This window comes from Xanthomonas bonasiae, assembly GCF_014836395.1.
GTDB lineage: Bacteria > Pseudomonadota > Gammaproteobacteria > Xanthomonadales > Xanthomonadaceae > Xanthomonas_A > Xanthomonas_A bonasiae.
In genome coordinates this window covers 94,965-149,947 of sequence record NZ_JACSQX010000010.1, presented here as the reverse complement: position 1 = coordinate 149,947, position 54,983 = coordinate 94,965, and the positions used below count along the sequence as shown (strand labels likewise).

Below are 54,983 nucleotides of genomic sequence, written 5' to 3'. Positions count from 1 at the left end.
CCGGCGCAGCACCTGCTGCGCCTGGAGGTGCGCGACACCGGTATCGGCATCAGCGCCGAGCAACAGGAACGGCTGTTCCGCTCCTTCACCCAGGCCGATGCCTCCACCACCCGCCTGTACGGCGGCACCGGCCTGGGGCTGGCCATCTGCAAACGCATCGTCGACCTGATGGGCGGGCGCATCGGCGTGGAATCGGGCAGCGACCAGGGCGCCACGTTCTGGTTCGAGATCCCGCTGCTGAAGGTGATCGGCGACCTGCCGCAGCTCCAGGGCGGCCTGCCACGGCTGCGTGCGCTGCTGGTCGGCGCCGACCTGCGCCTGTACCAGCGCCTGAAAGGGCTGCTGCCGAACTGGGGCGTGCAGCTGAGCAAGGTCGACTCGACCCAGGAAGCGCTGGAGCGGCTGCGCGCCGGCAGCGCCGCGCTCCCGCCCTACGACCTGGTGATCGGCGACCTCGACGGCCTGCGCCAGAGCGCACGCGCCCTGCAGCGCGCGGTCGGGCGCCTGCCGGCACCGCATGGCGTGCGCCTGATCTGGCTGTACGGGGAAGTGGAGATTCCCGATGAGATCCGCGCGCACGGCGCGCTGCTGTCGCGGCAGGCGGCGGATCTGGACTTACGCGGGATGCTGGCGCTGGTGCCTGCGGCGGCCCCCGCTGGCGCCGCCGGGCTGGTCCCGTCCGATGCCGCGCTCTACCCCGCGCACGCCGCCGAACCAACGCCACCCCCGGCCATCGCCACCGAACCGGGCCTGGACATCGCGGCCGGCCCGGCCTCGCCGCCCGCCGATTACCGCCTGCTGCTGGTGGAGGACAACCCGGTCAACCTGCTGGTCGCGCAGAAGCTGCTCGACGTCCTCGGCTACCGCAGCGACAGCGCCACGGACGGCGCTGCCGCGCTGGCGCGACTGGACGCGCAGCCCTACGACCTGGTGCTGATGGACTGCCAGATGCCAGTCCTGGACGGCTACGCCGCCGCCCGCCAGTGGCGCCAGGCCGAAGCGGCGGCGGGACGGCCGCGGTTGCCGATCGTGGCGATGACCGCCAATGCCATGGCCGGCGACCGCCAGCGCTGCCTGGAGGCGGGCATGGACGACTACCTGTCCAAGCCGGTCAACCGCGAACTGCTGGCGGAATGCCTGCAACGCTGGCTGCCGCACCGCGCCGCCAATGCCGCGCCGGTGGATGCCGCGCTGCCGGCGGAGGCGGAGGCCACGGAAAGCGCGGCATCGCCGACGCCGCCGTCCGTCACCCCCACGCCCGCCGCCAATGGCGCCGACACGGCGCCGATGCTGCCGCCGACCCCGTTGCCGGTGCTGGACATCGCGGTGCTCGACGAATTGCGCGAACTCGCCGGCAGCGCGACCACCGCGCAGATCGTCGACCTGTTCCTGGACGATGCGCCGCAGCTGATCCAGCGCCTGGAGCAGGCCGCCGCGATCCCGCAGCTGGACCCGTTGCGCGACGCGGCGCACACGCTGAAGTCCTCGGCCGCCAACGTCGGCGCGCTGGCGTTGTCGGCCGCCGCCGCGCGCATCGAGACCGGCGTGCGCGCCCATCAGCTGGAGCGCCCCGCGGTCGCGGTGGCGCTGGTCATCGCCGAATTCGCGCGTGCGCGGCTGGCCTTGAAGGGCTACCGCAACACCTTGCGCGACGCCGCGGAAAGCACGGCGCCATAGGCGGCCCATACCCATTGCCTGTGTAGGAGCGGCTTCAGCCGCGACAGATCCTATGGGGACCTTCGGATAGGGCCTGTCGCGGCTGAAGCCGCTCCTACAGGGGTGCCAGCATCCCTTGGGCTACCCACGCCGGGCGAGGCCCGCCCGAATGCTGGCCACAACACGGCCAGGCGGAAGCGCCGCTCAGTCCTCGAGCTTGGTCAGCAGATAGTTTGGCTCGCCGATGCGGCCGATCAGATCGAGCTGGGTTTCCAGCCAATCGATGTGCTCTTCCTCCGACTCCAGGATGTCGGCCAGCAGCTGGCGGCTGACGTAGTCCTGGATCGACTCGGCGTAGGCGATGCCTTCGCGCAAGGTGGTGGTGCCGTCCTGTTCCAGCGCCAGGTCGCACTCGAGGATTTCCTTCGGGTTCTCGCCGATGCGCAGCTTGCCCAGCGCCTGGAAGTTGGGCAGCCCCTCGAGGAACAGGATGCGGTCCGCCAGCTTGTCGGCGTGCTTCATCTCGTCGATCGATTCCTTGTACTCGTGTTCGGCCAGTTCCTTCAGCCCCCAGTTCTTCAGCATCTTGGCGTGCAGGAAGTACTGGTTGATCGCGGTCAACTCGTTGTAGAGGACCTTGTTGAGGAACTCGATGACCTTGCTGTCGCCCTTCATCGCAGTGCTCGCTAATGCGTGGAAAGCGCAGACTTTAGCGAATCGGCCGCGGCCGTGAAGGAACGCGAATCGTGATCATCCCGCTGCGCATCCGCGCCGCGCGGACGCCGCTTTCAGGCGGCGCGGGCCATGCCGCCCAGCATGGGCAACGGCAGGTCGCGCAGCAGCGCGCGTTCCAGCAGGTCGCCGGCCATGTCCAGGCAGGAACCGCAGGTGGCACCACAACCGGTGCGCATGGTCAGCTCGGACACGGTGCGGCAGCCGGCATCGGCGGCTTCGCGGATCTGGCGATCGGTGACCCCATTGCAGATGCAGACGTACACGATGGCGTTGGCGGCGGACGGCGCGGACTGCGCCTGCCGCCATTCAAACCAAAGTGAGAATGGTTGTCAATTCCGACCGTTAATCGTTATTAATACGGGCGACCAGGGGACCGCCGCGCTTGCGCGGCCGCTTGCGCGGGCGCTCGTGGCCGGCGTTGTTGCCGGGCATCCACGCTTCCTGCGCCAGGGTCGGCATGGCGCGGATGCCCGGCCCGGCGATGCTCTGCGCCAACGGCGCCAGGTGGCGCAGGGCGCGGGCATACACGCCGCGCTTGAACAGCACCACATGTTCCACCGGATACCAGAAATCGACCCAGCGCCAATGGTCGAATTCCGGGGTCTCGGTCAGCTCCAGGTTCAATTCGCTCTCGTCGCACTGCATCCGCAGCAGGAACCAGACCTGCTTCTGGCCGATGCACACCTGGCGTTCGTTGCGGCGGATGGCGCGGCTGGGCAGCCGATAGCGCAGCCAGCCAGGCGTCGCGCCGAGCACTTCGACGTGCTCGGGCAACAGCCCGGTCTCTTCACGCAACTCGCGGTACATGGCCTCGACCGGGGTCTCGTCGGTATTCATGCCGCCTTGCGGGAACTGCCAGCCATCCCGGCGCACGCGACGTGCCCAGAACACCTGACCGTCCGGCCGCATCAGCACGATGCCCACGTTCGGTCGATAGCCGTCCGGATCGATCACGATGCGGACTCCTGAAAAATCTACTGGCTCCGACTCTGCCATGGCTGCGGCCGGCCCACAAGCGCGGCAAAAACCCGTTGACAGCCGCCCCATTTACTATAAGAATTGGCGGTTCACCAAGGCTATGTAGCTCAGCCGGTTAGAGCACAGCACTCATAATGCTGGGGTCGGTGGTTCGAGTCCACCCATAGCCACCATGGTGTCCACGCAGCAGGCGTGCGATAATTGCAATCTGCGACATTGCCCCGTCGCCAAGCGGTAAGGCACCTGACTCTGACTCAGGCATTCGGTGGTTCGAATCCATCCGGGGCAGCCAAACAAAAAAGAAAGGCCGATCTTTGATCGGCCTTTCTTTTTTGTTTGGCGCGGGGTTTGCGCAGGCGCTACGCGCCTGCGCCCCGCACCTTGCTGCGCAAGATGCGGGCCCCAGCCCTTCCGCCCCCACATCCCCGCGCCTGTCGGCGCGCCCCCTTGGACTCCAAGGGGGCTTTTCACCAGACACTTTGATGCAGGTTGGAGGTAAAGCCTCGACTCTCGTGCGGGGGGGCGTGCCCGACTGCCGATACTTCTGAAGACGCATGCCCTGGACGCCACGCTCGGACGCGTGCGGTCCCGGCGGCCGCCATCGCCCGACTCAATTTCGACCGCGCAGCAACCACCAAGGCGCAGCACCGATTCCCCGAAACGACAAAAGCCCGGCCGGAGCCGGGCTTTTGCGTGTTTCCCAGGGGAATCCCGAAGGATTCCACGCCAGGCGCGGTGGATCAGCGCTTGGAGAACTGGGTCGCGCGGCGGGCCTTGTGCAGACCGACCTTCTTACGCTCGACTTCGCGGGCGTCGCGGGTCATGAAGCCGGCCTTGCGCAGCTCGGACTTCAGGGTTTCGTCGTACTCGACCAGCGCGCGGGCGATGCCCAGGCGGATCGCACCGGCCTGGCCGGTGGTGCCGCCGCCGGCGGCGGTGACGAAGATGTCGAAGCTCTCGGTGTTCTTGGTCAGCTCCAGCGGCTGGCGCACGATCATGCGCGCGGTCTCACGGCCGAAGAACTCGTCCAGCGGACGGTTGTTGACGGTGATGTTGCCGGTGCCCTTGCGCAGGAACACGCGGGCGGTGGAAGACTTGCGGCGGCCGGTGCCGTAGTTTTGCGTGATAGCCATGATTAGATATCCAGAACTTGCGGCTGCTGGGCGGTATGCGGATGCTCGGAGCCCTTGTAGACCTTGAGCTTGCGGTACATGGCGCGACCCAGCGGACCCTTCGGCAGCATGCCCTTGACCGCGATCTCGATGACGCGCTCGGGATGACGCTCCAGCGCCTGCGCCAAGGTCTCGGTCTTCAGGTTGCCGATGTAGCCGGTGAAGCGGTGGTACTTCTTGTCGTTGAGCTTGTTGCCGGTGACCGTGATCTTCTCGGCGTTGATCACCACCAGGTAATCGCCGGTATCGACGTGCGGGGTATAGACCGGCTTGTGCTTGCCGCGCAGACGGCGGGCCAATTCGGTGGAAAGCCGGCCCAGCGTTTTGCCGGCGGCGTCGACGAGATACCAGTCGCGCTGGACGGTCTCGGACTTAGCGGTGAAGGTGCTCATTAGAAGACTCGGTTGGTCGGGCGGATTCAGGCAGCAGGCTGCCTGAACTTTGCCACGCGTTGTGAATTGCAAAAACGCAAGAGGCGAAATTCTACGCGCCGCCGCCGCCGCTTGCAAGTCCACCCCTGGCGGAGCCGCCACGGGCGGCGGCCGCGCTTGGCATCGCGGCGGCCGGAGGGGAAAATCGAATCCCCTACCGCCCCGGCCCCTCGATGACGGCTCCCCGCCTGCATACCCCGCTCGACCGCGCCCTGGTCGAGGCCCAGCGCGCCCTGGAGACGGTGTTCGGCAATCCGCCGGCACAGCGCCCCTACCCGGCCGCGGCCACCGCCGACGTGGTGCTGGCGCCGGACGAACGCCGCCACGCCGCCGGGCTGATGCGCATCAACCATGTCGGCGAGGTCTGCGCGCAGGGCCTGTACTTCGGCCAGGCCGCGGTCGCGCGCGATCCGGCGACCCGCGCGCACCTGCTGGAGGCGGCGCAGGAAGAGACCGACCACCTGGCCTGGTGCGCGGCACGGCTGCGCGAACTGGACAGCCGCCCGAGCCTGTTCAATCCGGTCTGGTACGCCGGCAGCTATGCGATCGGCACCCTGGCCGGGCTGCGCGGCGACGGCTGGAATCTGGGCTTCGTGGTGGAGACCGAACGCCAGGTCGAGGCGCATCTGGACGAGCACCTGCAGACGCTGCCGCCGGCCGACCTGCGCAGCCGCGACGTACTGAAGGTGATGAAGGCCGACGAGGCGCGCCATGCCGAGCATGCCGAACAGGCCGGCGCGCGGCGCTTGCCGGCGCCGATTCCGAGCCTGATGGCCGCGGCCTCGCGGCTGATGAAAGCGGTCGCCTACCGGCTCTGAACGCGGCGCGGCAGGCGTGCCGCGGGGCTGGCGCTGGCATTGCCGGCGCATTCGGGTTAAAGTGAACGAAAGCTGACTGATTCCACGTCAGCTTGCCCTGTTCCGGCGACCGGCGGTTCCATCCCGGCACCGCCCGTCTCCGCCGCAGCACTGCGCCGAGCCATGCCGCTCGCGCGCGCATTTTCGACCGACATGCCCGCACGCTCCATCCACATTGCCTCGCCACGGACCCGCTGGCTCTCGCGCCTGCTGTTCGCCAGCCTGTTCGCGCTCGGTGGCGGCGCATTGCTGTACCACCTGCTCGGCGACTACCGCCACGCCAGCGCGATCCTGTCCGACCACTCGGTGGCCACGGTGCCGGTGATCGCCGACGGCGCCTTCGGCGTGCATGCCGAGCCGTTGGTGCATTACCGCTTCCACTATGTCTTCGAGAGCAAGGGCCGACTGCACCGCGGCACGTTCGAGGCCAGCGGCGCCGAGGCCGCGCCGCTGCTGCTCGACGGCGCCACGGTGGAGATCGCCTACGCCAATGCCGACCCGTCGCGCTTCGGCCGCCTCGACCAGCTGCAGCACGCCGGCAACCTCGGCAGCGTGCTGACCCGCCTGGCGATCGCGCTGTCGATCGCTGCGCTGCTGGCCGCAGCCGCGCACCAGGTGCTGATCGGACGCGTGCTCGGCACGCGCCGCCGCCGTCCCGCCGTGGCCTGAGCGATTTCGGACCGCGCGCGCCGCGCAGGCGCCGCTGCGCCACCCCACGCGTTGGGGCATGGGTTTGCTTCTCAGGCGGCGAACCCGGCAGCGCTCAGGACTGGACCAGCTTCAGGCCGATCACGCCGGCCACGATCAGCCCGATGCAGGCCAGCCGCGCCGGCGAGGCGCTGTCGCCGAACAGCGCGATGCCCAGCGCCGCGGTGCCCAACGCGCCGATCCCGGTCCAGATCGCATACGCCGTGCCCAGCGGGATGTGCTTCAGCGCCTGGGTCAACAGCCACAGGCTGATGCCGGCGCCGGCCAGCGTGCCCAGCGTCGGCCACAACCGGGTGAAGCCTTCGCTGTACTTGAGTCCGAGCGCGAAGCCGATTTCGAACAGGCCGGCGAGCAGCAGGTAGATCCATGGCATTGTCTGTCTCCGTAGACAAATAAAAACAAAAACGGCCCGATGTCTGCACATCGGGCCGCCGTCGGCAGGGGTCGCAGCGCAAACGCCGCGGGGCGGGCCGTCCCGCCGAATGTGACGTGCTACTCGGCCAGATTGCGACCGTGGAACAGTTCCTCGATCTCGCGCTTGAGCAGCGCCTCGATCCGCATGCGCTCCTTGAACGAGAGGTTCTTGGCCTTTTCCTCGAACAGGTACTGGTCCAGATCGAAGTCCTTCAGGTGCATCTTGGTGTGGAAGATGTTCTCCTGATAGACGTTGACGTCGAACATCTCGTAACGCGCCTTGATGTTCTTGGCCAGGAAGTTCTGGATCGAATTGATCTTGTGGTCGATGTAGTGCTTCTTGCCTTTCACGTCGCGGGTGAAGCCACGGATGCGGTAATCCATGATCACGATGTCCGATTCCAGCCGCTCGATCAGGTAATTGAGCGCCTTCAGCGGCGAGATCACCCCGCAGGTGGCGACGTCGATGTCGGCGCGGAAGGTCGCGATGCCGTGCTGCGGGTGGGTTTCCGGGTAGGTATGGACGGTGATGTGGCTCTTGTCCATGTGCGCGACCACCGCGTCGGAGATGATCTCCTTGCCGGCCAGCTTCTTGTCGATCACCGGCTCTTCGGAGATCAGGATGGTCACCGAGGCGCCCTGCGGATCGTAGTCCTGGCGCGCGATGTTGAGGATGTTGGCGCCGATGATCTCGGCCACATCGGTGAGGATCTCGGTCAGTCGGTCGGCGTCGTACTGCTCGTCGATGTACTCGATGTAGCGCTGGCGCTCCTCTTCGGAAACCGCGTAGCAGACGTCGTAGATGTTGAAGCTCAACGCCTTGGTGAGGTTGTTGAAACCTTGCAGCCTCAGGCGAGGCAACGGCTTGACCACGGGCGTGAATCCTCTAAAAGATGGATGGGGTAGAAAGGGCAGCAATTATGGGCCAAACGCGCCCGTAGCGAAACGTGGGGATTGGCGCTCGTTTGCCGCAGACAACGCGTCCCGTTAAGCTTCGGGACTCACGTAGTAGCGAAGCCGCCATGAGTCCCGGAAACACCTCCACTGCAACACCTGTGCGCATCGCTCCAAGTCCTCTGACGTTGGACACCGCCACCATCGACCGCTTCCTGGCGCACAGCCATCGGCGTCGCTATCCGGCGCGGACCGACGTGTTCAGGCCCGGCGATCCGGCCGGCACCCTGTACTACGTCGTCAGCGGCTCGGTCAGCATCATCGCCGAGGAAGATGACGACCGCGAGCTGGTGCTGGGCTATTTCGGCAGCGGCGAGTTCGTCGGCGAGATGGGCCTGTTCATCGAATCGGACCAGCGCGAAGTGATCCTGCGCACCCGTACCCCGTGCGAACTGGCCGAGATCAGCTACGAACGGCTGCACCAGCTGTTCCTGGGCTCGCTGTCGGCGGATGCGCCGCGGGTGCTGTACGCGATCGGCGTGCAGCTGTCCAAGCGCCTGCTCGACACCTCGCGCAAGGCCAGCCGCCTGGCATTCCTGGACGTCACCGACCGCATCGTGCGTACCCTGCACGACCTGGCGCAGGAGCCGGAGGCGATGAGCCACCCGCAGGGCATGCAGCTGCGCGTCTCGCGGCAGGAGCTGGCGCGGCTGGTCGGCTGCTCGCGCGAGATGGCCGGGCGGGTGCTGAAGAAGCTGCAGGTCGACGGCATCCTGCACGCCCGTGGCAAGACCGTGGTGCTGTACGGCGCGCGCTGAGCGCAAGGCCGCGACCGCGCGCCGCGCTAGCGGCGGCGGTCCACCGCGATGGTTCTGAGCGAGACCTTCTATTGGTTCGTGCTGGTCGGCCTGGCGGCGCAGCTGGTCGATGGCGCGCTGGGCATGGCCTTCGGCCTGGTGTCCTCGTCCGTGCTGCTGAGTATGGGCCTGCCGCCGGCGGCGGTCAGCGCCAGCGTGCACAGCGCCGAAGTCTTCACCACCGGCGCCTCGGGCCTGTCGCACCTGGCGCTGGGCAATGTCGACAAGCGCCTGTTCCTGCGCCTGGCGCTGCCGGGCATGGCCGGCGGCATCCTCGGCGCCTATGTACTGACCCAGCTGCCGGGCGACATGATCCGTCCGTTCGTGCATTTGTATCTGCTGGGCCTGGCGGTGCTGATCCTGTTGCGCGCCGCCGGCCGTGCGCTGCCGCGGCAGCAGGTGCAGCGGGTGCCGCTGCTGGGCTTCGTCGCCGGCCTGCTCGACGCCAGCGGCGGCGGCGGCTGGGGGCCGGTGGCGACCTCGACCCTGCTGGCGCGCGGCGGCCAGGCGCGCACCACGATCGGCACGGTCAATGCCGCCGAATTCCTGGTGACGCTGTCGATCTCGCTGACCTTCCTGCTGACGATGGGCGTCCAGCACCTAGAAATCGTGCTCGGGCTGCTGGTCGGCGGCATGCTGGCCGCGCCGCTGGCGGCGGTGCTGGTCAAGCGGGTGCGCGAACGCTGGGTGCTGGTGGCGGTGGGCCTGCTGGTGCTCGGGATCAGCCTGTACCAGATCGGCAGCACGCTGCATCGCTGGTGGGCTTAGCCCGTTATTGCGGCGAGGCGTCGCCAGCGCGGTCGCGGCAACCCCAGTTCAGGATCGGCGTGCCGGAGGGCAGTTCGCGGCGGAAGCGGGCCACGGCCGAGGCTTTCGGATTGACCACCACCGGCACCGCGGCGGCGTGCAGCAGCGGCAGGTCGGCGGTGCTGTCGGAGTAGGCGGTGGCGATCTCGCCATAGCCCAGCTCGCGCAGCATGCGCATCTTCTCTTCGTTGTGGCAGTGGCGGGTGGCGGTGACTGCGCCCAGCCGTGGGCCGATCAGGCTGCCGACCACCGGCACGTCCTGGTGGGCGACGAAACCGAGGATGGCGCGCGCCAGTTCCGGCGGCGCGCCGGTGGCGACCACCACCCGGTCGCCGGCGGCGCGGTGCCGGGCGAACACCTCCAGCGCGTGCGGCAGCAGGCGCTGGCGGATCCGCGCCTCGTGCTGCAGCACGTACTGGTCGATCACCCGATTGAACTCGCGGGCGCGGTGCAGGCCGAAGCTGGCGATCCACACGTAGCCGGAGATGCCGGTGCGCCGGGTCGGCAGCATCGCCACCAGCGGCCCCAGCAGCGGCGTGGCCAGCAGCGCGGCAGCCAGGCGCACGGGGTTGCGCCGGATCAGCCAGGCGAACAGGTGGCTGCCCGAATCGCCGTCGTACAGCGTGTGGTCGAAATCGAACACCACCAGCGGCGCATCGGCGCGCGGCGCGGGATAGGCCTCGCTCATGGTTCGAAGAACAGCTGGCGCAGCGCCTCGCCGGGTTCCTCGGCGCGCATGAAGGCTTCGCCGACCAGGAACGCGTGCACGCCGGCCGCGCGCATCGTCGCCACGTCGGCCGGGCCGAAGATGCCGCTCTCGGTGACCAGCAGGCGATCGCGCGGTACCGCGTCGCGCATCGTCAGCGTGGTCTGCAGCGACACCTCGAAGGTGCGCAGGTTGCGGTTGTTGATGCCGATCAGCGGCACCGGCACCTGGATCGCGCGTTCCAGTTCGTCGATGTCGTGCACTTCGACCAGCACGTCCATGCCCAGTTGCAGCGCCAGCGCCGACAGTTCGGCCAGCTGCAGGTCGTCGAGCGCGGAGACGATCAGCAGGATGCAGTCGGCGCCGAGCACGCGCGCCTCATAGACCTGGTACGGGTCGATGATGAAGTCCTTGCGCAGCACCGGCAGCGTGCACGCCTCGCGCGCCTGTTGCAGATAGCGGTCGTGACCCTGGAAAAAGTCCTCGTCGGTCAGCACCGACAGGCAGGCGGCGCCGCCGAATTCGTAGCTGACCGCGATGTCGGCCGGATGGAAGTCGGCGCGGATCACACCCTTGGACGGGCTGGCCTTCTTGACCTCGGCGATCACCGCGGGGTCGCCGGCGGCAATCGCGGCCTGCAGCGCGCGCGCGAAACCGCGCACCGGCGGCGCCGCCTCGGCGCGCGCCATCAGCTCGGACAGCGGCACGCGCGCGCTGCGCGCGGCGATCTCTTCGGCCTTGCGGGCGAGGATGGTGCGGAGGATGTCGCTGCTCATAGGGCTTGGATCCTGGGGGACGGGCATTATCGGTCAAGATGGTGAAGGCCGGGGTCATGCGGCCGGATTGGGGATTCGGGACGCGGCCAGCAGCATGGGCGTCGGTTTTTTGGGACCGGCAAGCGCGAGCGGACAGCTGCCGCGCGGATGTATGCGCCTCTCCCGCGCCGGTTCGGTTGTGGCACCGCCTGCTGCCGTGGCACCGCGGCGACAGCCGCGCCGCATTCGCGGCCCACCGCAACCTGCGGCGCGGCCTGCGGCGTCAGTCCCTTTCCTCGCGTGCGTCGAGCTCCTCCCGGTCGGACAATTCGAAGTACAGCACCTCGGACCAGTTGGTGAGTCCCAGCGGCCGCTCGGTGGCGCCGGTGCGCGTGCTGTCGCAGTCGTCGTCGAAGCGCAGGCCGTGGAAGACATCGAGCGGCGGTGCGCCCTCTTCGACAGCCAGGCGGCGCAGCAGGCGCGCCGCCTCGTGGGTGTCGGCCGGCAAGGCTTCGAAGGCCGCACCGACGGCGCGGCAGCGTTCGATCTCCTCCTCGACGCATGCGCGCAGTTCCGCTTCTTCGGCCGCCGACATCATGTCCAGCTCGACGGTCTCCAGCAGCAGGAACGCGTCGCGGTTCTCTTCCAGGAACGCGATCGTTTCGTCCAACCAGCCCGGCAGGTGCTCGACCGTCGCAGGCGCACGCACCGGCGCCGCGATCGGTGCCGATACCGGCGTCGCCGAGAACATCCGCGCGAGACGCCCCAGCCAGGACACCGGTGGTGGCGCGGCGATCGGCGCCGGAGCGGGCGGTGCCGCAGGCGCAGCCGTCGCCGCGATCACCTTCACGATCTCGGCGAAGCGCCTGACCCGCTCCAGGCCCGGCGCGAACGGACTGCTGATCGCATGCAGGCGCGGGGGCTGGTCTTCGTCTTCGTCTTCGTCTTCGCCCTCGTCTTCGCCCTCGTCGGCCTCCTGATCGGCGGCTTCAACGACATCTTCGTCATTGTTCTCGTCATCGTCCTCGTCGTCATCCAGGCCTTCCGCCACGAGCGAGGCGCATAGCTGGGGATCGGCCGACATCAGCAGCCGGTACACGAACGGCACGTCGTACGCCCACTCCGAGAGGCTGGAAATGGTCTCGGGCCGGTCGTAGTAGGACGTCGGCCGGTTGCCGAGGCTGTAGAGATAGGATCGGTTGGCCATGCAAATCCTCGTGTCGGGGTGCGCCGCCGATGCGCAGCGGACCGCAGCTTATCGCGCCGGCCAGCGCACCGCCCTGCACACGTATCGCCACCGGCACATTCGCTCATCCGCATGACGCGCGAACGACATGGCGCGCACCAAGCCTGCATTGCCGACGGCATGGATGGCCGCGGCGGCGACGCGGCGACCGTTTTGCCGATCCGTCGCGTTCAGCCGGCAGCGGACGCCGCGTCCTGCAGACCCGCCAAGCGCCGCGTACACGCCACATACGCATCGAGCTTGGCGCGCGCGCGGCCGTCGGCGATCGCGGCGCGTGCCAAGCCGATGCCGGCGCCGATATCGGCCGCCACGCCGGCCACGTACAGCGCCGCGCCGGCGTTGAAGGCGACGATGTCCAGCGCCGGACCGGGCACGTTGTCGAGCACGCCGAGCAGCATCGCCATCGATTCGGCGGCATCGGCGACCTTGAGGTTGCGGCTGGCCGACATGGCGATGCCGAAATCCTCCGGATGCACTTCGTACTCGCGCACTTCGCCGTCGCGCAGTTCGCCGACCAGGGTGCCGGCGCCGAGCGAGAGTTCGTCCATGCCGTCGCGCCCCCACACCACCAGCGCGCGCTCGGCGCCCAGCTCGTGCAGCACGCGCGCCTGGATGCCGACCAGGTCGGGATGGAACACGCCCATCAGGATGTTCGGCGAACCGGCCGGATTGGTCAGCGGTCCGAGGATGTTGAAGATGGTGCGCACCCCCATCTCGCGCCGTACCGGCGCCACCACCTTCATCGCCGGGTGGTGCACCGGCGCATACATGAAGCCGATGCCGGTGGCGTCCAGGGCCTGCGCCACCTGCTCGGGCTGCAGCTCGATCGCCGCGCCCAGCGCTTCGAGCGCGTCGGCGCTGCCGGACTTGGAGGAGACGCTGCGGTTGCCGTGCTTGGCCACCTTGGCGCCGGCCGCGGCGGCCACGAACATCGCGCAGGTGGAGATGTTGAAGGTGTGCGAGCCGTCGCCGCCGGTGCCGACGATATCGACCATGTGGGTGCGGTCGGCGACCTCGACGGTGCGCGAGAACTCGCGCATCACCGCGGCCGCGCCGGCGATCTCGCCGATCGTCTCCTTCTTCACCCGCAGCCCGGTGAGGATCGCCGCGGTCATCATCGGCGACACTTCGCCGCGCATGATCTGCCGCATCAGCCCGACCATCTCGTCGTGGAAGATCTCGCGGTGTTCGATGGTGCGTTGCAGGGCTTGCTGGGGGGTCAGCGTCATGGCGGTTCCTGGACGTTCAAAGACTGGCGTGCTCGAGGATTTCCTGGCCCATCAGCACGCAGTCGCCTTCGCGCATTCGGTAATAGAGCAGGCGCATGCGGTACTCGCCCTTGTAGACGTAGCCCATCACTTCCAGGACGTCGAAGCGTTGCTTGGCATTGGCCGGATTGGCGATGGACGGCAGCGGCCGGGCCGGGCCCGGCACCTCCGCGCGCTCGTCGTTGCCGACATGGAAATTCAGCAGCCGCCGCGCCTGCGCCACGGCCTGGTCGGCGCACTGCATGGTCGAGGGCACCGCAGCGGCTCGGACCGGCGCCATGGCCAGGATGGCGCTGGCCGCCAACAACAACGACAGGTATCGGTTCATTGCGGACGCTCCAGAAAGTTACGCAGCAAGGCGTGGCCGTGCTCGGTGAGGATGGACTCGGGATGGAACTGCACGCCCTCGACCGGGAACTGGCGGTGACGCAGGCCCATGATCTCTTCCATCGTGCCGTCTTCGTTTTCGGTCCAGGCGGTCACTTCCAGGCAGTCCGGCAGCGTGGTCTTCTCCACCACCAGCGAGTGGTAGCGGGTGGCCTCGTAGCGGTCCGGCAGGCCGGCGAACACGCCGCGGCCTTCGTGGCGGATACGCGAGGTCTTGCCGTGCATGATGGTGCCGGCGCGCACCACCTGCCCGCCGTAGGCCTGGCCGATGCTCTGGTGGCCCAGGCACACGCCCAGGATCGGCGTGCGCTGGCCGAGCCGCTCGATCAGCTGCAGCGACACGCCGGCCTCGTTCGGCGTGCACGGGCCGGGCGAGATCACGATGCGCTCCGGCGCCAGCCGCTCGATCTCGTCCACGCTGAGCGCGTCGTTGCGCACCACCTTGACCTCGGCGCCGAGCGCCTGCAGGTACTGCACGAGGTTGTAGGTGAAGCTGTCGTAGTTGTCGAGCATCAGCAGCATGGCGAAGGACTCATTGCGCGATCAGGAAGACCGCATAGACGTTTTCGGAAAGGGTGAGGCTGCCGGCTTCCAGGGATTCGGCGGCGGGCGCCGGCATCGGAAGTGGCGTAGGCCTGTAGTTCTCGCTGACTAGACCTTGGCGACGCGACTCTGATGGCCAATGACCAGCCTGAATGCCATAAGCAAAGTCCGGCGCCACTTCCGAAATGGTGTAAAGACCACCCAGACGCACGCCATAGGCCGTTGCCAGCGCCTGCGCCGACGTACGAGTCTGTTCGGCCGCCTGGCGCTTGAGTTCGGCACGCAGCGCGGCTTCGCCGCTGTAGTGCGGTGCGATGCCGGACACTTGCAGTTCTTCGCTGGTGCTCAGCTTGCCGAGCAAGCCGCGCACATCGTCCAGCGTGCCGAAATCAGCAGACAAGGTCCGCTGCACGCGGGTCCCGCTGAAGATTTGCTTGTCGTCTTCGTAGCGCTGCTCTGGCTGGATCGACAGCGTGGCCGCCTGCACGCTGTCGGCAAGCGCATGCTGTTGCTTGAATGCAGCCAGCACGTTCGCCGCATTGGCCTGCACGCGCTTGCGCGCCGCACCCGGGTCGGCATCCACTGCGCTCAGCATGATCTTGACCCCGAAGCGATCCGGCACCACTTCGCGCTGCGCCTCGCCCTTGACCAGCAGGTGCGGCTGCGACGGCAGGCTGTTGACCTGCGCGCTGGCGAACGTCGGCAATGCCAGCAGCACGGCGATGACCCAGCGACCGATCGTGTTCGTTTTCATCCTTGCTCTCCTTGGCGAATGTCAGCCGGCCGCGCGTCGCGCGCCGGGGTACGAAAGCGCGGCGAAATCGCGGCACAGCGCGTCGACCGCGTCGGCCTGCGTCGCCCACGAGGTCACGAAGCGGATCACCCAGCGGCCGTCGGCCAGCGCCTGCCAGCGCTCGAAGTCGTAGCGCTGCGCCAAGGCCTCGACGGCCTCGGCCGGCAGCGTCACGAACAGCTGGTTGGTCGGCGAATCCGACGCGAACTGCGCGCCAGCCGCGGCCAGGCCTTCGCGCAGGCGCGCGGCCATGCGGCTGGCATGCGCGGCCAGTTCGTAGAACAGGCCGTCCTCGAACAGCGCGGCGAACTGCGTGCCCAGCACCATGCCCTTGGCCAGCAGCGCACCGCGCTGCTTGAGCAGGTAGCGGAAATCGGCCTGCAACGCGGGATTGACGATCACCAGCGCCTCGCCGAGCAGCGCGCCGTTCTTGGTGCCGCCGATATAGAACGCATCGGTCAGCGCGGCGACATCGGCCAGGGTCAGGTCGTTGCCCTCGGCGGTCAATGCGCTACCGATGCGCGCGCCGTCCAGGAACAGCCACAGCCCATGCGCGTCGCAGACGTCGCGCAAGGCCTGCAGCTCATGCTTGCGATAGATGGTGCCGAGCTCGGTGGTGTTGGACACGTACACCAACCGCGGCTGCACCATGTGTTCGTTGCCGTGCTCGGCCAGCAGCGGCGCGATCAGCGCCGGGCTCAGCCGGCCATCGGCCGCCTCCACCGTCAGGACCTTGTGCCCGGTGGCCTCGATCGCGCCGGTCTCGTGCGTGGCGATATGCCCGCTGGCGGCAGCGATCACCGCCTGATGCGGACGCAGAAAGGCGCCGATCGCGGCCAGGTTGGTCTGCGTGCCGCCGACCAGCAGGTGCACGTCGGCGTGCGCGCAGGCGATCTCGCGGCGGATCAGCTGCGCGGCGCGTTCGCTGTGCCGGTCCAGGCCGTAGCCGCCGTTCTGCTCGGCGCTGGCCGCGGCCAGCGCGGCGAGCAGGCGCGGATGCGCGCCTTCGCTGTAGTCGTTGCGGAAGCTGATCCGCGGGCTCGGCGCGGACACGCTCACAGCCCCTTCGCCGCCTCGGCCACCGCGCGGAACAGCGCGCGGCCCTTGTTCATGGTCTCGTCCCATTCCTTCTGCGGATCGGAGTCGTAGACGATGCCGGCGCCGGCCTGCACGTGCAGGCGGCCGTGCTTGATCACCGCGGTGCGGATCGCGATCGCGGTATCGGCATCGCCGTGCCAGCCGAGATAGCCGATGCTGCCGGCATAGACGTTGCGCTTGATCGGCTCCAGTTCCCGGATCACTTCCAGCGCGCGGATCTTCGGCGCGCCGCTGACGGTACCGGCGGGGAACGTGGCACGCAGCACGTCGGCGTAGCTGAGCCCGGGCAGCAGCGTGCCGGTGACTTCGCTGACGATGTGCATGACGTGGCTGTAGCGCTCGATCACGAAGCGTTCGCCGACCGCGACGGTGCCGGCCTGCGACACCCGGCCGGCATCGTTGCGGCCCAGATCGATGAGCATCAGGTGCTCGGCGCGTTCCTTCGGATCGGCCAGCAGCTCCGCTTCCAGCGCCAGGTCCTCTTCCACGGTCTTGCCGCGCGGGCGGGTGCCGGCGATCGGGCGCACGGTGACCTGGCCGGCTTCCAGCCGCACCAGGATCTCCGGCGAGGAGCCGACCACCTGAGTGTCGCCGACGTCGAGGAAATACATGTACGGCGACGGATTCAGCGCGCGCAGCGCGCGGTACACGTCCACCGGGCGCGCGCTGAACGGCACGCTCAGGCGCTGGCTCAGCACCACCTGGAAGATGTCGCCGGCGCGGATGTATTCCTTGGACTTCTCCACCGCGGCGATGAAGCCTTCGCGGGTGAAACCGGAGACGAAGTCGCTTTCGTCGAGCACGTCGCGCGCCAGCGGCACCGGGTAGCCGGCGCCGGGCTGGCGCAGCGTGGCGGTCAGCGCGTCCAGCCGCGCCTGCGCCTGGTCCCAGGCATCGGCGTCGCGCGGATCGGCGTGCACGATCAGGTACAGGCGGCCCTTGAGGTTGTCGAAGACCGCGACCTCTTCGGACAGCATCAGCAGGATGTCGGGCGTGTCGAGCTCGTTGCGCTTGTCGCCGCTGGCCAGGCGCGGCTCGATGTAGCCGATGCACTCGAAGCCGAACCAGCCGACCAGGCCGCCGGTGAAGCCGGGCACGCCGTCGAGCTTGGGCACCGAATGCGCCGAGCGCAGCGCTTCGACCTCGGCGAACGGATCGGCGACCTCGCGGCGCTCGATCAGCTCGCCGTGATCGCGCACTTCCAGCGTATGCCCGCTGAAGGTGTACACGCGCCGTACCGGCAGGCCGATGATCGAATAGCGGGCGAAGCGTTCGCCGCCTTCGACCGATTCGAACAGATAGGTATGCGGGGCGTCGGCGAGCTTGAGATAGACCGACAGCGGCGTGTCCAGGTCGGACAGCACTTCGCGGACGACGGGGATGCGGGTGTGGCCTTCAGCGGCGTAGCGCTGGAACAGCTCGCGGGTGATCAAGACGACTTTCCTTCCGGGACTCGGTGGCGGGGCGGACGACGGCTACAGGCCACCATCGCCACGCACGGCGAGCGGAAGTGAAGGAACGCTGGGTCGTCAGGCTGGACACGGCGGCTACTTTACCGCAACTGCGGCGACTGGCAACGGTTGCAGAAGGGACCATCGGCGCTGCGGTGGATGGGCTGTTGCAGCCTGGAAGCGAAAGCACTGCTTAGGCTGGATGCAGTCGGGACTGAAGTCCCTCCCACAGTGCACCCGGCCGCCGCGCCGCAAGTCCCATTGCGGGAGCGACTGCAGCCTGGAAAGCGAAAGCACTGCCTGGGCTGGATGCAGTCGGGACCGAAGTCCCTCCCACAGCGCACCAGACCGCCGGTCGCGAGTCCTTGTAGGAGCGACTTCAGTCGCGACGCGGCACCCCGTCCAGGCCAGCGACCGGCGCGACCGCTACCCCGCCCGGCCGCGCAGCAACGCCGAATCGGCCGGCAGGTGCATGCGCAGGCGGCCGACGACGCAATCGATGCGGAAGTGCCGCGAGGTCTCCGGTTCGCCGTCCAGGTTCAAGGTCAGCGGCATGGCCGCGTCGATGCGCACCCACGGCAGTTGCGCGCGCACCGCGACCCGCTCCAGCGCGGCCTGCTTGCCGGAGGTCACCAGCGTGCCCAGGGTCGCGGCGACTTCGCCGCTCATCTCCGGGACGATGGTCAGGTCGAGCAGGCCGTCGTCGAGCAATGCGTCCGGGCACAGCGCCTGGCCGCCGCCGGCCTGGCGTCCGTTGCCCAGGCCGAGCGCGATGAATTCGCCTTCCCAGGCGAAATCCGGCCCCTCGAACCGCGCCTGGATCGGATCGATCTGGCCCAGCTTGCCCATCCCGGTGATCAGGTAGGCCAGGCCGCCGAGCATTTTCTTCAGGCCCTCGTCGGTTTCCACCGTGACCTGGGTGCCGAAGCCGCCGCTGGCGACATTGGCGCACCAGTGCGGCCCGTGCTCGGCCTCGATGCGCAGCAGGTCGATGGCCACCGCCGGCGCCTGCGCGACCAGTTCCAGCGCCGCCAGCGGGGTGTCGGGAATGCCGGCGGCGGTGGCGAAATCGTTGGCCGTGCCCAACGGCACCAGGCCCAGCGCCGGCAGCGCCGCAGCCGCGGCGTCATGGTGCGCGAGGGCGCTGGCCACCTCGCTCAAGGTGCCGTCGCCGCCGGCGGCGACGATGCAGTCGGCGCCGTCGGCCACGGCCTCGGCCACGTAGCGCTCGGCGTCGCCCTCCTCCCAGGTCACCCGCACCTGCAACTGGATGCCGCGCTCGCGCAGCGCGGACACGGCCTCGCGCAGCGGCTCGTCGCCCGCCGACTTGCCGTTGAGGATCAGACGCCAGTGCGGTGCTGCCATGCGGACCTTCCCGAGATCAGGCCTGCAGCCTAGCCGGCGGCGGATGCGGACATCGTGAATGCACGGCGTGCCGGCGCACGGGCGATGCCCGCCGTGCCCGGAGCGCGCCACGGTGAGACATCGGCCCTGGCCGGCCAGCCGCGAGCGGTCGCTGGCCTAGCGTCCGGCACGCGGCGCGATGTCGGCCGCGCTGTCATACCTGCGTCACCGATCACCCGGAACATGGAAGGCCATAGCAAGGACGACGGATGGAGGCAGGATCAGCCTCCGATTTCTCCCAGGGGCCGCACTGGCGACAGTGCGGTTCTTTCTTTTGCGCCGCCGCTCAGCCGGCCGCGAACCTGGCCAGCGCCTCGCCCTGCAGGCGGTACACGGTCCATTCGTCCTGTGCCTGCGCGCCGGCGGCCTGGTAGAACTCGATCGCCGGCTGGTTCCAGTCGAGCACCGACCATTCGAAACGGCCGCAGCCCTCGGCCAGCGCCTGCCGGGCCAGGTGCCGCAGCAAGGCCTTGCCGGCGCCGCTGCCGCGGTGTTCCGGGGCCACGTACAGATCTTCCAGGTACAGGCCGTTGCGGCCGAGCCAGGTCGAGTAGTTGTAGAAGTACACCGCGTAGCCGATCGGCTGCGCGTCGGCCTCGCAGATCAGCGCGTGCGCGGTGGCGCCGGGGCCGAACAGGCTGGCGCGCAGGCCGGCCTCGTCGGTCTGCACCGCGTCCTCGGCGCGCTCGTAGCGGGCCAGGTCGCGGATCAGGCGCAGGATCAGCGCGGCATCGTCGGCGGTGGCCGGGCGGATGTGCAGCACGGCCATCTCAGCGCGCCGCCACCGCTGCGCGCATCTGCGCGATCACCGCGGCATAGTCGGGCGCGTTGAAGATGGCCGAGCCGGCGACGAAGGTGTCGGCGCCGGCGGCGGCGATCGCGGCGATGTTGTCGGGCTTGACCCCGCCGTCGATCTCCAGCCGGATCGGCTTGCCGCTGGCGTCGATCCGGGCGCGGATCGCGCGCAGCTTGTCCAGCGCCGACGGGATGAAGGCCTGGCCGCCGAAGCCCGGGTTGACCGACATCACCAGCACCAGATCCAGGTCGTCGAGCACCCAGTCGAGGATGTCCACCGGCGTGGCCGGATTGAGCACCAGCCCGGCCTTGCAGCCGTGCGACTTGATCAGCTGGATGCTGCGGTGCACGTGGCGGCTGGCCTCGGGGTGGAAGCTGATGAGGCTGGCGCCGGCCTCGGCGAAGTCCGGGATCAGCCGGTCCACCGGCTCGACCATCAGGTGCACGTCGATCGGCGCGGTGACGCCGTGCTTGCGCAGCGCCTGGCACACCATCGGGCCGATGGTCAGGTTGGGCACGTAATGGTTGTCCATCACGTCGAAATGGATCCAGTCGGCGCCGGCCTTGAGGACGTTGTCCACTTCCTCGCCGAGGCGGGCGAAATCGGCGGACAGGATGGACGGGGAGATGATGCAGTCGGACATGGCGAAGGTCTCAGCGCTTGCGCAGGGTGCGGATACGGTCGTAGGCGGTGTTGAGCTGGCTGGCCTTCTTCTCGGCCCGCGCCCGCAGCTCCGGGCTGGCGCCGGCGACCTTGTCGGGGTGGTACTGGGAGATCAGCCGGCGATAGGCCAGTTCGATCTCGGCGTCGGTGGCGTCGCGGCGCACGCCCAGCTCGCGGTAGGGGTCGTCGCGCTGGCCGAGCTTGAACCAGTCAGCATCGAAGGCGTGCCCGACCAGCAGCCCGAGCACCGCGCCGAACACCGGATTGGGCCGGAACAGCAGCGCCCCGGCGATGGCGCCGAGCAGTTTTCCGTACCAGTGCATGGGCGAGGGCGGGCTCGGCGGACAAGGCCTCGCATTTTACGGCACAGCGGGGCTTTCCGGCCGTACACTACGCGGCCCGCTGTCGAGCCGCGGGCCCGCCGGGTCCCGGGACAGCCGCCATTGCGAAGTCCGTAGGAGTGCCTGTGTCCACCACGCTGTTGCAATCCGATCTGCCCGGCCTGCCGTTGCGTCACCGGGGCAAGGTCCGCGACGTATTCGATATCCCCCGCGACCGCCTGCCTGCCGACGCCCCGCCCGGGGACTACCTGCTGATGGTCGCCACCGACCGTCTGTCCGCGTTCGACGTGGTGCTGCCCGACCCGATTCCCGGCAAGGGCGAGATGCTGTGCCAGGTCTCCAACTTCTGGTTCAAGAAGACCGAGCACCTGATGCCCAACCACCTGACCGGCATCGACGTGGCCGCGGTGCTGCCCGCCGGCGTGGACGCGGCGCTGTACGCCCGGCGCGCGGTGGTGACCAAGAAACTCAAGCCGGTGCCGGTGGAAGCGATCGCCCGCGGCTACCTGATCGGCAGCGGCTGGAAGGACTACCAGCGCACCGGCAAGGTCAGCGGCATCGAGCTGCCCGACGGCCTGCGCCAGGCCGAGAAGCTGGCCGAACCGATCTTCACCCCCTCGACCAAGGCCGCGGTCGGCGACCACGACGAGAACATCGACTTCGACGCGATGGTCAAGACCGTCGGCGCCGAGCTGGCCGAGCGCGTGCGCGACGCCACCCTGCGCATCTACCGCTTCGCCGCCGACTTCGCCGCCGAGCGCGGCATCCTGCTGGCCGACACCAAGTTCGAGTTCGGCACCGACGCCGACGGCCGCCTGTACATCATGGACGAGATGCTGACCCCGGATTCCTCGCGCTACTGGCCGGCCGACGAGTATCAAGTGGGCACCAGCCCGCCGAGCTACGACAAGCAGTTCGTGCGCGATTACCTGGAGACGCTGGACTGGGGCAAGACCGCGCCCGGCCCCAGCCTGCCGCAGGACGTGATCGACCGTACCCGCGCCAAGTACGCCGAGGCGCTGCAGCGGCTGGCGGGGATTTCGATCGACTGAGCGCAGCTCCCGCGTGGCGGGCGCTGCGACGGGCTTGGCCATGCTGGACAAGCCCTCACTGCACCGCGCCCGCAGACTTGGAGCCACGCGTGCGGGGCGCCAGCTTAGTCGCAACCGCGCCTGCGCAAGGCCGTTGCTCCATCGACGCAGCGGCCGCAATGACGCAGTCCGCTCGGTTCGTTTTTCTTTGTCCGCAGCCCGTGACAGCGCACCAGATCTGCGCAAGCGCAGTTCGTCTGCCTATAAGGCACTGCCGTGTAGGACAGCCCCCCGTCTACTCAATACCCGACGAACACTGGCTTGTGCAGCGGACGATGGTGAAGTCCACACGCTGGCGCTCGCCTGGCACGGCAGCGCCCTTCTCCTGCGCCAGAGGGGAAGCGTCGACGGTTTGGCCACACCGCCATCAGCCGGATTTTCACCGGTCGTTTACCCCACCGTCCTAAACTGAAACCCCGAACGGGGTTATGCCATCCAACCAGATCAGGAGGATCCGTTGGTCATCGCACGCGCGCTTTCGACCACTCTCGTGCTTGGTCTGACGCTTGCGGCATACAAGCCACCGGGCGGAACCAGCGCCGTCGCATCGCGGCCGTCCACCTCGGCTGCCGCCCCGGTTGCAGCAGCGCCGCGTTGCCCGGATGCCGATTTCGACAGCTTCCTCAAGCATTTCAGCGCCGACATCACGGTGCAGGAAAAGGCCACAGCTAACCCGCTGACGATGATCCGGCTCGATCCTGACGCCCAACCCGAACCGAAGCAGGTGAACCGCGAGGTCCCGCTGTCTGGAGTCGAGTGGCCGGTGATCCCGCATCTGGACGCAGCCCGCGACGGGGGGCTCGAGGTCGTCGTCTCGAAAAATGCCGCTGGTCGTCAGGTCTTGGTCCGCACAGCGGACACCGGCGACCAGCGGATTTACCACTTCGTCCAGCGTCCGTGCTGGACCTTGGTGAAGGTGGACGATCAATCGCTATGAGCCAGCGCAGACCATGCAAGCTCCTTTGGTGCCGCAATCCCCAGTACGGCACATTCGCCAAACGCTCGATGCGACAGGAAAGCTCCTGAACTGCCCCGCAGCTTGCCGCGGATTTCTCCCTTCATCTCGAATTGCCTGCTTCCTATGAGCGACTTATCCAACTCCAACTCTTTTCGCGGCACTCTCCTTCCGGCCCTGTGCCTGCTGGCCATTGGACTGGCCGGATGCAGCCAACCTGCAACCACCAACGCCACCAACACCGCGCAGCCGGATGTGAAGAAAGCGCCGCAGGCGCCACCAGCTGCATCGCCCACCGACACGCCGCAGAGCGATGACCTCGCCGATTTCGCGAAAGGCTTGGGCGCCCATTGCGATGACGCCGCCAAAGGGCTTGGCTGCGTCCTTGGCAATATGGACGCTGGCGACTTCTACGACATCGAGTTGTCCCCGGACTGTGGCCCGGAGGGCTTCTTCGCAGGCGTTTCCGAACGCGATGCGCCGCTGCTGGACACGCTGCCCGTGACCGGCAGCAAGGCCAAGATCAATGCGCGACTCTCCGATGGGCAATTCGTTTGCGTACAGGCAACGGCGCGCGTGGGTCAGCAGGCGAATTACTACTACGTAGTTTCCATCCCCACCGGCAGCGTCGCCGCGTGCCGAGGCAAGCCCATCTGCAGCCAATATGGCGATCGCCCGATCACCTTTGTTGCGCAACAAAATACCGGCAAGGCATGTGCGCTAACGAGCGATGCCCGCCCTCAAGGCGATTGTGCCCGTGGCTGGGTGGAACCTAAGAAACTGGACGTGTTCTCGAACGGAATCTGACTGCAGCGCCCCTGAAATTCACAGCCACTAGAGATAGATAAGGACTTCCACCATGCCCGACCAAAGAATTGTTCGACTAGTCAGTACTGAGGGAAAGAACCGCACCCTTGAGCTGGAAGACGGAAGCGTCGTGGTGCGTTCCGAAGGATCGGTTTCGTGGCGCAACAACAACCCAGGCAATTTGAAATTCGAATTCGCCGGCAGTGCCGACAAGACCGTTACCAACACCAGAACCCGTGAAGATGCACTGGCGGCAGCCCAGCACCGCTTCCAGGGCGTCGTCGATCTGGATCAATGGGGTAACGCAGTCTTCGAGAGCTACGAAGCGGGCCGTGCCGCCAAGATCCAGCTCCTCGAAAACAGACATGCCAACCATACGGTCGAACAGTTGCTTCCCAGCTATTCGCGTGCCGACTACAGCGGGCAGACCAATCACTCGGCGCAGGCGGCCGCCATCTTCGCCGAGGGGGATCGGCAAGGAGTGGATCTGCGCAGCAAGACCGTAGGTCAGATGACCCAAGCCGAGCGCGCCGCGCTGGCAGACGGGATTCGACGTTTCGAGGGCTGGCAAGCAGGCGACACCCAGACGATAAGGGCTCCCACATCGGCACAGGCAACGCCGGCGGCCGGACAGCAAGCCGCGTCACTCGACCATCCTGGCAGCGCTGCAATCTATAGCGAGGCGCGCCGGCACTTCTTCGACGAGGGCCGCCACTACGAATATGGGCGTCCGGATGCGCCGCGCCCCGGACGCGACGCCAGTCGACTGGAGCGCGACCTCGACGGTGACGGTCGCCTCGGCGTGGACTGCTCGGCCTTCGTCTGGCGTGGCCTGAAGAATGCCGGCTACGACGTACCTGGCAATACCGCGGACGGGTTCACCACATCGACTCTCTTCAACGGCTCTCGCGCCACCGCTTACGCCCGCGAACATTTCGACGTGACGTCCGCGTCCGATGCTCGCCGTCCCGGAGGAAACCTGCAGCAAGGCGACATCCTCATGTTCTCCGGAGCCGGAGGACAGCATGTCGGAATCTTCAAGGGGTACGACGCCCAGGGGCGAATCCAGTTCATCGGTTCGCAAAGCTCGAGCGGCCCGGACGAAGTGACGATCAAACCGGGCGGCTATTGGGACGGGGGCACAATGAATATTGTCGGGTCGCTACGTGCGAAACCGGAATTCCAGGTGCGTGCGCCACAGCATGGTGGAGATGCTCTACCAACCCGCACAGAGTCCACCGCACAGCACACCAACCTCCTGCTCCACGGCGACCGCGGCGAAGGCGTCCGCACGCTGCAACAGCAACTCAACCAGCTTGGCGTGCGCGATGCGCACGGGAAGCCGCTGACCGAAGACGGTCGCTTCGGCGACAACACGCGCGATGCGGTACGCACCTACCAGCAGACGCATGGGTTGCTGGTCGACGGCAAGGCCGGGACGCAGACGCTGGGCAGCCTGCGCGAACAACTGCGTGCTCCGCAGGAGCAGGCACAGGCGCCACAGCGCCAGACGCCTGCCGAGGCCGATCCACTGGTCAAGGCGGTGCGCGAGCGCATGCCGGAAGGCACCACGCCCGAGGTCGCCGCCAATGTGGCGCTGCAGGCCAAGCAGAGCGGCATCGACAGCGCCGACAAACTGCGCAGCATCACCGTACAGGACGACAAGGCCTACGTGCTCGGCACCACGCCCGGTTTCCGCGCGGTGGTGGACCTGCAACAGCCTGCGCCGCCGCTGGAGCAGACCAATGCGCGGTTGCTGGCCAGCCATGCGGCGCAACAGCAGAACGTGCAGGAAGAGCAGCAACGGATCGTGCAGGGCGGGCGCTGACACCTGTCGCTTCCGCGCTGCCGGCGCTCGCGTGCGACGGCACGCACGCCGGCAGCGTGCAGGTACTCGGCGTGACGGGCGGCGCGTCCGCCGCGCCGCGCGCTTCAACCTGCCGCAGTGCCTTGCAGGGCCGGCTCGCGCGGCATGCTCCGTTGCAGGCCGCGTAGCAGGACCCAGGCCACCAGGGACACGGCGACGACCACGTAGCCCACCACCGGGAAGTGCTGCAGCTTGCCGTCGGCCCCCATGGTGACGATGTGCCCGGCGATCAGCGATGCCAGGCCGCCGGACAGCTGCTGCACGGAGGCACCGATCGCGTTGAACGCCCCGCGCTGCTGCAGCGCCGGTACCGAGGCGGCCAGTGCCTGGTACGGAATCATGCGCGAGAAGATCGCGGCGAACAGCAGCACATTGACCACGATCAGCACCGGCAGCGAGACCCGGCCAAGATGGGTGTAGATCAGCACCATGAGGATGCTGAGCGCGGCGCCGAAGGTGAACACACGCAAGGTGCCGAAGCTGTCGGTCGCCCTGCCGATCAACGGGCCGAACACGATGGCGCAGACCCCGGTGATCAGATAGATGGTGGGCAGGCTGTGCAGGTCGATGCCGAGATTGCCGACGAGGTACGCACTGCCGAACGGCATCAGCATGAAGCCGCCGGTGCTCAGCAGCGCGGTCGTCGCGAACGCCAATTGGTAGCGCGGCACGGCGAGGGTGCGCAGCAGATGCCGCCATGCGCCGTGTTCGCGCGGCGCCTGCAGATGTCCGGCGACCGGTTGCAGCTTCCACGCCACGACCAGGCCGGCGGCCAGGCCGAGCGCGGCCATCGCCAGGAATGGCGCATGCCAGTCCCAGCGGTTGGACAGGTACAGGCCGATCGGAATCCCCAGCACCTGGCTGGCGGCGAAGGCGGTCTGGATCAATCCCATCACCCGGCCACGCAGCTGCGCGGGGAACAGGTCGGTGGCGATGGCCAGCACCACCGAGCCGATCACGCCGCCGAACAGCCCGGTGACGATGCGCGCCAGCAACAGGCTGTGGAAGCTCTGCGCCAAGCCGCACCACGCGGTGCCGACCACGAAACCGGTGTAGAAGAACAGCAGGATCTTCTTGCGATCGAACCTGTCGGCAAAGCCTGCCGTCAGCAAGCCCGACGCCGCGGCGCTGAACGCGTACGCGGACACGACCAGGCCGAATTGGGTCGGGCCGATGCGCAGCGCGGGCATGATGGTGGCGCCCAGCGGCGACATCAGCATGAAATCGAGGATGACCGCGAACTGCAGGAACGCCAGCATGCACGCCACCACTTTCTGGTAGGCGGTGAAGCCGGATGGGACGACGGCGGCGTCGGCGCTCATGGCTGCGGCATCCGGCGGCGCAGGCTGATGGCATGTTCCGGGCACGCAGCGACGCACAGGCCGCAGCCGAGGCAGGCGTCGGCCTTGGGCGTATACGCCACGCGCATGCCATGCACGCGCAGCTTGAACCGGTGCCGCCATCCAAGCTCCGCATAGTCGGCCGCATCGATGCGCCGCAGTTCGAATACCTGCTCCGGGCACACCTCCACGCAATCGCCCTTGCCCTCGCAGCGCGCCAGTTCGACGATCGGCGCCACCGTCCCGGGCGGCTGCCTGCAGACGGTCAGCGCACTATCAAGAGGCGTCATTGGCGTTCGCCCCGGTGCCGGCGACGGTGCATGGCGTGCCTGAACTGCTCGCGCTCTTCCGGCGTCATCGCCTGCCATTTCTCCCAGTGGCGGTGCCTGTGCCAGCCACCGTGGCCGCGGAATCCGCCGAACAGGATGCGGCTGAGCACCAGCAATTCCACCGCATGCGGGTAGTCGATCGGGCGGGCACCGCTCAACGCCACCGGCAGCACCGCATTCCACAACTGCATGACCACCGCGCCTAGGACGGCGACCGCCGCCAGCACGAACACCGCCTTGCCCAGATATCTCGCTTTGAATGCCATCTCGTTCACTCCTTCAGGATTCGAGTTCGTCGTAAGCCGTTTGCAGGCGCGCGCGCAGGTACAGCACGGCGTAGCGCTTGCGCGCCAGCAAGGTGTTGATCGCGATGCCGCTGTCGGCGGCCATCTGCTTGAAACTGCGGCCTTCGAATTCGTGGGCCACGAACACCTCGCTCTGGCTCTGCGGCAGCTCGTCGAGCGCCTGCTGCAAGGCCAACAGCAGGCGCGCGCGCGCATACGCCGCGTCCGGTCCGCCGCCGGGCGCCGGCAGCGCCAGATCCAGGCGCAGCGTGTCGTCGTCGGCGTCCTCGCCGGCGTCGTCGCGGTACGCGTCCAGCGGCTGCGCATTGCGTTTGCGGAAGCGGTCGATGATGCGGTTGCGCGCGACCTGGAACAGCCAGGCGCTGGCCTGTTCGATCGGCGCGGGAAGCCGGTAGGCCTGCACGAACTCGGACAGCACGTCCTGCAGGATGTCCTCGGCCTCGGCGCGGTCGAGCACGCGGCGGCGGATGAAGTTGCCGAGCCGCGAGCGCTCGCGCAGGACCGTCGCGGCGATGGCGCGGTCGGTCTCGGGCGCTGGGTTCGATGGGCTCATGCTGTTGCAGACGTGACAGCGCGGCCGATATTGTGGCCGGGGCCGGTTTTTTTCGCGCGTGCCGCCAGCCGTCGCAAAACGGACCCGGCCGCAGGCGCCGGCGCTCGCTGCGAGAGGTGCGCCGGCTTGTGGCGGCCCGCTGTCTCCGCGTCGCTGCCTGGATGGCGCTATGCTGGCCCGATTCCTGGGAGGGACGATGGATACCACCGCCTACGCGCGCCCGATCGACCGCTATTTCGCCAGCTATTCCGACGATCACCGCAATGCCGCCAACCAGCGCATCCACGTGGTCGCGGTGCCGGCGATCCTGTGGTCGGTGGTGGCGCTGCTGTGGTGCATCCCGGTCGGCGGCAGCTGGTTCCAGAGCGGGCTGTGGGCGGCACTGGGCATGTTCGCGGCGTGGATGTTCTACAACCGGCTGTCGCGGCCGCTGGGCTACGGCATGCTGGCCACCTTTTTCTTCTGCGGCTGCCTGTGCCGGCTGCTGGAGGCGCGCCTGGGCCTGCACGGCCTGCTGTGGCTGGCCATCGGCGTGTTCGTGGTGGCCTGGATCGCGCAGTTCGTCGGGCACAAGCTGGAAGGCCACAAGCCCAGCTTCCTCACCGACCTGGTGTATCTGCTGATCGGGCCGGCCTGGGTGCTGGCCAAGCTCTATCGGCGCATGGACTGGCGCTACTGAACCTGGCGCCGGGCCTGCTGCCCGCGCCTCAGCGCGGCACGCCCAGCATCGCCGCATCCGGCGCGAAGGCGCGCGGCGCGTAGCCGAAATCGCGCTGCGCCGGCGCCAGATCGAACACTAGGTCCTCGCCCATGCGCTGCAGCGCGGCGCGGTTCATGCCGCGCAGGCGGCCGCCGGCATGGGCGATGCCCAGGGCCAACGCGAACAGCGCATGCGGCAGCGACAGCAGCCGCGCCGGCGGCTGCAATGCGGCCAGCACGCGCCGCACCATCTCGCGGTAGCTGAGCACTTCGCCGCCGCCCAGCGCATAGCTGCGGCCATGCGTGGCCGGATGCGCCAGCACCGCCAGCGCCGCATCGGCCAGGTCCTGCACGTGCACCGGCTGGCGCAGGCCGCGCGCACTGCGCGGCAGCACGAACCAGCCGCTGCGCCGCGCCAGCGTCGCGATCGCGCTCAGCGTGCGGTCGCGGCCGGCGCCGTAGACGAGCGTCGGACGCAACACGGTCACCGCGGCACCGCGTTCGGCCGCGGCGGCGAACAGGGCCGCCTCGGCCTCGCGCAGGCGCCGGGCGACATCGCGTTCGGCGGCGTCCAGCGAATCGCGCTTGACCTCCAGGCTGGTGGAACCGAACGCGACCACGCGCGTCGCCCGCAACGGCGTGCGCCGGTACCAGTCGGCGAACGCATCCAGCGGGCCGCAGCTGAAGATCGCCTCGGCCTGCACCGGCGGCGCCTGCAGCTGGCTCAATTCGCCCGCATGCCAGTGCAGGCCGTCGCGCGGCGCTTGCGGCGCGCGCGAGAACGCATGCACCTGCCAGCCGGCCACCAGCAACCCGTGCAACAGGCGCTCGCCGATCTGGCCGCTGCCGCCGAACAGCAGCGCCACGCGCGCTTGGGCCGTGGGCGTAAGCGTCGGGGAGGCGGCAGCGGTCGCAGGGGGCGCATCGGTCATCGCACAAGCATAGCGAGCGCGCGCCGTCGCGCCCAATCCCGTGACCGCCACGCGCTCGCAAGCGCATCACCTGGCCTGCGCTATCGTGGCGCGATGACCTTGCATGCGCCGACCACCATCGCAGGCCAGCGCCGCGCAGCGCCTGTTACACTCGGGCTCCTGCTCGCGAATCTCGTATTCCCTGCATGATCCCCGTTCTGGACATCCTGCTGGCCTTGCCGTTCCTGATGGCGGCGGCCGTCATCGCCCTGCGCCACCGTTCGCGCGCCACGCTGGCCTGGGTCGCCGCGGCGGCGCCGTTGGCCGGGCTGATCCTGCTCGGCACGCTGACCCCGACCGTGCTCGGCGGCGGCATCGTGCGCGCCGACCACGCCTGGCTGCCGCAGATCGGCCTGCAGTTCTCGCTGCGCCTGGACGGACTGGCGTGGATGTTCGCCGGGCTGGTGCTGGCGATCGGCGCGCTGGTGGTGATGTACGCGCATTACTACCTCAGCGCGCGCGAGAACGCCGCGCGCTTCTACGGCTACCTGCTGCTGTTCATGGGCGCGATGCTGGGCATGGTGATCGCCGGCAATCTGCTGTTGCTGATGGTGTTCTGGGAACTGACCAGCATCAGCTCGTTCCTGCTGATCGGGTTCTGGTCGCATCGCAAGGATGCGCGCGACGGCGCGCGCATGGCGCTGGTGATCACCGGCGGCGGCGGCCTGGCGCTGCTCGGCGGCGTGCTGCTGATCGGGCGTATCGTCGGCAGCTACCAGCTCGATGTGGTGCTCGCCGCCGGCGACGCGATCCGCGCCAGCGCGCTGTATCCGTGGGCGTTGGGGCTGATCCTGCTGGGCATCTTCACCAAGAGCGCGCAGTTCCCGTTCCATTTCTGGCTGCCGCATGCGATGGCGGCGCCGACGCCGGTGTCGGCGTATCTGCACTCGGCGACGATGGTCAAGGCCGGCGTGTTCCTGCTGGCGCGGCTGCATCCGGCGCTGGCCGGCAGCGACCTGTTCTTCTACACGGTCAGCGGCGTCGGCGCGGTCACGCTGCTGGTCGGCGCCTGGTACGCGATCTTCCAGCACGACCTGAAGGGGTTGCTGGCGTATTCGACGATCTCGCACCTGGGCCTGATCACCATGCTGTTCGGGCTGTCCACGCCGATGGCGGTGGTGGCCGGCGTGTTCCACATCCTCAACCATGCGGTGTTCAAGGCCTCGCTGTTCATGGCCGCCGGCATCATCGACCACGAGACCCACACCCGCGACATGCGCCGGCTCGGCAACCTGCGCCGCTGGATGCCGTTCACCAGCGCGCTGGCGATCATCGCCTCGCTGTCGATGGCCGGCATTCCGCTGCTCAACGGCTTCCTGTCGAAGGAGATGTTCTTCGCGCAGGCGCTGGACGCCGACGGCCCGGTGGCGATGCGCGTGTTCACCGCCACCGCGGCGCTGCTGGCCGGCGTGTTCGGCGTCGCCTACAGCCTGCGCTTCGTCTACGAGACGTTTTTCGGCAGCGGTCCGCGGCAACTGGACGCCATGCCGCACGAGCCGCCGCGCTGGATGAAGATCCCGGTGGAGATCCTGGTGCTGCTGTGCGTGGCGGTCGGCATCTTCCCGGCGCTGACCGTGGCGCCGGTACTGCGCACCGCGGCCGTGGCGATCCTCGGCGACGCGCTGCCCGCGTACAGCCTGGCGGTCTGGCACGGCTGGAACGCGCCACTGGCGATGAGCATCGCCGGCGTGGTCGGCGGCGTGGCGCTGTACTTCGGCCTGCGCCGGCTGACCGTGCTGTACACCGAAGTGCGCCGCTCGCTGGGCAAGCGCGTGTTCCACTGGCAGGTGGATGCGCTGTTCGGCATCGCCGCGCGCTTCACCCGCGTGCTGACCAATGGCAGCCTGCAGCGCAGTCTGCGCTGGCTGCTGCTGAGCGCGGTGGTGGTCGCCGCGGCGCCGTTCGTCGCCGCGCCGCCGCTGTGGAGCCAGTGGCCGGCACCGCAGCCGATGCCGCTGCTGGGCTGGGCGCTGTGGCTGCTGATCGTCAGCTGCGCGCTGGCCACGCTGTTCCTGTACCGGCAGCGGCTGCTGGCGGTGCTGGTGATCGGCGGCAGCGGCCTGGGCGTGAGCCTGGTGTTCGTGTTCCTGTCGGCGCCGGACCTGGCGCTGACCCAGCTGCTGGTGGAGATGGTCACCCTGGTGCTGATGCTGCTCGCGATGAACTACCTGCCCAAGGCCTCGCCGGTGGAGCCGCAGCGCTGGCGCAAGCTGCGCGATGCGGCGCTGGCGATCGCCGCCGGCACCGGCATGGCCCTGCTGGCGTATTCGGTGATGACCCGGCCGGCGGCGACGATGGCCGGCGAGCTGTTGCAGCGCGCGCTGCCGGAAGCCTACGGGCGCAACGTGGTCAACGTGATCCTGGTCGATTTCCGCGGCTTCGACACCTTCGGCGAGATCACCGTGTTCGGCATCGCCGCGCTGGTGGTGCACGCGCTGCTGCGGCGCGCGCGGATGGCGCCGGAGAAGGTGATGCCGGGCCCACCGATCAAGCTGCCGGTGCCGGCCGACCTGGCGCAGCTGATGTTCCCGCTGACCCTCACCGTGTCGATCTTCCTGTTCCTGCGCGGCCACAACGCGCCCGGCGGCGGCTTCATCGCCGGGCTGGTGCTGGCGGTGCCGCTGCTGATCCAGTACGTGATCCAGGGCGCGGCCTCGGTGGAATCGCGCTTCGGCTTCGACTACATCCGCTGCATCGGCCTGGGCCTGTTGCTGGCCGCGCTCAGCGGCATGGCCTCGATGCTGTTCGGGGTGCCGTTCCTGACCAGCGGCCACTACGACCTCTACGTGCCGCTGATCGGCGACATCCCGCTGGCCAGCGCACTGGGCTTCGATACCGGCGTGTACCTGGTCGTGTTCGGCGGCACCATGCTGACCCTGTCGATGATGGGCACGATCAAACCCTCGCGCACGCGCGAGTCGCAGCGCGGCGAGATCGATCCGGCACAACGTTCGGCCCGCACCGGGGAGATGCGCTGATGGAACTGGCATTGGCGAGCGCGATCGGCGTGCTGACCGCGGTCGGCGTATACCTGCTGCTGCGCGCGCGCAGCTTCGACGTGATCCTGGGCATGACCGTGCTGTCCTACGCCACCAACCTGCTGATCTTCGCCGGCGGGCGATTGGTGCAGGGCAAGGCACCGGTGCTGCGCGACGGCGTTGCGCCCACGCTGGCCGACTACACCGACCCGCTGCCGCAGGCGCTGGTGCTGACCGCGATCGTGATCGCCTTCGCGATGACCGCGGTCAGCATCGTGCTGGCGATGCGCAGCCGCGGCGACAACCGCAGCGACCACGTCGATGCGCGCGTCGAGCACGACGGCGACAGCGCGCTATGAACCACCTGCTCATCCTGCCGATCCTGATCCCGCTGCTCGGCGCGGCCCTGTCGCTGTTCGTCGAGCACCGCCGCTACGGGCGCCACGTGCGCCGCGCGGTGGCCTGGACCGCAATGGCGGCGCTGGCGGCGGCGGTGATCGCGCTGTTCGTGCGCGCCGGCGACGGCCAGGTGCAGGTCTACCTGCTCGGCGACTGGCCGTCGCGGCTGGGCATCGCGCTGATGGCCGACCGCCTGTCGGCGTGGATGCTGCTGACCACCACCCTGCTTGCCGCGGCCTGCCTGCTGCACGCCTGCGCCGGCTGGGACCGGCGCGCGCCGCACTTCCACGCGCTGTTCCAGTTCCAGCTGGTCGGCCTCAACGGCGCGTTCCTGACCGGCGACGTGTTCAACCTGTTCGTGTTCTTCGAGGTGATGCTGATCGCCTCCTACGGCCTGCTGCTCAGCGGCGGGCGCGGCCTGCGCCTGCGCGTGGGCTTCCACTACGTGGTGTTCAACGTCACCTCCTCCACCCTGTTTCTGATCGCGCTGGGCCTGCTGTACGCGCTGCTCGGCTCGTTGAACATGGCCGAGCTGTCGCAGCGTATCGCGCAGGCGCCGCCGGAGAACCTGCGCCTGATCAAGGCCACCTTCGGCCTGCTGCTGCTGGTGTTCTGCGCCAAGGCCGCGCTGCTGCCGCTGTACCTGTGGCTGCCGGAAACCTATGCGCGCGCACCGGCGCCGGTGGCGGCGCTGTTCGTGGTGATGACCAAGGTCGGGCTGTACGCGGTGCTGCGGGTCAGCACGCTGATCCTGGGCAACCAGGCGCAGGCACTGGGCGGCTACGGCCGCGCATGGCTGCTGTGGCTGGGTATCGGCACGCTGCTGCTGGCCGCGCTCGGGGTGCTGGCCGCGGTGCGCCTGCGGGTGCTGGTCGGCTACCTGGTGATCGTGTCGGCGGCGACGCTGTTCATCGCCTTCGCGCTGGATGCGCCGGGCACGCTCGGCGCAGGACTGTACTACCTGGCGCACAGCAGCTTCGTGGCCGCGGCGCTGTTCCTGATCGCGGACCTGATCCGCCGCCGCCGCGGCGACGCCAGCGACCGCAAGGAAGTGATCGCGCCGCTGCCGGGCAAGACCGTGCCCGGCGTGCTGTTCCTGATCGCCGCGGTCTCGGTGGCGGGGCTGCCGCCGCTGTCCGGATTCCTGGCCAAGGTCGCGATCCTCAGCGCCACGCCGGCGGGCAATGCCGGCCCGGTATGGGCCGCGGTGCTGCTCAGCAGCCTGATGGTGATCATGGGCCTGACCCGTGCCGGCGTGCGCCTGTTCTGGCGCGTGCCGGGCGACCAGCACCTCGACGACGACGGCATCGAACAACCGCCACCGCCGCAGCCGCGCAAGGCGCGCGCACGGCCGCTGGAGACCGCGGCGACGCTGCTGCTGCTCGGTTACGGCGTGGCGATGACGGTCGCCGCCGGGCCGATGCTGCGCTATACCGAAGCCGCCGCCGCGCAGTTGCTGCGTCCGGCCGATTACGCCACCGAGCTGCGCGCGACCGCGCCAGCGCTACGGGAGCCCTGACATGCGCCGTCCCTGGTTGCGCCGCCTGTTTCCGTCCTGGCCGCTGAGCGTCACCGTCACCGTGTTCTGGCTGTTGATGAGCGACAGCTTCGGCCTGGGCCAGTTGCTGTTGGGCGCGGTGCTGGGCGTGGCGGTGCCGCTGTTCGCCGCGCGCCTGGACCGCGAGTTCGCGCGCATCGGCTCGCTGCGCTCGGTGCCGAAGATGCTGTGCGTGGTCGCCTGGGACATCGTGCGCTCCAACGTGGTGGTGGCGCTGCAGGTGCTGGGCCCGGAATCGCGGATCCACCCCGGCTTCATCTGGGTGCCGCTGGACATCGCCAACATCCACGGCATCGCCGCGCTGACCAGCATGATCACGCTGACGCCGGGCACGGTGTCGGCGGCGCTGTCGGACGACCGCAAATACCTGTTGGTGCACGTGCTGCACCTGGACGACGCCGAGACCGTGATCCGGCAGATCAAGACGCGCTACGAAGCGCCCCTGATGGAGATCTTCCCATGACCGGCCACATGTTCATCGAGGGCACCATCGCCGTGTGCATGCACGTGGTCGCCTTGGCGATGCTGCTGGCGCTGTGGCGGCTGCTGCGCGGGCCGACCGTGCCCGACCGCATCCTGGCGCTGGATACGCTGTCGGTGACCGCGATCGCCGAGCTGATGCTGTTCGGCATGTACCTGGATTCGCCTGTGTACTTCGAAGCCGCATTGGTCATCGCCATGCTCGGCTTCGGCAGCACCGTGGTGCTGAGCAAGTACGTGCTGCGCCGGGACATCGTCGAATGATCGGGCTGCTGCAGGTCGGGCTGTCGCTGCTGCTGATCGTCGGCTGCTTCTTCATCCTGCTCGGCGCGCTGGGCCTGGTGAAGCTGTCGGACTTCTTCAAGCGCCTGCACGCGCCGACCAAGGCCAGCACGCTGGGCGTGGGTTGCGTGCTGCTGGCTTCGGTCGGCTACCACCTGTTCCTGGGCCAGGACCCGCAGCCGCGCGAATTGCTGATCACCGCATTCCTGTTCATCACCGCGCCGATCAGCGCGCACATGATGGCCAAGGCGGCGCTGTCGCTGATGATGGAGCAGCGGCCGCAGGTGCCCGACAGCCGCGATCATGCCGACAAGGAAGGGCTGCCGCCGGCAGCGCAGGACGACGAGCGCTAACCGCGTGGACGAAGTCCTGTAGGAGCGGCTTCAGCCGCGACCGGGGGCGTTACCGGTAATGCCGGTCGCGGCTGAAGCCGCTCCTACAGGTGGCGTCGCCTTGAACAGGCTATAGCCGCGCCTCACCCCACCAACGCCACTTCCAGCCCGACCCAGGCCAGGAACGCGACCAGCAGCACCGCGCCTTCGCCGCGGCTGATGCGCATGTCGCCGCGCAGCATCGGATACAGCACCACGCTCAGCGCGACCGCCGCCGGCAGTTCCAGGCGCACGAACGAGGCCGGCAACGGCAGCGGGCGCAGCGCCGCCATGCCGCCGATCACCACCAGCAGGTTGAACAGGCTGGAGCCGAGCACATGCCCGACCACCATGTCGCCCTGCCCGCGGCGCGCGGCGGCGATCGCGGCGGCGGCTTCCGGCAGCGCGGTGCCGATCGCCACCGGCAGCAGGCCGACCAGCAGCGGCGACAGGCCCCAGGCGGCGCCGAGCCGCGGCGCCGCATCGACGACGAGCTTGGCGCCGAAATACAGCAGCACGCTCGCGATCAGCAGGCGCAGCAGGTTCAGGCCCAGCGCGGTGCGGGTCACCGCATAGCCGGACAGACCGAGCTGGCGCGCGGCGTCTTCGTTACGCGCGCGGCGCAGCAGGAACACCACCACGCCGACGAAGCCCAGCAACAGCAACACGCCTTCCAGGCGCGAGATCGCCCCGTCCAGGCCGAAGCCGATCAGGGCCAGCGTCGCCACCGCCAGCACCAGCAGCAACGGCGCCAGCATCCGCGTGCGCACCAGCAGCGGTGCCGCCAGCGCGGCCAGCGCCAGGGTTAGGCCCAGGTTGGCGATGTTGCTGCCGACCGCATTGCCCAGCGCCAGGTCCTGCGCGCCGACCATGTAGGCGCGCGCGTTGACCGCCAGTTCCGGCAACGAGGTCCCGAACGCCACCAGCAGCAGGCCGGCGACGAACGGCGAGGCGCCGCAGCGCTGCGCCAGGCCCGAAGCCGCCTTGACGATCGAATCGCCGCCCAAGGCCAGCAGCAGCAGTCCCACCAGCACCAAGCCGATCGCGCTCGCCATCGCCCATCCCCTCGCCATTACGATGCGCGATTCTATGCGCAGCGCGGATGATGCGGCCGTCATCGTGGCCACCGGGCGGGGGGCGGCTGGCTGGCCAGGCGGATTTCTTCGGGGGAACCGGGTGCCGGCGGCGTGGATCGCAACCGCCGCCGCTGCACCTGTAAAGCCCGCGGACCGGCCAGCCGGTCAAGCTCGCGGTCGAATTCCTGAAGGAAACAAAAAACAGCGACAAGGCCCTTTCATCAACCAACCCACCCCGCTTATCTCACACTCGAATACCGTTGGAGCAGTCCACAAACCGCAAGCCTTCAAGCCCGGAAGCCTCGCATTGCCGTTTCAGCTGCTGGGAAACGAAAATGCGCTGCGAGCTTTCCTTGGCCCGAACGAGGTGGTGACCCCCCAACGCCGCAGGCGGCAGGCTCTGAAGCGTTGTGAATCGCAGAGGTCCATCAGGCATAAAGCCGAACATGGGGGCATGCCGGGAGTGTTCGAGGTCGATGCAAGGCACCGTCTGGATCACATTGAAGACGTGGAAGCCCTGCAACCGTTCCTCCTTGAGGTAGACGTCGGCGGGAAACAATTGAACGTCGTCCGGATATTGGCGCAACACCTCCGCCATTGCCTGGCTGACGAATTCGAGCGTGTCGCTTTGAAGGAGATCGAACGCCAGCAAGCGCGACTTGCTTACTTTCTTGTTGTTTCTGAAGGTCGGGGTGGCAGCAACCGACGATTGCGTTTCGCCGCTGATGAACAGCAGGTGGTCGGGGGAGAGCGTCTGGTCGTATTTGAACCAGAAAATTTCCGAGTAGCTCTCACTGATGTCCAATAGGTACATGGCATTCCCTGCAGCGACCTGCACGCGTTGATCTTCATCCAGCGGGCATGCCCAGTGCCTACCTGCCCTGGGCGCCGACAACCGGCTTGACGCCTGCGCTAGCCGCAGCCTTCCACGTAGTCCACCTGCGGCGGCAGGCCCACGCGCCAAGAGGTGGCCTTGCCCGCGGCGTCGGTCTCGAACACCAGGACACCGGACTGGGCAGTGCTGCCAGCGATGCGCAGGACCTTGCCGCCTTCGATGTACTTGTGCGGCTGCTCTTCCACGCGCCCGGCGTACAGCGCGCGCAGTTGCGCCAGGTCCATGCCGATCTTGCCGCCGCCCGGCGCGGTTTCCTTGGCGGTGCGCACGTCGTAGCGGACCAGCTTGTCGGCTTCGAACATCAGGCCGAAGTCGTTGCCGCCCTTGGCCCAGCGCGGCCTGAGGACGTAGCAGCCGCCCGCCTCGCCGGGCTGCCCATCGAGTTCGCCGCCCCAGGCCGCGCGCGCCTGCGCCGCGCTCATGCCCAGGCGCAGATCGCCATAGCCATCGTCGCGAGCCAGCTGGCGCTCGGCCGGGGCCATCTCCGGCGGCATCGCCGCGGCCGGGGCCTGCGCCGGGGGCACGTCGGTGTCGGGCTGGTCCAGCGCCGGCGGCGGCAAGGCGCCGTCGTCCGCCGCGACGGGCGCGGGCGGTGGCGCGGACGGCGGCGACTTGTCGCAGGCGCTCAGCGCGAGCAGCAGCAATGCAGCGGCAGGCAGGGTCGGCTTCATCGCAGTTCCTCGCAAGAGCAGTGCATAGGCTAGCGCGCGCGCCGCACGCATGCACTGACTGCATTGCGGAATCGCGATGCAGACCCGTCATCTCATCGCCATCGCTCGTGGCGGCAGTGGCAGTGGCTGCGTCAGCGCCGCACGAACGCGCCTCCTACGACAGCCGACCTGCGTCGCCTGTCATCAGTGTTTCACCGCCGATCGCCAAGCTTCTTCCCTTCCGGTACCGCCACCATGCATCCGCGCAAGACCACCCTCGCCCTCGCGGCACTGCAATCCCACGCCGCGCCGCTGGACATGCGCCAGCGCCGTGTCCTGATCCTGGCCGACGGCCAGCGCAGCGTCGACGAACTGGCCGCGCTGGGCGGCAGCAACGCCGCGGCGATCGTGCAGGCGCTGTTGCAGCAGGGCTATCTGGACGACGGCCGCGCAACCGCCGGACCGCCCCCGGCCGCGACGCCGCCCGCGCCCGCCATCGCGCCGGCGGATCCGCGTCGCGCGCTGCTCAACGCGCGCATGTATCTGCTCGACCTGCTGCAACTGCAGCGCCATCCGGCCTCGCGCACGTTGCAGCAGCAGTTGCGCGACGCGCGCGAGGAAGCGGCCACGCTGCAGGCGATCGCGGACGCGCTGCGGGCGATGCCGGAAATGACCTCCGAGCGCTATGCGCAACGCATCCGCGAGCGCGTGCTGGAGGTGCTGCCGGCACCGCTGCACGCGCCGCTAAACGCATCGCTGGAAGCCGCCTGAGCGCGTCGTCGCAGGTGTCGGCCCGCGCGCGACGCGGACCGGATGGCCCGCGCCGCAGCGCTCAGGGCGTGCGGAAGTTGCGCCGCAGTCCCTGCCAGCATTGCTGGTAGTCGCGCTGGCGATGCGCCGCCGCCAATGCCTGCGCGGTCGGGCGCAGCACTGCGCGGGTCTCGAACATGAAGGCCATGGTGTCGGCGATCACGTCCGGCCGCGACAGGTCCGCCTGCGAGGCCTTGTCGAAGGTCGCCGCATCCGGGCCATGCCCGCTCATGCAGTTGTGCAGCGAGGCGCCGCCGGGCGCGAAGCCTTCGGCCTTGGCGTCGTAGACGCCGTGGACCAGGCCCATGAACTCGCTGGCCACGTTGCGGTGGAACCACGGCGGCCGGAACGTGTGCTGCGCCACCAGCCAGCGCGGCGGAAAGATCGCGACGTCCAGGTTGGCCGTGCCCGGCGTGTCGCTGGGCGCGGTGAGCACGGTGAAGATGCTCGGGTCGGGATGGTCGAAGCTGATCGAGCCGATGGTGTTGAAGCGGCGCAGATCGTACTTGTACGGCGCGTAGTTGCCGTGCCAGGCGACCACGTCCAGCGGCGAATGCGCGATCGGCGCCTGCCACAGGTGGCCCTGGAACTTGGCGATCAGCGCGAAGTCGCCTTCGTCTTCCTCGTAGGCGGCCACCGGGGTCAGGAAATCGCGCGGATTGGCCAGGCCGTTGGCGCCGATCGGCCCCAGGTCGGGCAGCCGCAGCAGCGCGCCGAAGTTCTCGCACACGTAGCCGCGCGCCTGCCCGTCGGGCAGCGCGACGCGGAAGCGCACGCCGCGCGGGATCACCGCGATCTCCTGCGGTTCCAGCTCCAGCATGCCCAGTTCGGTGTGCAGCTGCAGCCGGCCCAGCTGCGGCACGATCAGCAGTTCGGCGTCGGCGTCGTAGAAGAAACGCCCCTGCATCGACGCGTTCGCCGCGTACAGATGCACCGCCACGCCATGCTGCGCCTCGGCCGAACCGTTGCCGGCCATCGTGTACAGGCCATCGACGAAATCCACCGCGGTCTGCGGCAGCGGCAACGGACTCCAGCGCAGTTGGTCCGGCGACACCGGTCCGGCATTGAAGTCGTTGTGGAAGCCGGCAGCCTGGGTGTACGCGGCGAAGCCGCCGTGCAGCGCCGCCGGACGGATCCGGTACAGCCAGCTGCGCCGGTTGACGCCGCGCGGCGCGGTGAACGCGGTGCCCGACAGCTGCTCGGCGTACAGGCCATGGGCCACGCGCTGCGGCGAGTTCTGCCCGACCGGCAGCGCGCCCGGTACCGCCTCGGTGGCGAATTCGTTGCCGAAGCCAGACATGTAGCGATGATGGTCATGCATGAACTTGAGCCTTCGCGAGATCAAGCCCCTCTCCCATCGGCGACCAAAGGAAGTCCCCGTGGGAGAGAGGGGTTGGGGTGAGGGTACGGAGCCACCATAACGCCGCAAATCACCTGAATCACGGCGTCCGTCGACAGCAGCACATCGTTGTTCCAGAAGCGGACGATTCGCCAGCCTTGCGACTCAAGCCAGCGCGTTCTCGCCGCATCGCGTGGTTCGCTGTGTTGCGAGCCATCGAGCTCGACGATCAGCCTGGATGCGACACAGCAAAAATCAGCGACATAGGGAGGAACAGGATACTGGCGCCGAAACTTGAAGCCTTGCAATTGGCCGCCTCTCAGGCAACTCCACAGTTTGCGTTCGGCGTCGGTCATAGTCCGACGCAGCAAGCGTGCGTTTTCCAGTGTTGAAGTGGGGAGCGGCGGTTTGACTCTCATTGAGCCACCGTACCCTCACCCCAACCCCTCTCCCGATGGGAGAGGGGCTTTTGCCGTGTCGGCGCATGCTGGTCCCGACCGTCAGAGCACGCCGCGCTTCATCTGGTCGCGCTCGATGCTCTCGAACAGCGCCTGGAAGTTGCCTTCGCCGAAGCCTTCGTTGCCCTTGCGCTGGATGATCTCGAAGAAGATCGGGCCGATGCAGTTCTGGGTGAAGATCTGCAGCAGCTTGCGCTGCTTGGTCTCCGGGTCGGCGTCGATCAGGATCTTGTTCCTGGCCAGCCGCGCCACGTCTTCGCCGTGGTTGGGAATGCGCTGGTCGATCACTTCGAAGTACGCGTCCGGGGTATCCAGGAACTCCACGCCAGCCGCGCGCATCCGCTCCACGGTCTCGTAGATGTCGTCGGTGAAGCAGGCGATGTGCTGGATGCCTTCGCCGTGGTAGGCGTCCAGGTATTCGTTGATCTGGCTCTTCGGATCGGACGATTCGTTGAGCGGGATGCGCACCACGCCGTCCGGCGCGGTCATCGCCTTGGAGGTCAGCCCGGTCTTGGCGCCCTTGATGTCGAAGTAGCGGATCTCGCGGAAGTTGAACAGGCGCTCGTAGTAGTCCGACCAGCGCTGCATGTTGCCGAAGTAGAGGTTATGGGTCAGGTGGTCGATGAAGGTCAGGCCGAAACCGGCCGGATGCGGCTCGGCGCCGGGCACCGGTTCGAAGTCGGCGTAGACCGAGCCCTTATCGCCATAGCGGTCGACCAGGTACAGCATGCAGTCGCCGATGCCCTTGACCACCGGCGCCGGCACCGCGCGGGTGTCGGCCTTGTCGCCGATGGCCTCGCCGCCGTTCTCCAGCACCTTGGCGAATACCTCCTCGGCCGGATGCCGGAAGCGGATCGCGAAACCGCAGGCGCACGGCCCGTGCGCGGCGGCGAAATCGGCGGCGAACGACTCCGGGTCTTCGTTGACCAGGAAGTTGACCCCGCCCTGCCGGTACACGGTGATCGCACGGCTGCGATGGCGCAGCACCGCGCTGAAGCCCATGCTGCGGAAGTAGGCGTGCAACCGTTCGCCCTGCCCGGCCGGCGCGGCGAACTCGACGAACTCGAAGCCGTCGATGCCCATCGGGTTCTCGAAGGTGGTGACCTGCATGCCCAGGTTGGCCGGCTGGGACGGATACTGCGGTTGTGCGCTCATGGCTCGTCTCCTGGAGGACGCGGGCAGCGCCCGGCCGAAATTTCGGATGCGGACGGACGCCAGACTCGCGAGAATGGACAGTAGTCTCCTCCGTTATAGTTACAAATGAAACCACCAGCAAGGTGCAATGCAGCATGACGTCGATCGCCCCCAACGCCCCGCCCGCGCCCGAGCAGCCCTCGCTCGACCTGGAGCAGTTCCTGCCCTACCGCATCAGCGTGCTGTCCAACCGGATCAGCAGCAACATCGCCCGCGTCTACGGCGAGCGCTACGGCATGGCGGTGACCGAATGGCGGGTGATGGCGGTGCTGGCGCTGTACCCGGGGCTGTCGGCCGGCGAGGTGTCCGAGCGCACCGCGATGGACAAGGTGGCGGTGAGCCGCGCGGTGGCACGATTGCTGGAACGCGGCTTCATCCAGCGCGAGACCCATGGCGACGACCGCCGCCGCTCGGTGCTGCACCTGTCCGAGGCGGGGGTGGAGGTCTACCAGGTGATCGCGCCGATGGTGCTGGAATGCGAGCGCCGCCTGCTGGCGCCGTTCAACGAGGAGGAGCAGCGCGTGCTGAACCGGCTGATCGATCGGCTGGCGGCCGAAGGGCTGCCGAGCATGACCGGCAAGTGAGGAAGGCACGGCGCCTGCCTGAAGCGGGCGCTGCCGCGGGCCCCTGTAGGAGCGGCTTCAGCCGCGACAGACGCTATCGGTAACGCCCGTCGCGGTTGAAGCCGCTCCTGCAGGGAGCACGCGCCTTTCAGCGACCCGGGAAAACGCCCGGGGCTGCGCTCAGGTCTTCGGCGGTGCCCACTGCTTGAGGAAGTCGAAGAACTTCTTGCGGTCGTAGCCCTCGCCCTTTTCCAGCTCGCCGGTGAGCTGCGAGTGCAGCAGCTTGCCGTCGGCATCGAGCACCAGCAGGTGCGGATAGGCCTCGATCTTCGGGTACTGGGCCAGGAACGCCTCGTTCTTGTTTTCGTCGCTGTAGTTGACCTTGACCCACACGTAGTTGGCATCGCGGAAGCTGCGCACCTCGGCGTCGCCCTCGATGAAGTCGTCGAGGATGTGGCATCGCGCGCACGACTCGCCGCCCACGTCGAGCAGGATGCGCTTGCCGCCGCGCTTGGCTTCCACTTCGGCCGTTTCCAGGTCGTTGGCCGGATCGCGGTTCGGATCGAACTGCGCGCCCAGCGCCGCCGCCGCGGCCACATCGGCGGCGGCGGGCGTGTTGCCCGAGGCCACCGGCTGGTTCGGATCGGCCACCGGCGGCTTCTGCACCGAGGTGTCCAGCGGCTTGGCCGGCGCCTGTTCCGGCTCCGGCGCAGGCGCCTTGCCGCAGCCGCCCAGGGCCAGCATCAGCGCCGCCACGCTGCCTATCGTCTTGATCGTCTTGTTCGACATTGCGATCTACCTCACGTCATTTGACACCGTGCATCAACTTGTTGATCAGCGGTGCAATCAGGAACAACAACACACCCGAGCCGAGCAGGGCCCAGAAACCGAAAGTGTAGCCCTTCAGCGCCGAGTCCACGGTCATCCCGGTCTCGCCGCTGACGCCTGCGGCGAAGATGCCGGACAGGTTGTTGCCGATCGCGGTGGACAGGAACCAGCCGCCCATCGCGAAGCCCACGACCTTGGTCGGCGCCAGCTTGGTGGTCATCGACAGGCCGATCGGCGACAGGCACAGCTCGCCCACGGTCTGGATCACGTAGACCATGAACAGGGTCCAGAACGGGATCTTGCCGGAGCCGTCGACCAGCGAGGACAAGGCGAACATCAGCAGCGCGAAGGCCAGGCCGTTGAAGATCAGGCCCAGGCCGAACTTGCGCGGGATCGACGGGTTGGACGACTTCAGCGCCACCCACAGCCACACGAACACCGGGCCCAGCACCAGGATCGCCAGCGTATTGACCGACTGGAACCAGCCGACCGGGAACATCCAGCCGCCCAGGTCGCGCTCGACGATGTTCTGCGCCAGGAAGTTGAACGAACTGCCGGCCTGCTCGAAGAACATGAAGAACATCACGTTGAACACGAACACGATCAGCATCGCGATCGAGCGGTCGCGCGGCACGCGGCCCTCGCGGATGCCTTCGATCAGGATCATCGCGCACAGCGCGACGAACAGCGCGGTGAGGATCCAGCCGAGGATGCCGGCATCGATCAGCAGCAGGCCGTAGGCCACCGGGATCACCACCAGCGTCGCCAACAGCACCCCGATCGTGCGCCCCATGCCCTCGCCGCCGGCCGGCGGCCGGCCGACCGCGCCGAGCTGGTGGCGTCCGATCCAGAACCACACCAGGCTGATCAGCATGCCGATGCCCGACGCGATGAACACGTACTTGTAGGCCGGCATCGCCTCGGTGCCGAACAGCTTGTCGGCCAGCAGGCCGGTCAGGATCGGCGCGAAGAAGCCGCCGGCGTTGATGCCCATGTAGAAGATGGTGAAGCCCGAATCGCGGCGCGGATCGTTCAGCGGATACAGCTTGCCGACCATGGTCGACACGTTCGGCTTGAACAGGCCGTTGCCGGCGATGATCGTGGCCAGGCCGATCTTGAACACCTCTTCGTTCGGCACCGCGATCAGGAACAGGCCCACCGACATGACCACCGCGCCGATCAGCAGCGAGCGCTGGTAGCCGATCAGCCGGTCGGCGACGAAGCCGCCGAACAGCGCCGAGGCGTAGACCAGCGCCAGGTAGGCGCCGTACAGCCGGTTGGCCGGGGCCTCGCCCGCGCCGGCGCCCTGGAAGAACTCGGCGACGATGTACAGGGTCAGCGCCCAGCGAATCCCGTAGAACGCGAAGCGCTCCCAGAATTCCGTCATGAACAGCAGCCACAATGGCCGTGGATGGCCCAGCAGGGTCTTGAATTCGGGCGGTTGCGCTGGCGGCTGCGGCGGTGAGGCTGGGGGGTGCGACGCGACGTCGTCAACGCTCATGCGGTGTTCCCTTGCGTATTCAGTATGGGCTGGGGCGATTCCCGGCCGGGCCGGGGAACGGGCGAGCATCACCGACAGTTGGCGCTGGCGTCAAATGGCCGGGAGTGGGGAGTGGGGAGTGGGGATTCGCAAGTGCCCCCTCGGGCTGCGGCGGGTCATGTCTCCCGGGCACGCATGTGCGTGCGCCGGCGTGCGTGCTCAGGCCCCGGATTCCGCACTGCCGGCGGCCGCTGCGGGCGGCGCCGCATCGCGACCGTCCGGCAGCCCCACCGAGGTGCGCACCTCGAACAGTTCCGGGAAGAAGGTCAGCGCCAGCGCCTGCTGCAGGAAGCCCACGCCGCTGGAGCCGCCGGTGCCGCGCTTGAAGCCGATCACCCGCATCACCGTGCGCATGTGGCGGAAGCGCCACAGCTGGAACTGGGTCTCCAGGTCCACCAGATCCTCGCACAGCGCGTACTCGCGCCAGTAGCGGTCGGTGTTCTCGTAGATGCGCTCGAACACCGGCCGCAGCAGCGGATCGCTGACATGCGGCTGGCGCCAGTCGCGCGCCCGGTACTGCTCGGGAATCGCATGCCCGAAGCGGGTCAGGTAGCGCAGGAATTCCTCGTACAGGCTGGGCGCTTCCAGCACGGCCTGCAGCGCCGCCTGGCCGTGCGGGTCGTGGCCGAACACGCGCAGCATCTGTTCGTTCTTGTTGCCGAGCAGGAACTCGATGGTGCGGTACTGCAGCGACTGGAAGCCCGAGGCCGGGCCGAGCACGTCGCGGAAGCCCATGTATTCGGACGGGGTCAGCGTCTCCAGCACCGACCACTGCTCGGTCAGCTGGCGCAGCACCTGCTTGCTGCGCGCCAGCACCTTGCGGCACTGCCAGACCTCGTCGCGCTGCAGGTGCATGATCGCCGCGCGCAGCTCGTGCGCCAGCAGCTTCAGCCACAGCTCGGAGGTCTGGTGCTGGATGATGAACAGCATCTCGTCGTGGTGCGGCGGGTCCGACAGCGGCTGCTGCGCGGACAGCAGCTGGTCCAGCCGCAGGTAGCCGCCGTAGGTGACGCGGCCTTCCAGGTCGGTGTGGATGCCGGCTTCGAGCGGGCGCTGGTTCTGTTCGACGGGCATGGGCGGCAACGGCGATCCGGGGCCGGCAAGGGTACCGCAGCGACGCCTGTCACATCCCGGTCAGCGGCCGGCGCCAAACTCGGGCAGAATCGGGCCAGCGCCTTGGGGGGCGCCCGATCGTCATCCGCGGTATTCCACGTCTTCAAGGATTGGGGAGAGTCTTCGTCATGCGAACCATGCTGCTTCGTGCTGCAGTGTTGTCGTGCGCGCTCGCCTGTGCCGGAACCGGCCAGGCCCAGGTCGTCATCAGCCAGGTCTATGGCGGTGGCGGCAACAGCGGCGCCACCTACAAGAGCGATTTCATCGAACTGCACAACAACGGCAACCAGGCGGTGAGCCTGGCCGGCTGGTCGGTGCAGTACGCCTCGGCCGCCGGCAGCAGCTGGCAGGTCACCACGCTGGCCGGCAGCATCCCCGCCGGCGGCTACTACCTGGTCAAGCAGGCCGACGGCAGCGGCGGCAGCACCGCGCTGCCGACCCCGGACGCCACCGGCACCACCGCGATGAGCGGCACCGCCGGCAAGATCGCGCTGAGCAACGCGGCGACCGCGCTGAGCGGCGCCTGCCCCGCCGGCAACGTCGATTTCGTCGGCTACGGCAGCAGCGCCAGCTGCGCCGAAGGCAGCGCGCCGACCGCCGCGCCGAGCAACACCCTGGCGGTGCTGCGCGGCAACGGTGGCTGCAGCGACAGCGACAACAACAACGCCGACTTCGCCACCGGCGCGCCGAACCCGCGCAATACGGCGGCGGCGGTCAACCTGTGCGGCGGCGGCAACCAGCCGGTGGCCAGCGTCGCCAACGTCAGCCGCGGCGAAGGCGACAGCGGCAGCACCGCGTTCGTGTTCACCATCGCCCTGAGCCAACCGGCCGGCAGCGGCGGGGTCAGCTTCAGCGTCGCCACCCGCGACGGCAGCGCCAGCGCCGGCAGCGACTACCAGGCCGTGGCCGCGACCACCGTGACCATTCCCGCCGGCGAAAGCAGCGCCGAGGTCAGCGTGCTGGTCAATGGCGACACCGCCAACGAACCCGACGAGACCTTCTACCTCGACATCACCGGCATCAGCGGCGCCTTGCCGGCCACGCTGACCGCCAGCGGGGTGATCCTCAACGACGACTTCAACCTGGTGCCGATCCACAGCATCCAGGGCAGCGGCGCGCGGTCGCCGCTGGTCGGGCAGGTGGTCGCCACCAGCGGCATCGTCACCGCGCGGCGCAGCGCCGGCTTCTTCCTGCAGGCGCCGGACGCCGAGGCCGATGCCGATCCGCAGACCTCCGAAGGCATCTACGTCTACACCGGCAGCGCGCCGCCGGCCGAGGCCGCGGTGGGCAATGCGGTGCGGGTGCAGGCCACCGTGCTCGAATACGTGCCGAGCGCCGATCCGACCCAGCCGCCGCTGACCGAACTGGGCACCCCGACCGTGCTGCTGCAGTCCACCGGCAATCCGCTGCCGGCCGCGGTGACGCTGACCACCAGCTTCCCCGACCCCAGCGGCGCCTACGACCAGCTCGAGCGGCTGGAAGGCATGCGCGTGACCGTGCCCAGCCTGACCGTCAACGCGCCCACCGGCGGCAGCGTCAACGAGACCAACGCCACCGCCAGCAGCAACGGCGTGTTCCATGCCGTGGTCACCGGCCTGCCGCGCGCCTGGCGCACGGCCGGCGTGCAGCAGCCCGACCCGCTGCCGGCCGGTTCCCCGGCCGACGTGCCGCGCTGGAACACCAACCCGCAGGTGATCGCGGTGGGCAGCGCCGGCCTTGGCGGCGAGCGCATCGACGTGGCCGGCGGCTGCGTGGTGCTCGGCGTCAGCGGCCCGCTGGACTACACCTTCCGCCGCTACACGATCTACCCGGAAACCGCGCCCACCGTGCAATGCAACGGCGCCGACCAGCCCAAGCCGGCACCCGCGCCGCAGGCGGACGACGTCAACGTCGCCACCTACAACATGGAGCGCTTCTTCGACGACCAGAACGACCCGGCGATCGGCGAACCGGTGCTGACCGCGGCCGCCTACCAGGCGCGGCTCAACAAGGCCTCGCTGGCGATCCGCAACTACCTCAACACGCCCGACATCCTGGGCACGGTGGAAGTGGAAAGCCTGAGCGTGCTGCAGACCCTGGCCACACGCATCAACACCGACGCGGTCGCCGCCGGCCAGCCCGATCCGCAGTACGTGGCGTACCTGCAGGAAGGCAACGATGTCGGCGGCATCGACGTCGGCTTCCTGGTCAAGACCGCGGCGGTCGGCGCCGGCATCGCCCGCGTCGAAGTGCTCTCGGTCAGCCAGGAAGGCAAGGCCACCACCTGGACCGAGCCGGCCGGCGGCACCAGCCTGCTCAACGACCGCCCGCCGCTGCTGCTGAAGGCGATCGTGCATTTCGCCGACGGCCGCACCCTGCCGCTGACCGTGGTCGAGGTGCACCAGCGTTCGCTCAACGGCGCCGAGACCGACGACGCCAGCGGCCTGCGCATCCGCGCCAAGCGCCAGGCGCAGGCGGTGTTCCTGGCCAACCTGCTGCAGGCGCGGCAAGTGGCCGATCCCGGCGAACAGCTGCTGGTGATGGGCGACTTCAACGCCTTCGAGTTCAACGACGGCTACGTCGATGCGATGGGCACGGTGACCGGCCTGCCGTCGGCCGACGCGCAGACCGTGGTCGAGGGCGACGGCGCCGACCTGGTCACGCCGGACCTGTACAACCTGACCCTGCTATCGACCCCGGACCAGAGCTACTCCTACGCCTACGACGGCAACGTGCAGTCGCTGGACCACATCCTGGCCAACCGGGCGCTGATGAACTCGGCGCAGGTGGCGACGCTGAGCGAAGGCCACGCGCGGCTCAACGCCGACTTCCCGGCCACCGCGCGCAACGACGCCAACTCGCCGGCACGGCTGTCCGACCACGATCCGGCGGTGGTGCTGCTCAAGCTCAAGCCGCTGCAGCGCGCCGACCTGAGCGTGACCGCGAACGCGGCCAATGCCGCGGTCTATGCCGGCGACACGATCCGCTACAGCGTCGAGGTCGGCAACGCCGGCCCGGATGCGGCCAGCTTCGCCGCGGTCGCCTTCGCCCTGGACGCGGCGGTGACGCCGACCGTGACCGCCGCCCCGGGCTGGGACTGCGCCACGCCGGAGGTGGCCGCGCAGACCGTGGTGACCTGCACCACGACGCAGCTGGCCGCCGGCGCCACGCCGCGCTTCGACGTGGCGGTGCCGGCCACGGCCGACCTGGTCGGCCGTTCGCTGACCCTGGCCGCGTCGGTCGCCTCGCAGACCGAGGATCCGAACGGCGGCAACAACGGCGCCAGCGCCGCGGTGGCCGTGCAGGCTGCGCCCGCCGGCAACCTGGCGGTGCGCATCGACGGCCCGGCGACGCTGCCGTTGATCGCGTTCAGCGCCAACTACCGCATCGCCCTGGTCAACCATGGCAATGCGCCGGTCAAGCGCGCCAGCCTGACCGTCAGCGGCAACACGCTGTCGGTGCTGTCGCTGCTGGTGCCGCCGCGCGGCTGGCAGTGCGTGCGCCAGGCCCACGGCCTGCGCAGCGCGCAGTACCAGTGCAGCACCCGCGCCGACCTGGCGCCGGGCGCGAGCACCGCGTTCACCTTGACCACGGCGACCCGCCCGCTGCCGGCCGACCGCAACATCGTGATCGAGGCCAGCGCCAGCTCCGCCTCGGCCGACGCCGACCCGTCCGACAACACGGCACGCTTCAGCACCCGCATCGGCCGCTGAGCGCAACCGCCTTCGGGCAGAACAAGGGCGCGGCCGCAAGCCGCGCCCTTTTCTTTTGCGCTCGCTCCGGAATCCCCCCTTGAAGCCGCTCTGCTGTTGCTCAAGCCCCTCTCCCCGCGGGAGAGGGGTTGGGGTGAGGGTACGGCGCGAAGCGTCTCGCAGAGTTTGGGGGCACGAGGCTTCGCCCGTACCCTCATCCGCCCCTACGGGGCACCTTCCCCCCGAAAAGGGGGCCATGGTCCCGATGGGAGAAGGGAACAGCCGATGGGCATAGCCAGCTCACCCTCCATTCGAATGCAGCCTTCGCTCCCGCTTCGAGTCTTTCGCTGTCGCTCTTGAGCCTTTGCTGTTGCCGTTAGCTGTTGCCGTTAAAACGTCCCGCCTTAAAGCGAGCCGAGCACCGCAGTGGCGAGCGGCCGAAGAGGCGCCCCTGTTTGAGCGAAGCGAGTTTGGGCGCCGTGCCGTTCGCCGCGAGGAGCGCAGGGGACCGGTGCGGCTGTATCGCACCGGCTCGTGTCGGGCGGGAGCGGTTTTGGTTACTTTTGCCAAGACAAAAGTGACTCGCGCCGACCGGCGCGAAAGCTCTTGATCTTGATCTTGCTGTTGCCGTCGCCACTGCTTTCGCGCAATCGCCCCACGCCCCGGCCGCCGCCATCACGCCCAGCTCCAACCGTCCACCGCTAGACATCCACACCCGCTGCGCAGCCACCCATCGCACCGCAACAATCGCCCACGTGAACGCCAGCAACGCGCACGGCCCACACAGCGCGCGTTTTTGCTGCAATCCAGCAAGATACCGTGCTGCGGTGCAGGACGGCTTTTGTGCACGCCTTCCTTAACATGCCGAGTCATATCATTTGAAACTTGTTGTCGAGAGTGCCGCTGTCATGACCATCGCCGCCCAGTTCGAAATCGAATACCTGCAGTACCTCGACGCGGACGGCCAACCGGCCCGCGACGCCCTCCCGGCCGATTCGGCCAACCCGCAGACCTTGCTGGCGTTGTTCAAGCAGATGCTCTACGTGCGCACCTTCGACAGCAAGGCCGTGGCCCTGCAACGCACCGGCAAGCTCGGCACCTACGCCTCGTGCCTGGGCCACGAAGCCACCCACATCGGCATCGGCGCCTCGATGCGCAGCGGCGACGTGCTGGCGCCCAGCTACCGCGAGTACGGCGCCATGTTCATGCGCGGCGTGCGCCCGCGCGAGGTGCTGCTGTACTGGGGCGGCGACGAGCGCGGCAGCGACTTCCTGCGCGATTCCGACGCCGCCAGGGACTTCCCGATCTGCGTACCGATCTCCACCCAGTGCCTGCATGCCGCCGGCGCCGCGCTGGCGTTCAAGCTGCGCGGCGAAGGCCATGTCGCGGTCGCCACCTGCGGCGACGGCGGCTCCTCCAAGACCGATTTCTATGCCGCGCTCAATTCCGCCGGCGCCTACCAGCTGCCGCTGATCCTGTGCGTGATCAACAACGGCTGGGCGATCTCGGTGCCGCGCGCGGCGCAGACCGGCGCGCAGACCCTGGCACAGAAAGGCCTGGCCGGCGGCCTGCACTGCCTGCAGGTGGACGGCAACGATCTGATCGCGGTGCTGGAGGCGATGCGCCAGGCACGCGAGCGCGCGCTGAGCGGCCAGGGCGGCACGGTCATCGAATTCATGACCTACCGCCTGTCCGACCACACCACCGCCGACGACGCGCGCCGCTACCGCGACGAGGCCGAGGTCAAGCAGGCCTGGGAACGCGAGCCGCTGACCCGGCTGCGCACCTGGCTGACCGCGCAGGGCCTGTGGAACGAGGCCGAGGAAGCGGCGTGGAAGCAGGAATGCGCGCGCCTGGTCGACATCGAGGTCGATGCCTACCTGGCCACCCCGGTGCAGCCGGTGGAAGCGATGTTCGATTACCTGTATGCCGATCCGCCGCCAGACCTGCTCGCGCAGCGCGCCGACGCCATCGCCCTGGAGCAGCGCCATGGATGAGCTCAGCCCTCGCCTTGCCGACACGGCCGCCGCGCATGCGGCCGGCACAGCCCATAGCGCGGCCACAGCGCGCGGAGACCAGTCCATGACCAGCACCCCCATCACCCTGATCGAAGCCGTTACCCAGGCCCTGGCCTGGGAACTGCAGCACGACCCGTCGGTGCTGGTGCTGGGCGAGGACGTGGGCGTCAACGGCGGCGTGTTCCGCGCCACCGCCGGCCTGCAGCAGCGCTTCGGCGCGCAGCGCGTGCTGGACACGCCGCTGGACGAAACCACCATCGCCGGCCTCACCGTCGGCCTGGCCGCGCAGGGCATGAAGCCGGTGGCCGAGGCGCAGTTCGACGGCTTCGTCTATCCGATGGTCGATCACCTGATCTGCCACGCCGCGCGCCTGCGCAACCGCACCCGCGGCCGCCTGCACTGCCCGATGGTGCTGCGCGTGCCGTGGGGCGGCGGCATCCGCGCGCCGGAGCACCACAGCGAAGCCAACGAGGCCATCTTCACCAACGTGCCGGGCCTGCGCGTGGTGCTGCCGTCCTCGCCGCAGCGCGCCTACGGCCTGCTGCTGGCGGCGATCCGCGAGCCGGATCCGGTGATCTACATGGAGCCCAAGCGCCTGTACCGCCAGTACAAGGAAGTGGTCGCCGACGACGGCGAGGCGCTGCCGCTGGACGTGTGCTTCGTGCTGCGCGAGGGCAGCGACGTGACCCTGGTCGCCTGGGGCGCGCAGGTCAAGGAAGCCTTGGAAGCGGCCGACAAGCTGGCCGCCGACGGCATCAGCGCCGAGGTCATCGACGTGGCCACGCTGCGCCCGCTGGACTTCGACACCATCGCCGAATCGGTGGCGCGCACCGGCCGCTGCGTGATCGTGCAGGAAGCCCCGCGCAGCGCCGGCTTCGGCGCCGAGATCGCCGCGCGCCTGGCCGAGCAGTCGATGTACGACCTGGTCGCGCCGGTGCAGCGGGTGACCGGCTATGACACCCACATTCCCTTGTTCCGGCTGGAGATGAAATACCTGCCGAGCGTGGACAAGATCGTCGCGGCGGCCAAGCGTGCCGTCGCCGCAGGCTGACATGCAGGCGCGCCTGCTCAGCGACTACCGCGCCGCCTACCCGCACCCGATCCGCTTCGCCGCCGGCGAGCGGGTGGTGCTGGGCGTGCGCGACGAGGAATGGCCCGCGTTCGTCTGGACCACGACCGCTGCCGGCAACGCCGGCTGGGCGCCGCTGGCCTGGCTGCGCGCCACCGGCGACGGCCACGCCGAAGCGCTGCGCGACTACGACGCGCGCGAACTGGATGCCGTGCAGGGCGACACCGTGACCCTGCACTACGAATACGGCGACTGGTGGTGGGCCGAGCGCGCCGATGGCGTGCAGGGCTGGCTGCCGGCGCGCGACCTGGAACTGCTGGAAGAGACCACATGAGCCAAACCAAGAACTTCAATCTGCCCGACCTGGGCGAAGGCCTGCCGGACGCCACCATCGTCGAATGGTTCGTCAAGGAAGGCGACACCATCCAGCTCGACGAGCCGCTGGTGTCGATGGAAACCGCCAAGGCGGTGGTCGAAGTGCCCTCGCCGGTGTCGGGCAAGGTGCTGAAACTGGCCGGTGCGCCGGGCGACATCGTCGTCACCGGCAGCATGCTGGCGCAGTTCGCGCCCGACGCCAGCATGCCGCAGCGCGCCGAAGGCCAGGACACCGGCCACCACCACGGCGGCCCCGCGCCGGCCAACCCGGGCAAGGGCGCCGGCGCCGATGCGCCGGGCGACAACGACCGCGTCATCGCCTCCGACACCGGCGGCGAACTGCGCGACGCCGACGCCGACGCGGCGCCAGGCGATGGCGCACGCGACGACGCCGGCACCGTGGTCGGCGCGATGCAGAGCTCCAACGCCGTGCACAGCGAGCGCACGGTCTCGGTCGGCGGCGTGCGCGCGATGCCGGCGGTGCGCGCGCTGGCGAAAAAACTGGGCGTGGACCTGGCACGGGTGCGCGCCAGCGGCGGCGACGGCGCAGTGACCCTGGCCGACGTGAAGCAGGCGGCAGCGAACGGTTCGGCCGGTGTAGGAGCGGCTTCAGCCGCGACCGCACGCCCACCGCAAGCCGCCGCTGAAGCCGCTCCGACAACAGCAACAACGGCAGCAATCCCGACGTCGTCGCGCACGCCGCTGTCCGCCAGCGGCAAGCCGATGCGCACGCAGCCGCCCGGCCCCGCCGCGCACGGCCAGCCCGAGCCGCTCAAGGGCGTGCGCCGCAACATGGCGCGGGTGATGGCGCAGGCGCATCGCGAGGTGGTGCTGACCACGCTCAACGACGACGCCGACGTCCACGCCTGGGCACCGGGCAACGACATGACCGTGCGCCTGGTGCGCGCGATCGTCGCCGCCTGCCAGGCGGTGCCGGCGCTCAATGCCTGGTTCGACGGCGACGCGCTGACCCGCACCCTGCACGCGCAGGTGGACATCGGCATCGCCGTGGACACCGACGACGGCCTGTTCGTGCCGGCGCTGCGCAATGCCGACATGCTCGACGCGCGCGGCATCCGCGAAGGCGTCAACCGCCTGCGCCAGCAGGTGGAGACGCGCAGCATCGCCGCGTCCGAACTGAGCGGCTACACCATCTCGCTGTCCAACTTCGGCATGTTCGCCGGCCGCTACGCCACCCCGATCGTGGTGCCGCCGTGCGTGGCGATCGTCGCCGCCGGCCGCGCCCGCCACCAACTGGTGCCGGTGATGGGCGGCGTGGAAACGCACAAGCTGCTGCCGCTGTCGCTGAGCTTCGACCACCGCGCCTGCACCGGCGGCGAAGCGGCGCGCTTCCTGCGCGCGATGATCGACGATCTGGCCCTGCCGGGCTGAGCGAACTGCGCCGCCGCCGCGCGCCCCGGCCGCGGCGCTCCGGCATC

Annotated in this window: 57 protein-coding genes and 2 tRNA genes (1 of these 59 only partly in view); 25 read left to right on the top strand and 34 right to left on the bottom strand. The window is 68.7% G+C overall.

Translation table 11 applies throughout. The features are described from left to right. Positions 1-1,677: the 3' portion of a hybrid sensor histidine kinase/response regulator gene (locus tag H9658_RS17010; RefSeq protein WP_406848140.1), read on the top strand. The gene continues 738 nt to the left of window position 1, outside the view; the window shows 1,677 of its 2,415 coding nt (coding positions 739-2,415); its start codon lies beyond the left edge, outside the window; the stop codon is at positions 1,675-1,677. A gap of 183 nt (positions 1,678-1,860) precedes the next feature. On the opposite strand, the gene bfr is transcribed toward H9658_RS17010, so the two are convergent. The 3 genes from bfr to H9658_RS16995 all read right to left on the bottom strand — a co-directional run bounded on the left by bfr (position 1,861) and on the right by H9658_RS16995 (position 3,345). After that, positions 1,861-2,331, bottom strand: a complete 471-nt coding sequence (bfr, locus tag H9658_RS17005; protein WP_145704796.1) for a bacterioferritin — start codon at positions 2,329-2,331, stop codon at positions 1,861-1,863. Positions 2,332-2,444: 113 nt separating this feature from the next. Then, positions 2,445-2,654: a (2Fe-2S)-binding protein gene (locus tag H9658_RS17000; protein WP_179569147.1), complete on the bottom strand. Its 210-nt coding sequence runs from the start codon at positions 2,652-2,654 to the stop codon at positions 2,445-2,447. Positions 2,655-2,733: 79 nt separating this feature from the next. After that, positions 2,734-3,345: an RNA pyrophosphohydrolase gene (locus H9658_RS16995; protein ID WP_179569149.1), complete on the bottom strand. Its 612-nt coding sequence runs from the start codon at positions 3,343-3,345 to the stop codon at positions 2,734-2,736. A gap of 120 nt (positions 3,346-3,465) precedes the next feature. Here H9658_RS16995 and H9658_RS16990 point away from each other — a divergent pair. Together H9658_RS16990 and H9658_RS16985 are read left to right on the top strand one after the other, a co-directional pair. Then, positions 3,466-3,542: transfer RNA gene (locus tag H9658_RS16990), tRNA-Met, on the top strand. A gap of 44 nt (positions 3,543-3,586) precedes the next feature. Next, positions 3,587-3,661 (top strand) — tRNA-Gln (locus H9658_RS16985). 448 nt (positions 3,662-4,109) lie between these two features. Here H9658_RS16985 and rpsI read toward each other — a convergent pair. Then, positions 4,110-4,502 (bottom strand): 30S ribosomal protein S9, encoded by a 393-nt coding sequence (gene rpsI, locus H9658_RS16980; RefSeq protein WP_003470251.1) that lies wholly within the window; start codon positions 4,500-4,502, stop codon positions 4,110-4,112. Positions 4,503-4,504: 2 nt separating this feature from the next. Then, positions 4,505-4,933, bottom strand: a complete 429-nt coding sequence (gene rplM / locus H9658_RS16975) for a 50S ribosomal protein L13 (protein WP_003470250.1) — start codon at positions 4,931-4,933, stop codon at positions 4,505-4,507. 212 nt (positions 4,934-5,145) lie between these two features. Between rplM and coq7 the strand changes: the two genes are divergently transcribed. Together coq7 and H9658_RS16965 are read left to right on the top strand one after the other, a co-directional pair. After that, positions 5,146-5,790, top strand: coding sequence for a 2-polyprenyl-3-methyl-6-methoxy-1,4-benzoquinone monooxygenase (gene coq7 / locus H9658_RS16970; RefSeq protein ID WP_179569151.1), 645 nt, complete (start codon positions 5,146-5,148; stop codon positions 5,788-5,790). A 192-nt stretch (positions 5,791-5,982) separates the two neighbouring features. Further along, the gene (locus tag H9658_RS16965; RefSeq protein ID WP_225210058.1) at positions 5,983-6,498 is read left to right on the top strand and encodes a hypothetical protein; all 516 of its coding nucleotides are present in this window, start codon (positions 5,983-5,985) and stop codon (positions 6,496-6,498) included. A gap of 94 nt (positions 6,499-6,592) precedes the next feature. Here H9658_RS16965 and H9658_RS16960 read toward each other — a convergent pair whose 3' ends face one another. Both H9658_RS16960 and speD read right to left on the bottom strand, forming a co-directional pair. Next, positions 6,593-6,910: a DMT family transporter gene (locus tag H9658_RS16960; RefSeq protein ID WP_003470247.1), complete on the bottom strand. Its 318-nt coding sequence runs from the start codon at positions 6,908-6,910 to the stop codon at positions 6,593-6,595. 119 nt (positions 6,911-7,029) lie between these two features. Further along, positions 7,030-7,824, bottom strand: a complete 795-nt coding sequence (speD, locus tag H9658_RS16955; protein ID WP_003476431.1) for an adenosylmethionine decarboxylase — start codon at positions 7,822-7,824, stop codon at positions 7,030-7,032. A gap of 149 nt (positions 7,825-7,973) precedes the next feature. Here speD and crp point away from each other — a divergent pair, with 149 nt between their 5' ends. Further along, complete coding sequence (gene crp / locus H9658_RS16950) at positions 7,974-8,663, top strand: cAMP-activated global transcriptional regulator CRP (protein ID WP_046979198.1); 690 nt, start codon at positions 7,974-7,976, stop codon at positions 8,661-8,663. A gap of 48 nt (positions 8,664-8,711) precedes the next feature. Continuing rightward, positions 8,712-9,470, top strand: coding sequence for a sulfite exporter TauE/SafE family protein (locus H9658_RS16945; protein WP_191826251.1), 759 nt, complete (start codon positions 8,712-8,714; stop codon positions 9,468-9,470). A gap of 4 nt (positions 9,471-9,474) precedes the next feature. On the opposite strand, the gene H9658_RS16940 is transcribed toward H9658_RS16945, so the two are convergent. The 13 genes from H9658_RS16940 to H9658_RS16880 all read right to left on the bottom strand — a co-directional run bounded on the left by H9658_RS16940 (position 9,475) and on the right by H9658_RS16880 (position 20,942). Continuing rightward, positions 9,475-10,197, bottom strand: coding sequence for a haloacid dehalogenase-like hydrolase (locus H9658_RS16940; RefSeq protein ID WP_179569157.1), 723 nt, complete (start codon positions 10,195-10,197; stop codon positions 9,475-9,477). Continuing rightward, positions 10,194-10,991 carry an indole-3-glycerol phosphate synthase TrpC gene (gene trpC, locus H9658_RS16935; RefSeq protein ID WP_191826250.1) on the bottom strand — a complete coding sequence of 266 codons (798 nt, stop codon included), beginning with the start codon at positions 10,989-10,991 and terminating at the stop codon, positions 10,194-10,196. Before trpC ends, H9658_RS16940 begins: the two co-directional genes overlap by 4 nt. A gap of 262 nt (positions 10,992-11,253) precedes the next feature. Beyond that, entirely contained in the window at positions 11,254-12,177 is a 924-nt protein-coding gene (locus H9658_RS16930) for a DUF7822 domain-containing protein (protein WP_191826249.1), read from the bottom strand. A 209-nt stretch (positions 12,178-12,386) separates the two neighbouring features. Continuing rightward, complete coding sequence (gene trpD / locus H9658_RS16925; RefSeq protein ID WP_191826248.1) at positions 12,387-13,445, bottom strand: anthranilate phosphoribosyltransferase; 1,059 nt, start codon at positions 13,443-13,445, stop codon at positions 12,387-12,389. Positions 13,446-13,461: 16 nt separating this feature from the next. Further along, complete coding sequence (locus tag H9658_RS16920) at positions 13,462-13,812, bottom strand: hypothetical protein (protein WP_179569165.1); 351 nt, start codon at positions 13,810-13,812, stop codon at positions 13,462-13,464. Continuing rightward, on the bottom strand, positions 13,809-14,393 hold the full coding sequence (locus H9658_RS16915) for an anthranilate synthase component II (protein WP_179569167.1): 585 nt from the start codon (positions 14,391-14,393) through the stop codon (positions 13,809-13,811). Before H9658_RS16915 ends, H9658_RS16920 begins: the two co-directional genes overlap by 4 nt. Before the next feature lie 10 nt (positions 14,394-14,403). Then, complete coding sequence (locus H9658_RS16910) at positions 14,404-15,168, bottom strand: SIMPL domain-containing protein (protein WP_191826247.1); 765 nt, start codon at positions 15,166-15,168, stop codon at positions 14,404-14,406. Positions 15,169-15,189: 21 nt separating this feature from the next. Further along, complete coding sequence (locus tag H9658_RS16905) at positions 15,190-16,260, bottom strand: threonine aldolase family protein (RefSeq protein ID WP_191826246.1); 1,071 nt, start codon at positions 16,258-16,260, stop codon at positions 15,190-15,192. Positions 16,261-16,262: 2 nt separating this feature from the next. Beyond that, a complete protein-coding gene (gene trpE, locus H9658_RS16900; RefSeq protein WP_191826245.1) occupies positions 16,263-17,738 on the bottom strand; it encodes an anthranilate synthase component I in 1,476 nt (491 codons plus the stop codon). Positions 17,739-18,182: 444 nt separating this feature from the next. After that, complete coding sequence (gene yegS, locus H9658_RS16895) at positions 18,183-19,121, bottom strand: lipid kinase YegS (RefSeq protein WP_191826244.1); 939 nt, start codon at positions 19,119-19,121, stop codon at positions 18,183-18,185. Positions 19,122-19,446: 325 nt separating this feature from the next. Further along, positions 19,447-19,929: a GNAT family N-acetyltransferase gene (locus tag H9658_RS16890; protein ID WP_191826243.1), complete on the bottom strand. Its 483-nt coding sequence runs from the start codon at positions 19,927-19,929 to the stop codon at positions 19,447-19,449. 1 nt (position 19,930) lies between these two features. Continuing rightward, positions 19,931-20,599, bottom strand: a complete 669-nt coding sequence (gene rpe / locus H9658_RS16885) for a ribulose-phosphate 3-epimerase (RefSeq protein ID WP_191826242.1) — start codon at positions 20,597-20,599, stop codon at positions 19,931-19,933. A 10-nt stretch (positions 20,600-20,609) separates the two neighbouring features. Further along, the gene (locus H9658_RS16880) at positions 20,610-20,942 is read right to left on the bottom strand and encodes a J domain-containing protein (RefSeq protein ID WP_145704749.1); all 333 of its coding nucleotides are present in this window, start codon (positions 20,940-20,942) and stop codon (positions 20,610-20,612) included. 143 nt (positions 20,943-21,085) lie between these two features. Between H9658_RS16880 and H9658_RS16875 the strand changes: the two genes are divergently transcribed. The 4 genes from H9658_RS16875 to H9658_RS16860 all read left to right on the top strand — a co-directional run bounded on the left by H9658_RS16875 (position 21,086) and on the right by H9658_RS16860 (position 25,641). After that, positions 21,086-22,012: a phosphoribosylaminoimidazolesuccinocarboxamide synthase gene (locus tag H9658_RS16875; RefSeq protein WP_191826241.1), complete on the top strand. Its 927-nt coding sequence runs from the start codon at positions 21,086-21,088 to the stop codon at positions 22,010-22,012. 496 nt (positions 22,013-22,508) lie between these two features. Beyond that, positions 22,509-22,988: a hypothetical protein gene (locus H9658_RS16870; RefSeq protein ID WP_318241405.1), complete on the top strand. Its 480-nt coding sequence runs from the start codon at positions 22,509-22,511 to the stop codon at positions 22,986-22,988. A gap of 144 nt (positions 22,989-23,132) precedes the next feature. Beyond that, on the top strand, positions 23,133-23,813 hold the full coding sequence (locus tag H9658_RS16865) for a hypothetical protein (protein WP_225210057.1): 681 nt from the start codon (positions 23,133-23,135) through the stop codon (positions 23,811-23,813). 52 nt (positions 23,814-23,865) lie between these two features. Further along, positions 23,866-25,641: a peptidoglycan-binding protein gene (locus tag H9658_RS16860; protein WP_191826240.1), complete on the top strand. Its 1,776-nt coding sequence runs from the start codon at positions 23,866-23,868 to the stop codon at positions 25,639-25,641. Positions 25,642-25,745: 104 nt separating this feature from the next. Here H9658_RS16860 and H9658_RS16855 read toward each other — a convergent pair whose 3' ends face one another. The 4 genes from H9658_RS16855 to H9658_RS16840 are packed head-to-tail and all read right to left on the bottom strand — an operon-like array spanning position 25,746 to position 28,207. Next, a complete protein-coding gene (locus H9658_RS16855) occupies positions 25,746-27,002 on the bottom strand; it encodes an MFS transporter (RefSeq protein ID WP_191826239.1) in 1,257 nt (418 codons plus the stop codon). After that, the gene (locus H9658_RS16850; protein WP_191826238.1) at positions 26,999-27,310 is read right to left on the bottom strand and encodes a 4Fe-4S dicluster domain-containing protein; all 312 of its coding nucleotides are present in this window, start codon (positions 27,308-27,310) and stop codon (positions 26,999-27,001) included. Before H9658_RS16850 ends, H9658_RS16855 begins: the two co-directional genes overlap by 4 nt. Beyond that, positions 27,307-27,624, bottom strand: a complete 318-nt coding sequence (locus H9658_RS16845) for a hypothetical protein (RefSeq protein WP_225210056.1) — start codon at positions 27,622-27,624, stop codon at positions 27,307-27,309. The genes H9658_RS16850 and H9658_RS16845 overlap by 4 nt, the downstream gene beginning before the upstream one ends. A 4-nt stretch (positions 27,625-27,628) precedes the next feature. Beyond that, a complete protein-coding gene (locus H9658_RS16840; protein WP_191826237.1) occupies positions 27,629-28,207 on the bottom strand; it encodes an RNA polymerase sigma factor in 579 nt (192 codons plus the stop codon). Positions 28,208-28,403: 196 nt separating this feature from the next. Between H9658_RS16840 and H9658_RS16835 the strand changes: the two genes are divergently transcribed. Next, entirely contained in the window at positions 28,404-28,886 is a 483-nt protein-coding gene (locus H9658_RS16835; protein ID WP_191826236.1) for an Mpo1 family 2-hydroxy fatty acid dioxygenase, read from the top strand. A gap of 28 nt (positions 28,887-28,914) precedes the next feature. Here H9658_RS16835 and H9658_RS16830 read toward each other — a convergent pair whose 3' ends face one another. Beyond that, entirely contained in the window at positions 28,915-29,838 is a 924-nt protein-coding gene (locus H9658_RS16830; protein ID WP_191826235.1) for an SDR family oxidoreductase, read from the bottom strand. Between the two features lie 185 nt (positions 29,839-30,023). Between H9658_RS16830 and H9658_RS16825 the strand changes: the two genes are divergently transcribed. The 6 genes from H9658_RS16825 to H9658_RS16800 are packed head-to-tail and all read left to right on the top strand — an operon-like array spanning position 30,024 to position 35,927. Continuing rightward, complete coding sequence (locus H9658_RS16825) at positions 30,024-32,855, top strand: monovalent cation/H+ antiporter subunit A (RefSeq protein WP_191826234.1); 2,832 nt, start codon at positions 30,024-30,026, stop codon at positions 32,853-32,855. Then, the gene (locus H9658_RS16820) at positions 32,855-33,214 is read left to right on the top strand and encodes a Na+/H+ antiporter subunit C (protein WP_191826233.1); all 360 of its coding nucleotides are present in this window, start codon (positions 32,855-32,857) and stop codon (positions 33,212-33,214) included. The genes H9658_RS16825 and H9658_RS16820 overlap by 1 nt, the downstream gene beginning before the upstream one ends. Beyond that, positions 33,211-34,773 (top strand): monovalent cation/H+ antiporter subunit D, encoded by a 1,563-nt coding sequence (locus H9658_RS16815; protein ID WP_191826232.1) that lies wholly within the window; start codon positions 33,211-33,213, stop codon positions 34,771-34,773. The genes H9658_RS16820 and H9658_RS16815 overlap by 4 nt, the downstream gene beginning before the upstream one ends. A gap of 1 nt (position 34,774) precedes the next feature. Then, positions 34,775-35,275 carry a Na+/H+ antiporter subunit E gene (locus H9658_RS16810; protein ID WP_185814266.1) on the top strand — a complete coding sequence of 167 codons (501 nt, stop codon included), beginning with the start codon at positions 34,775-34,777 and terminating at the stop codon, positions 35,273-35,275. Then, a complete protein-coding gene (locus H9658_RS16805) occupies positions 35,272-35,556 on the top strand; it encodes a K+/H+ antiporter subunit F (protein ID WP_145704729.1) in 285 nt (94 codons plus the stop codon). The genes H9658_RS16810 and H9658_RS16805 overlap by 4 nt, the downstream gene beginning before the upstream one ends. Further along, complete coding sequence (locus H9658_RS16800) at positions 35,553-35,927, top strand: Na+/H+ antiporter subunit G (RefSeq protein ID WP_191826231.1); 375 nt, start codon at positions 35,553-35,555, stop codon at positions 35,925-35,927. The genes H9658_RS16805 and H9658_RS16800 overlap by 4 nt, the downstream gene beginning before the upstream one ends. Before the next feature lie 122 nt (positions 35,928-36,049). On the opposite strand, the gene H9658_RS16795 is transcribed toward H9658_RS16800, so the two are convergent. The 3 genes from H9658_RS16795 to H9658_RS16785 form a co-directional block, all read right to left on the bottom strand. After that, positions 36,050-37,000 carry a calcium/sodium antiporter gene (locus tag H9658_RS16795; RefSeq protein ID WP_191826230.1) on the bottom strand — a complete coding sequence of 317 codons (951 nt, stop codon included), beginning with the start codon at positions 36,998-37,000 and terminating at the stop codon, positions 36,050-36,052. A gap of 265 nt (positions 37,001-37,265) precedes the next feature. Beyond that, the gene (locus H9658_RS16790) at positions 37,266-37,835 is read right to left on the bottom strand and encodes an imm11 family protein (protein WP_191826229.1); all 570 of its coding nucleotides are present in this window, start codon (positions 37,833-37,835) and stop codon (positions 37,266-37,268) included. A gap of 98 nt (positions 37,836-37,933) precedes the next feature. Beyond that, positions 37,934-38,587 (bottom strand): lectin, encoded by a 654-nt coding sequence (locus H9658_RS16785; protein ID WP_191826228.1) that lies wholly within the window; start codon positions 38,585-38,587, stop codon positions 37,934-37,936. Positions 38,588-38,821: 234 nt separating this feature from the next. Between H9658_RS16785 and H9658_RS16780 the strand changes: the two genes are divergently transcribed. Further along, positions 38,822-39,337 carry a hypothetical protein gene (locus tag H9658_RS16780; protein ID WP_191826227.1) on the top strand — a complete coding sequence of 172 codons (516 nt, stop codon included), beginning with the start codon at positions 38,822-38,824 and terminating at the stop codon, positions 39,335-39,337. Positions 39,338-39,398: 61 nt separating this feature from the next. On the opposite strand, the gene hmgA is transcribed toward H9658_RS16780, so the two are convergent. The 3 genes from hmgA to hppD form a co-directional block, all read right to left on the bottom strand. Next, positions 39,399-40,697 carry a homogentisate 1,2-dioxygenase gene (gene hmgA / locus H9658_RS16775; RefSeq protein ID WP_191826226.1) on the bottom strand — a complete coding sequence of 433 codons (1,299 nt, stop codon included), beginning with the start codon at positions 40,695-40,697 and terminating at the stop codon, positions 39,399-39,401. A 20-nt stretch (positions 40,698-40,717) separates the two neighbouring features. Further along, positions 40,718-41,071, bottom strand: coding sequence for an endonuclease domain-containing protein (locus H9658_RS16770; RefSeq protein ID WP_263604339.1), 354 nt, complete (start codon positions 41,069-41,071; stop codon positions 40,718-40,720). A 144-nt stretch (positions 41,072-41,215) separates the two neighbouring features. Beyond that, positions 41,216-42,328 carry a 4-hydroxyphenylpyruvate dioxygenase gene (hppD, locus tag H9658_RS16765; protein WP_369914856.1) on the bottom strand — a complete coding sequence of 371 codons (1,113 nt, stop codon included), beginning with the start codon at positions 42,326-42,328 and terminating at the stop codon, positions 41,216-41,218. Positions 42,329-42,462: 134 nt separating this feature from the next. On the opposite strand from hppD, the gene H9658_RS16760 reads away from it, so the two are divergent. Continuing rightward, complete coding sequence (locus H9658_RS16760; RefSeq protein WP_191826224.1) at positions 42,463-42,951, top strand: MarR family winged helix-turn-helix transcriptional regulator; 489 nt, start codon at positions 42,463-42,465, stop codon at positions 42,949-42,951. A 159-nt stretch (positions 42,952-43,110) separates the two neighbouring features. Here the strand turns inward: H9658_RS16760 and H9658_RS16755 are convergent, their stop codons facing one another. The 3 genes from H9658_RS16755 to H9658_RS16745 all read right to left on the bottom strand — a co-directional run bounded on the left by H9658_RS16755 (position 43,111) and on the right by H9658_RS16745 (position 46,372). Continuing rightward, positions 43,111-43,719: a thioredoxin family protein gene (locus tag H9658_RS16755; protein WP_191826223.1), complete on the bottom strand. Its 609-nt coding sequence runs from the start codon at positions 43,717-43,719 to the stop codon at positions 43,111-43,113. A 16-nt stretch (positions 43,720-43,735) separates the two neighbouring features. Beyond that, positions 43,736-45,259, bottom strand: coding sequence for a peptide MFS transporter (locus H9658_RS16750; protein WP_191826222.1), 1,524 nt, complete (start codon positions 45,257-45,259; stop codon positions 43,736-43,738). 198 nt (positions 45,260-45,457) lie between these two features. Further along, complete coding sequence (locus H9658_RS16745) at positions 45,458-46,372, bottom strand: tryptophan 2,3-dioxygenase (RefSeq protein WP_191826221.1); 915 nt, start codon at positions 46,370-46,372, stop codon at positions 45,458-45,460. A 167-nt stretch (positions 46,373-46,539) separates the two neighbouring features. Between H9658_RS16745 and H9658_RS16740 the strand changes: the two genes are divergently transcribed. The 5 genes from H9658_RS16740 (at position 46,540) to H9658_RS16720 (ending at position 54,936) form a co-directional block, all read left to right on the top strand. Then, positions 46,540-50,103 (top strand): lamin tail domain-containing protein, encoded by a 3,564-nt coding sequence (locus tag H9658_RS16740; RefSeq protein WP_191826220.1) that lies wholly within the window; start codon positions 46,540-46,542, stop codon positions 50,101-50,103. Positions 50,104-50,990: 887 nt separating this feature from the next. Continuing rightward, entirely contained in the window at positions 50,991-52,079 is a 1,089-nt protein-coding gene (gene pdhA, locus H9658_RS16735) for a pyruvate dehydrogenase (acetyl-transferring) E1 component subunit alpha (RefSeq protein ID WP_191826219.1), read from the top strand. Continuing rightward, entirely contained in the window at positions 52,072-53,151 is a 1,080-nt protein-coding gene (locus H9658_RS16730) for an alpha-ketoacid dehydrogenase subunit beta (RefSeq protein ID WP_179569237.1), read from the top strand. The genes pdhA and H9658_RS16730 overlap by 8 nt, the downstream gene beginning before the upstream one ends. 1 nt (position 53,152) lies before the next feature. Further along, positions 53,153-53,503: an SH3 domain-containing protein gene (locus H9658_RS16725; RefSeq protein WP_179569239.1), complete on the top strand. Its 351-nt coding sequence runs from the start codon at positions 53,153-53,155 to the stop codon at positions 53,501-53,503. Next, entirely contained in the window at positions 53,500-54,936 is a 1,437-nt protein-coding gene (locus H9658_RS16720; RefSeq protein ID WP_191826218.1) for a dihydrolipoamide acetyltransferase family protein, read from the top strand. The genes H9658_RS16725 and H9658_RS16720 overlap by 4 nt, the downstream gene beginning before the upstream one ends. The last annotated feature ends 47 nt before the right edge of the window (positions 54,937-54,983 follow it).

Coding starts and splice junctions, on each gene's coding strand:
- bfr (WP_145704796.1), bottom strand. CDS start 2,331: ATGAAGGGCGACAGCAAGGTCATCGAGTTCCTCAACAAGGTCCTCTAC.
- rpsI (WP_003470251.1), bottom strand. CDS start 4,502: ATGGCTATCACGCAAAACTACGGCACCGGCCGCCGCAAGTCTTCCACC.
- rplM (WP_003470250.1), bottom strand. CDS start 4,933: ATGAGCACCTTCACCGCTAAGTCCGAGACCGTCCAGCGCGACTGGTAT.
- coq7 (WP_179569151.1), top strand. CDS start 5,146: ATGACGGCTCCCCGCCTGCATACCCCGCTCGACCGCGCCCTGGTCGAG.
- H9658_RS16965 (WP_225210058.1), top strand. CDS start 5,983: ATGCCCGCACGCTCCATCCACATTGCCTCGCCACGGACCCGCTGGCTC.
- H9658_RS16960 (WP_003470247.1), bottom strand. CDS start 6,910: ATGCCATGGATCTACCTGCTGCTCGCCGGCCTGTTCGAAATCGGCTTC.
- crp (WP_046979198.1), top strand. CDS start 7,974: ATGAGTCCCGGAAACACCTCCACTGCAACACCTGTGCGCATCGCTCCA.
- H9658_RS16945 (WP_191826251.1), top strand. CDS start 8,712: ATGGTTCTGAGCGAGACCTTCTATTGGTTCGTGCTGGTCGGCCTGGCG.
- H9658_RS16940 (WP_179569157.1), bottom strand. CDS start 10,197: ATGAGCGAGGCCTATCCCGCGCCGCGCGCCGATGCGCCGCTGGTGGTG.
- trpC (WP_191826250.1), bottom strand. CDS start 10,991: ATGAGCAGCGACATCCTCCGCACCATCCTCGCCCGCAAGGCCGAAGAG.
- H9658_RS16930 (WP_191826249.1), bottom strand. CDS start 12,177: ATGGCCAACCGATCCTATCTCTACAGCCTCGGCAACCGGCCGACGTCC.
- trpD (WP_191826248.1), bottom strand. CDS start 13,445: ATGACGCTGACCCCCCAGCAAGCCCTGCAACGCACCATCGAACACCGC.
- H9658_RS16920 (WP_179569165.1), bottom strand. CDS start 13,812: ATGAACCGATACCTGTCGTTGTTGTTGGCGGCCAGCGCCATCCTGGCC.
- H9658_RS16915 (WP_179569167.1), bottom strand. CDS start 14,393: ATGCTGCTGATGCTCGACAACTACGACAGCTTCACCTACAACCTCGTG.
- H9658_RS16910 (WP_191826247.1), bottom strand. CDS start 15,168: ATGAAAACGAACACGATCGGTCGCTGGGTCATCGCCGTGCTGCTGGCA.
- yegS (WP_191826244.1), bottom strand. CDS start 19,121: ATGGCAGCACCGCACTGGCGTCTGATCCTCAACGGCAAGTCGGCGGGC.
- H9658_RS16890 (WP_191826243.1), bottom strand. CDS start 19,929: ATGGCCGTGCTGCACATCCGCCCGGCCACCGCCGACGATGCCGCGCTG.
- rpe (WP_191826242.1), bottom strand. CDS start 20,599: ATGTCCGACTGCATCATCTCCCCGTCCATCCTGTCCGCCGATTTCGCC.
- H9658_RS16880 (WP_145704749.1), bottom strand. CDS start 20,942: ATGCACTGGTACGGAAAACTGCTCGGCGCCATCGCCGGGGCGCTGCTG.
- H9658_RS16865 (WP_225210057.1), top strand. CDS start 23,133: ATGAGCGACTTATCCAACTCCAACTCTTTTCGCGGCACTCTCCTTCCG.
- H9658_RS16860 (WP_191826240.1), top strand. CDS start 23,866: ATGCCCGACCAAAGAATTGTTCGACTAGTCAGTACTGAGGGAAAGAAC.
- H9658_RS16855 (WP_191826239.1), bottom strand. CDS start 27,002: ATGAGCGCCGACGCCGCCGTCGTCCCATCCGGCTTCACCGCCTACCAG.
- H9658_RS16850 (WP_191826238.1), bottom strand. CDS start 27,310: ATGACGCCTCTTGATAGTGCGCTGACCGTCTGCAGGCAGCCGCCCGGG.
- H9658_RS16840 (WP_191826237.1), bottom strand. CDS start 28,207: ATGAGCCCATCGAACCCAGCGCCCGAGACCGACCGCGCCATCGCCGCG.
- H9658_RS16835 (WP_191826236.1), top strand. CDS start 28,404: ATGGATACCACCGCCTACGCGCGCCCGATCGACCGCTATTTCGCCAGC.
- H9658_RS16830 (WP_191826235.1), bottom strand. CDS start 29,838: ATGACCGATGCGCCCCCTGCGACCGCTGCCGCCTCCCCGACGCTTACG.
- H9658_RS16825 (WP_191826234.1), top strand. CDS start 30,024: ATGATCCCCGTTCTGGACATCCTGCTGGCCTTGCCGTTCCTGATGGCG.
- H9658_RS16820 (WP_191826233.1), top strand. CDS start 32,855: ATGGAACTGGCATTGGCGAGCGCGATCGGCGTGCTGACCGCGGTCGGC.
- H9658_RS16815 (WP_191826232.1), top strand. CDS start 33,211: ATGAACCACCTGCTCATCCTGCCGATCCTGATCCCGCTGCTCGGCGCG.
- H9658_RS16810 (WP_185814266.1), top strand. CDS start 34,775: ATGCGCCGTCCCTGGTTGCGCCGCCTGTTTCCGTCCTGGCCGCTGAGC.
- H9658_RS16805 (WP_145704729.1), top strand. CDS start 35,272: ATGACCGGCCACATGTTCATCGAGGGCACCATCGCCGTGTGCATGCAC.
- H9658_RS16800 (WP_191826231.1), top strand. CDS start 35,553: ATGATCGGGCTGCTGCAGGTCGGGCTGTCGCTGCTGCTGATCGTCGGC.
- H9658_RS16795 (WP_191826230.1), bottom strand. CDS start 37,000: ATGGCGAGCGCGATCGGCTTGGTGCTGGTGGGACTGCTGCTGCTGGCC.
- H9658_RS16790 (WP_191826229.1), bottom strand. CDS start 37,835: ATGTACCTATTGGACATCAGTGAGAGCTACTCGGAAATTTTCTGGTTC.
- H9658_RS16785 (WP_191826228.1), bottom strand. CDS start 38,587: ATGAAGCCGACCCTGCCTGCCGCTGCATTGCTGCTGCTCGCGCTGAGC.
- H9658_RS16780 (WP_191826227.1), top strand. CDS start 38,822: ATGCATCCGCGCAAGACCACCCTCGCCCTCGCGGCACTGCAATCCCAC.
- hmgA (WP_191826226.1), bottom strand. CDS start 40,697: ATGCATGACCATCATCGCTACATGTCTGGCTTCGGCAACGAATTCGCC.
- H9658_RS16770 (WP_263604339.1), bottom strand. CDS start 41,071: ATGACCGACGCCGAACGCAAACTGTGGAGTTGCCTGAGAGGCGGCCAA.
- hppD (WP_369914856.1), bottom strand. CDS start 42,328: ATGAGCGCACAACCGCAGTATCCGTCCCAGCCGGCCAACCTGGGCATG.
- H9658_RS16760 (WP_191826224.1), top strand. CDS start 42,463: ATGACGTCGATCGCCCCCAACGCCCCGCCCGCGCCCGAGCAGCCCTCG.
- H9658_RS16755 (WP_191826223.1), bottom strand. CDS start 43,719: ATGTCGAACAAGACGATCAAGACGATAGGCAGCGTGGCGGCGCTGATG.
- H9658_RS16750 (WP_191826222.1), bottom strand. CDS start 45,259: ATGAGCGTTGACGACGTCGCGTCGCACCCCCCAGCCTCACCGCCGCAG.
- H9658_RS16745 (WP_191826221.1), bottom strand. CDS start 46,372: ATGCCCGTCGAACAGAACCAGCGCCCGCTCGAAGCCGGCATCCACACC.
- H9658_RS16740 (WP_191826220.1), top strand. CDS start 46,540: ATGCGAACCATGCTGCTTCGTGCTGCAGTGTTGTCGTGCGCGCTCGCC.
- pdhA (WP_191826219.1), top strand. CDS start 50,991: ATGACCATCGCCGCCCAGTTCGAAATCGAATACCTGCAGTACCTCGAC.
- H9658_RS16730 (WP_179569237.1), top strand. CDS start 52,072: ATGGATGAGCTCAGCCCTCGCCTTGCCGACACGGCCGCCGCGCATGCG.
- H9658_RS16725 (WP_179569239.1), top strand. CDS start 53,153: ATGCAGGCGCGCCTGCTCAGCGACTACCGCGCCGCCTACCCGCACCCG.
- H9658_RS16720 (WP_191826218.1), top strand. CDS start 53,500: ATGAGCCAAACCAAGAACTTCAATCTGCCCGACCTGGGCGAAGGCCTG.